Source organism: Inconstantimicrobium porci (assembly GCF_009696465.1).
GTDB classification, from domain to species: domain Bacteria; phylum Bacillota; class Clostridia; order Clostridiales; family Clostridiaceae; genus Inconstantimicrobium; species Inconstantimicrobium porci.
Window position 1 is genome coordinate 1 of the sequence record NZ_VULX01000021.1, and the last position, 45,177, is coordinate 45,177.

Consider the following 45,177-nt stretch of genomic DNA (forward strand, 5'->3'; position numbering starts at 1 on the left):
AAATCTTAGACTACCGAACTCCAGAGGAGCTTTTTGAAAAGTACCTCGATGAGATCTATGCAGCTTAAAAATTCAAGGGTTCAAATGGAAAAATAAAATTAGTTCAATTTGTTATTGCAATTTATCATCAGAACTTAATCTATCTACACTTCTAGTTAATATATCCAATGCTATCGCTTTAATATCACTCATACCATTAAATTAATCCCTTTCATATTTATGCTTTTCCTTTTAATACGTTCATAATTCTTTTTCCATCACTAATCATACCATTATAACTTCCACTCTTATATTTCATAGGAATAATAGTCATAAATAACTGTATCAGTGCACTCCATGTAATTCCATTGAATATGCGATTAATGAAACTTCCACTGGTATAATAATACATAAGCAAACCTATACCTGCAAATATAGCGCTAACCAGAGGTCCTCCCAAAGAAATCAATATTCTCTTTAGCTTTTTATTAGATTCTTTTTTAATTTCCCCACAACAGCATATTCCATAATACGTTATAAGATTGTGAAAACAAATATTTATTCTCTTCAGCTTTAAACTTCCTATTTTAGCTTCTGATTCTCCAATAACTATATCCACATTATCATCTGTAAAAAGTAATGCAAATATTGCATGACCTAACTCATGAAAAAGAGTATAGATAGGCATAACTAAAAACATTGTTGCAAAAATGGTAAAATACTTTAATCTATCAGCCACTTACATTCCCCTCCAGTCTGACAAAAAAATTATAATTTAATTACAAAAGTTAATTCAAAAACTACTTTTCCCCCCTAAACTTTGACAGCAAAACACTTTTCGTTATAACCATATTATGTCATACAGCCCAACAGGAGTCAATAGACATTTTATTGATTTATTACTTTTTTAACGAATTTTCACGTAAATAGTTAAGTTTTATCCATTTTTATTGACATATTATCAGTATATTTTTGTTTCAATTACTCATCTGTTTTTCTTTTCATAAACTCATTAACAAAGTCTCTCATCACTGAGAACTGCTTTCTGAGACTTCATAATGTACTCATTAATATCTCATATATACTTAGAGATTAAAATGGGCAAGCTAGATTATATCCAGCCTGCCCTAATAATTCAATATTACATTTTAATAGCAAGAATCTCTTCTTTAGTCAGTTTAGAGTATCTCATTATTTTATCTATTGGCTCGTTATCCATAAGCATTTCTCTGGCTATTGCAGTTCTTTCTGCAACTTTTCCTTCCTCTCTACCTTCTGCTCTTCCTTCCGCTCTTCCTTCTGCCTTTCCTTCAGCCATTGCCTCTTCTATTCTTGTTGCTTCATCATGAAGAGCCATTTCACGAGAAAGATATTCTGCTCTTGCTTTTTTATCATGACACATAGTTTCTAACACATGTACAGCTTTATCTATTTTAGGATTTACACTAGCCATCTCCTCTAAGACCTCCTTTGAATCTGCTTTTTTGAACTACCTCGCCCACAAGGAGCGAGGATTCTTTTAACGAAGTTTGATATTTAAGTTTCCACTTGATTAACAAGCAACCCTTATTCGTTGTGGGTGAGTCCAATTACCCTTATCCCTCATAGTATTTACTAAGTCGGGAATACATTTTTCAGCTTTTCTTAGTATATTTAAGCTACCATTAATATCTGCATTTACTATTCCATAGGTACTTTGAAAAAGTCCTCTTGCTATTCTTCTACTTTTATCATAATACTTCTTTGTTATCGGTTCTAAGTCTATAGCACTGCAACCACTTGTATAACTTTCTTCTTGCAATTTGATACTTATGCCATGTAGTTTAGCTTTATAAGTTATTAACTCAACTAATCGTTGTATCGGTATCTGAACAAAAGATTTATTAAAATTCATATTTTGCTTTACACCTTTTAGTTTACCTATAACTATTCTACTTACATTATTTTCAATAGCTTTATCAATTATATTCTTACTTACTTTATGAAGATAATCATTAATATAGTTATTTCTATATCTTCTAAGTTTATTGATTTCTTTAGTATTCTTAAATTTATCTGAACCGACTTTCTTCATTTCTATGCTTTGTAAATAAGATATTCTCTTATTTATATACGAATTTACTGATTTTAATTTTTTACCACAGTAAATATACTGATTAATTCCATCTTTAAAGGTTATAGTAGCTAAATTGTCCAAACCGATATCAATACTCATAACATTATTTGAAGTAGTTTCTACTTCATTTTTATTATAGATTATAATTAAATACCATACCTTTTGAATTTTATCATAATTAAATCTTGCTTGTTGTAATTCATACCAATTTATAATGTTTTGAAGTTTTTTAGAAACTTCAAAATTAAGACTTTCCACATTAAATAATGATTTTATAGCTTTGGATAATGATAATTTTAATATTCCATCACTATATCTTATAGCAAGATTTGTAAAAATAATTTCGTTTTTATTCTTATCAGTATTTTTAAATTTTGGTGGTCTTGGTAGACCTTTATATTTACTTGGATTTACTCCAAAATCTTTAATACTTGCAAAGTAAGATTTCCAATTTTGTTCTAACACCTTAAACATTTGTTGTCTTGTATGACTATGCAAAAAATCACAATGCCAGTTAGACTTATATTGTTTTTCAATATCATAATAATTTTTAAAACCATTTTCTCTTAAATCATAGTTAATAATATTATATAACTTAGTTGTATGATAACTTAATTCTTCTATTATTTCTAATTGTTTAGAATTAATTTGTGGTTTAAATTTAAAGCATAATTTCATTTTCTCACCTCCTTTACATAGTTATCTATGTATCTATTATATTCTTACATTGTTATGTTGTCAACTATGTGATATAATATATCTAAAATTTAAATCAGAGGTGAGAGTTATGGCTAGGAAAAATGTTAATACAACTATTGATGAAGATTTATATTTAGAAATTAGAATGTTAGCTTTAAAACTAAAAATTAATGCAAATGACTTAATAGAAGAAGGAATGAGATTAGTACTTGAAAGAGAAAAAGAGAAAAATTAGTCATTTTGTATATAATATTAATTATCATATTGTTTTTTGTCCTAAGTATAGGCACTCTATATTTGAAAATGAGTTAGAAAGTGAACTATCAAGAATTTTTAAGGATATAGCCTATAATTATGGATTTGAAGTATTGGAGCATGAAATAATGCCTGACCATATTCACTTATTTGTATCAGTCCCTCCAACTATTGCACCTACTGAAATTGTAAAAATACTAAAAAGCATTAGTGCTAATAGAATCTTTAAAACTTTTCCAAATTTAAAGAAAAGTAAGTTTTGGGGTAGTGGATTATGGAGTAAAGGATATTATGTTGGCACTGCTGGAGCAGTAAGTTCTGAAATTATTGTAAAATATATTCAAAACCAAAAAAGTTAAGGGAGTTAGGTATCGAACCTACTCCCTTAAAATGCTTACATCCACAGGCACAAGGCACAGTGGTTTTACGCATTAATCTATAAACACTTGCCACTTAAATCAATAAATTTTAACTTACCATAATCAAAATCATTCTCCTTAATAGCAGCAATTCTTCCATCTTCATCTGGTATAGGGAATGAAGGAATCCCCTGCCATGATAATTTAGCCATTTCATTAATCTTATTAAAGTAAAGACTAATTTAGATTTTCTATAATATAAATCTTTTTATATTCATCATTTGTTATAAGATATATATCAGAATTACCATCTTTATTCTGATGATAATATTTATAATTGCCATTTAAATCTGGATACTTATCATAATCTACATGTAAACTATCAAGTATTGTAATTACAGGTACTGCTATTTCTTTAACATCGTTGCCATCTGTCCATTTTACAGCCTTCTTTATCTCATCTGAATTCTCATATTCAAATATAGAAAACCTTAGACCATTACCCATAACAGACGAAGTATCTTCTTTATAATAAGTTTCCTTATAATGATTAGGTAAGTGCATATCCCAGTTAATATTAATAACATGATAAGGCTTGTTATCTTCATTAATCAGAAAATATAAAGAACCCCATAAAACAATAGACACTGCAGTCATTATCATAAAAATTCTGCTAATACAATTTTTCTTCTGAAGATAAGATTTGACTACATCTATAATTAATAAAATAATTGAAACTGCAGCTGTAATTATTGCTGCAAATGTACAAAAAGACCTCACATTAAAAAGCAGCATATCCTTCTTTGAAAGGATTTTTTCAACAATCAACTGTACAAGACCCACACAAATAACTGAAATAGGAATCAAACTTATAAATAATCTTTTTTTACTTAACTTCAAAATGAAATCTCCTATCTTATCTCTATTCTGCAATTTTTTCTGCAATAAACTTATTCATGATTTCTCTAAGCTTTGCAAACTGCTTTTGAGTATTACTATTTCTGCTTTCAAAACTTAATAATTTATCTAAACAGCCCTGTTCTTTAACAATTTCAAAGCTTTTCTTATAATTAAGTCCAAAAGTAAGGGCAGTATGTCCAACTAACGTATCCACTGCAGTCTTTCTCAGACTCTTTAAAACTGTTTCCTTCCTAAAATAACTTTCCATAACCTCTTTAGTAACTTGAGAAGTATAAAGATCATTAAGTGTCATAGGATAAATCTTATCAAGAGGAACAACTACATGAACTTTTAAAATATCAATTTTGTCTGCATCTCTTAAAATATTGCTGAAAGTTCTTGTCCTTTCTGTGATGTCCTGTGGTATAACAAACATATTATGATATGAAATCGCATCTCTTATTAACTCATCACACTCTTTATCATCAACAAACTGTTTTATCATTCCTTCATTAAATAATATGTTAACACCAAACTTAGCATGATCAACAGACTTTGAATCATCAAAAGTTCCATACTGCTTTTCCTGCTCAAATCTTCCTATATCATGAAGCATGCCCATAAGCCATGCAAGATCAATGTCTTCACTGCTGAAATTAAGACTCTTTGCAATTCTTTCAGAAATCTCTGCAACTCTATAAGTATGATATATCTTAAGTTTTATCTTTTCGTCATTGGCATTGTAATTAGAAACATATTCATCAAATACGCATCTTACTCTTTTTCTATCAATTTTCATTGCCTCCCTAACCTCCATCAGATTTTTCCATATCATTATTGTAACATGAGTTTATGGCAGTTTCCTGACAATTATATTAATTTTATAAGTAATAATTATAGTGTTTTAATTATAATATTTAAACTCATATCCATCTTCTGGTTCACCGATCTCGTATCCCAAAGCCTTTGTTAGTTTTTCTTTTAAAAGCTTGTACCAGTCTTGCCAGATATCATCCGGCATTGTTCCTGCAATCTGTATTCCACTTGGCTCACAGGATGCCCATAAATCTATATTTTCTCCAGTCCACTGAGGACCATTTTCGTATCCTTTCCAATAAGGCATTTCTTCATATACTTTACCGATTTTATCCCACACTTCATCAGGTGCTGACCAATGAATGTTTAAATTTATATCATGTTCCATTATTCTATGTTTTCCCCCATTACAAAACCTCTTACTTTATTTCATATTAAACATAATAATCCTAATATAATCAAAAAGTAAAGCATATTACTCCTATAATTTCTACAAAAAATAAGACAGGCATTAAAACCTGTCTTCATCAAAAGAATGTACGATGTTCTCAATGATGGAGGTTATTTATTATTATCAGTTTATGATGGTAATGGCAAAAACAATAAGAAGAGTTTTGGCAATATAGATGGTGAGGATTATTATAGGAACTTTATTGAACATTCAAAAATGGAACTTTTAAATGAAGCAAGAAATTTATTTGACTATACCTTAGAAATAAATCCAGATGCTAACAGCAAGTGGAAAAATTATATCTTTAAGAAATGCTAAAAGGTGTAAAAGACATATTCCAAAGCCGCGACCGTAAAAAATAAGACAGGCTTTAATGCCCACCTTATATCTTATATCTTTTTCCTTCTTAACTTTCTAATTTCATCTATACTTAATCCAGTTTTTAAAGCAATCGTTTCATCATCTAAAATATCTAAAAGATTCATAGCAATTTCTTTCTTCTCTTCGCGTTTTCCTTTCTCTATTCCCTTTTCCATTCCACGTTTTTCAGCAGAACTTATCATATTAGCTCTTTCATGAAGAGATCTTTCTCTTTCCCAATAGATTTTCATTGCATTTTCATCACTACTCAAATATTCTATCTTCTGCTCTGCCTTTTTTATAGCTGAATCCATACTAATCAACTCCCCTAGCGTTGTCTCTGGTATATCTTCAATGTGATTTATTGAGCCATAAATCCAGTTTTCAAAGATTTCGAATTCATCAAAACATATTTTTCTTGTACCATCATCACAGAAATCATAATTATATCCTTTTTAAATAAGTTCATCAATAAATTCAGATGACGCACCTAAATCTATATCTTTTGTGTTATCCTTTATCCCATATAGCACCAGTGCTGCTCCTGTCAGCACCCAGTACTCTTTGCCATCAAACAAAGGACAAGTAAGTTTTTGAGCTATATCTCCTTTATTGAACATCGCTAGTACCATCCTGCATCATACTAGTAAATACATCACTGTCAACTTCAGTAATATTCCAATCGATCTGTCCATGTCGTACAAAATATATCTTCATGAGTATAACGCAGCCTTTCCCTAAATATTTTAACTGTAAAATATAGTTTTGCAGTCTCTGTTAAGTGTTTTAGATTTTATTGTGATAAGCAACTCTTCAACTGTAGACGCTGAAGCTGTTACACATAGAATACATCCAGTAACTATAAATCCAAAAAACAAAAACAGAACTGGTGAGATAAAAAGCATTAGTCCTGTTAATTTATTTGTATAAGTATGTAGTGAAGAAAAAGCATGAAACTTCTTATATCCTATAATATAAGATACGCTTCTTAATACTACAATGAACATAATCCATATTATCATCCATAAAGGAATTGTTAGTATGGGAATAATCTTCACTGCAAGCGATGCTCCAAAAACGATGTCTGCAATGCTGTCCAGTCTTGCTCCTCTTTCACTTTGCATATGCATCTTTCTTGCTATAAAACCATCAAGAATATCGCTTAATCCACAAAGTGCATATAGTATAAAAAATTCAGCCGACAATGGTTTAGGAATCAACATCAAAACTGCACATATTATTCGAATAATAGTTATAAAATCAGCAAAATTCATATTAATTCTTCCTTCATATTATATTATGTCTATTTTAATTATCGCTGATTCTTACTGCCATTTCCAATGCAATTGAAGAAATCTTATGTTTTTCATCTAGATTATCATTGTTTGCAAGACTTCTTGTATCCCATTCTTCAGCATCAAGATTGTCTGCTGCATAAAAGAAATGCAGTACATCCTTTCCTCTAAACTTTCCAAGAGCTGCTACAGCTGAACATTCCATGTCAACACATATGCACCCCTGACTTTTACGCCTTTTAACCTTCTCTCTTGTCTCTCTGTATATACCATCTGTTGTCCATACCTTACCTACTGTATATGAAATATCACGCTCATCAAGGTATTGCTTAAAATCATCTATATACTTTTCATTAACTTTAACCTCATCAGATGCAGCCATGTAATGATAGCTTGTTCCTTCATCTCTTACTGCACTATCAGGAATAACTATGGAGCAGTCACCAATTTCACCATCAAGCACTCCGCATGTGCCAAAAAGTACAAGCTTTTCAAGTCCCATAGCAAATAAATCTTCAATCAAAGCTATGCATCCAGCTGCACCAACATATGAGTTAAACACAGCAATCTTTATGCCCTTATACTCAATTTCATAAATAGGTACCTCAAGATTCGCGAAAGATGTTCTTGCAATCTCCCTATAATTAAATGAACTTAACAGTCTTTCAAGCGTCACTGTAGCGAAGCATGAGATACCTACCTTGGGAAATCCTTCTATACGTTTCTGGCAATCAGACGCATTATATACAGCATTCTTTGTAGAATCAAACTCCTCTAAAATCATTTCGCAAGCCCCCTTTTTTGTGATATTATACCATAAACCGGCAAAGCAATCTATATATTCAAAATAAAGGAGATGCTATAGCAATCTTATCTTTTGCAAGACCACCTCTCACCCATTCAGGAATATCTCCAATTCCAAGCCCCTCCGTAAGACTGTCATGATTTGGATACAACCCTATAACAAGTTTTTCTTCAAGTCCTTCCTTAAGATTCTCAGTTATACTTTTATAACTGCTCTCAAGAATGTCTGCAACATTCTCAATACAGCTGCTGTCTGTTTCACAGTACAGTATTGTAAAGTGATCTGTTTCCTTTTTTAGCTTTACATTATCAGTTTCTTCTTGTTTCAACATTATATATTTAGTAAAGAACTGTATAATATGTATTAAAGTATTAATTTTTCAATAGTCATTACTTATTGCACATAAAATACTGTCCAATACGTTCTCCTTTCTCTTTAAAATTACCCATATCAAATTATATTTTACTTTTCCAATGATTGATTACTCCACCATATTGGTCTGCATTTTTTATGACAAATGGTTTAATTCCTATTTTGAATATAATAAAGTGCTTTATAGGCTGGAATATATATTTGCGTTTCCCTTTAATGTCTTCATAAAGTTTATCAGCTAATTTATGTATATTTTTACTTAATTGATAATTCTCTTTTGAACTTGATTCACTTTTCTTTCGAGATATAATTGTTCCACTAATTATTGCTCCTGAATGTGATAAAAGCCTATTTAATATTTTTGCAGAATCTCGACCACCATGATTTTCATAAGTAGCAACACTTATTGCATACTTTCCACGAAGCAGTTGTTCCATAATTGAATAATTTATTTACTATTCAATTTTACCATTGTATACTCTATTTAGTAAGTATGCACTTTTTTGTAAGACACTATCTAAAAGGAGAGTAAGCGAATGAACAACAAAACATGTTACCTTAAAGAATTTGGATATGAAAAATTTGAAAGAGTAGTTAATATTATTGGTCAAAAATGGAAACTGCGTATAATTTATATGTTAGCTTTTAATGAAATATTGCGATATGGAGAATTAAAACGCTTGCTTTCATCTATTACCCACAAAATATTGACTACACAATTAAAGGAGCTTGAAAAGGATGGACTTGTTAATCGTAAAGAAAACCAACAATTTACAACTCATTTTATACCATTATACACTAATAATGGGTAATGAAAAAGACGATTAAGCACTAATAAGTGTTTTATAGCTTCCAGAATAATGAGTAAGTATCCTCTACCTTTTGAAATCCTAATTTTTTATACATTTCCTTAGGTGTATCATCTTCATCAGCAATAAGATATCTAATATCTGCTTTCTGTTTCTTTGCTTCTTCCATAAGATATTTTAATATAGTAGTTCCTATGCCTCTGCGCTGAAACTCTTCTTGAACTGTAAAAGATTCTATTTTAGCAACGCTATTACTTATGTATAATTCACAACTTCCAACTGGTTGTCCATCTAAATAACATACATACATATTAAGACTACTGTCAGACAAATATTCTTCTCCCATACGCTGTGCACGTCTTCTGCAGAAATCTTCTCCGCATGCTTCTCCATACATGGCAACATCCATTTGTACAAGTTCATCAATCATACTCCTGTCTGTTACCTTCTTAATCTGACACTTCTCTAAATACTTCCACTTTAAAACGCTTTCTCCTCTGTAAACATAAGCACCAACATGCCCAATCTCAGGTTTATTACCATTTAAATCTACTGGCAGGCTCTTTGGTAAATAGTCTGTTTTTATTTTTATTCAATATATTAATTTTATAAATATAAGACTCATACGCTTTATCAGTGCCGCTTTTTCTAAAACTGCTTTCACTTACTCTATGCATACCGCACTTTTCAAGCACTCTGCATGATGGTATGTTTTCTTTTGCTACACCAGCTGAACATACATGTGCTCCCTTTCTTCGTGCAAAATTTATCATGGTCATAGCTATTTCTGTGCCATATCCACAGCATCTTTTATTCTCTGCCACACAATAGCCAAAGCCCCACTCGCTATCTTCCTGTTCTGGACCAATACTACATGTCCCAACAAAATCACCAGTTGATTTATCCTCTGCTATGTATTGATAGTCAGACCAATCCTTAATATCAGCCAAAAGCTTTCTTAATTCCTCAGCGCTTTTATAGTAGGGATCTGATAAATACTTTCCAGAATCTTTATTGCCCCATATTGAAAATGCATTTTCAGCATCATCTATAGTCATCGGTCTTAATACAAGCCTTTTAGTTTCAATAATCTCTCCTATCATATGTACCACATCCTATAACATAATTTTAATTCATATACTAAAAAATTTCAGTGTATCACTTTTTTTAAAGAGTTTTCTGCACAACAAAAAAGAGGAATGAAAGACATATTCCGAAGTCTCCGCCATAACACGCTCCAAATCGGCTTTGAGTAGATCTGATATACAAAATTAAACTTCTTAAAATTCTCAAAAGGAAATTACTACAAAAGTAATTGTTAGAAGTAAGTTTTTTGAAATGTATTTTAGATTTTGAATTTTCCAAGCAAAGTCGAGGAAAATTATCATTCTGATTTCCATATATAAAATTAATGAAATCTATACTTTAAATCAGGCGGTGGCGATTTTCTGCAGAGAATCTTAAGCAAACGCTAGAACTGCTTATATTATTCGTAGCAGACTACCGGCTGACTAAAGAATAATACTAGCAGTTCTTAGTGTAGACTTGTTTTCTCGAAAGAAAAGTACCGCCACCTGATTTATTCATAGATTTCATTAATATCGTATATTTTATGCATATACAATCTTCTTAATTGAATCGTATGAAAGATGATATTCTTCCATAAGTTCATTGATTGATGCACCATTTATTTTTTTATCTTTAATTTCACTATTTCTAATTTTAAGTTCTTTACGAGTATTTGTTCTACTGCCCCATTCCCTTCTGCTATTTCCAGGCTCAGGAATGTAGATTATACCTCCCTTAAAGTATTTTTGAACTTCCTTTAAAAGATATTCAGGTAGAACTTCTTTTCCATTTATATATGCCATGTGTAAAACTCCCTTCAAAATTAAATTATCCGGAGCACAACACAGAATACATATATTTAAACTAGTGTACACTAAATATTTTACTATATTTATTTCGATAAAGTTAATTATCACCAATATATAATTTATAATTATGGATTGAACTTCGCTGAAGCGCAGTTCCAAAAAGAGGACATATTCCTCTTTAAAACTCTTTTAGTTACTAATTTCAGAGGTTTGGAGGTATCCTCCATTAAAATTCAGAAATCCGTTTACGGATTTCATCCTGCATTATACATTATACAATATACATTCTACATTAGTTCGATAAATTCATAACAATATTCCTTCACTAGCATAGTTGCGATTTATCTCTAGACTACTATCGCTTTTTAGCATATGTCCTGTGTTGTCTAGAGCATATTTCTTCCTTGATTTGATTTTCTAACACTTAAAATAAACTTAAGCATTTGTTATCCCTCCTCATTTTGATTTTCACCTATATACTGATAATATATCATAATTTTTCTATTTTTCATATACATTTGCAGACATAAAAATAAGTCTTTCATCTGACTTAAAACCATTTTTCTCATAAAACTTAACAGCAGGATAACCCTTTTCAGTTAGTAATGATAAATATGAAACCTTATCTTTCTCTTTTTTCATCTCTTCACGTACAAACTCTATCATTCTGCTTCCTATACCTTTTCCCTGATACTCTGGATCAACACTGAAATCGTCAACCCATAATTCCTTAAATCCCATATAAGTCATAATACGTCCGCAAAGTGTTGAAATTACAGTATCTCCATCATAAGCAACATATCCTCTTGAAACTCTTGCTGACATGATTTCATCAAATCTTGTATAGGCCTGCTCATATGTCCACACTTCATTCCATGGCTCTTCTTTAAAAGTTTTTATCATTTGAAGTGCACAGCCCTTTAAATCTTTCTCTTCCATTACTTTAAACTTTATGTTCATCGTCTTTTTTCTCCTTTTTCCTCAACTGCTGTCTTATATCTATCTCCCTGTATTTATTTCAAATCCATATTCATGAAAAAAACTCGCAAGGATAAATATCATCCCAAATTTGAATATTATTCTCATTCATTTTCTCAATAATATTAGTATATACTTCTTTAATCTGTGGTAAATCCCCAATTTCAGCCATGGCAGCCATTGGCACAATCAAAACTCTCATAAAACCTCCAAACAAAAATACCTCTCCTTTCATAATCAAAAAGAGAGGTAAAATATTAATGCTTAAACTTCTTGTGGAAAAAATTCAATATGTCATCATAATCTTCAAACTCCATACCTGAAGCAGTGCAGCAGTCTTCAATTGCCTCAATTTTGTACTCCATTGGTATTTCCTCAAAAGTCTTATATGTGTGCTCATCATCGCAGTATGATTCACATATTGCGCTTTCAAGTACTTCATCTGGCACATTATCTTCTTTAAATATATATAAATAAATTTTCTTTGTAAGAGCATTTTTTTCTTTTTCATTAAAAATAATTTTCATAAAACCCTCCATAATTATCAATAAATTCATTTATTATATCATACATGTTATTTTATTTTTGTGCTTAAAATAATCTTATAACATTATTATTGCCATTATTCTTTTCCTTAAGTTTTTCTTCTCGTTTTTCTATTTCATTTATGGTAAATCCTTTAAGCCTCCATAAAGGTATATTCTTAAGGAATTTATTTATAACATTACTTACCATTCTCTGCTCATAATTCTCTAATTCTGCATCAATTCCATTTAAGACATTCTCTGTAATTTCTTCAGGAGAACGATACTGCACATCCAGTGCCATCATCTCTGTATATTCTTCTGCATCTTCTTTTGACATACAAAACAAAGTTAATAAATCGTCTTTAAAATTTTCCCCTAAAAGACTATGCTGCAGATAATCATCTTTTCCCATCATCATCAACTTTTCTTTACTATATTTCTGCATCGGAAGATTTTCATCTATTAAATCTAAAATGACTTTATAATCTTCTATATTTCCATTTACTAAAAAATCCTGACACTTGTTTGCATCAGTGACTATATAATCTAAAGGCAGTGCAACTCTTTTATTTGTTTCAAATATTCGAAGAACCTCAACAATATTTTCAAAACCATATCCCATTTCTCGTAATGTATTTTCAATCTCGCTACAGCCTACTACGCCATATGTATAAAGCATACCTGAAACAATCTGTACCATTTCAGTATTTTCTTTTATCTTCCTTCTAAAATTCATTGTATCATTCTTAGTAATAATGTCCTGAACTACTTTAGGAATAGTAAATAAACGCATACCATTATCCTTGGTTGGGAATATTAATCCCAAATTGTACATAGATATTTCAAATTCTAATCTATCTTCTTTAGATTTTATTATTCCTTTCTTCTTCATCCCTTCACTTAAAAGCTTATATCTATATTTATCTAAGTTGCTAATTACACTTTGTGCAGCCTTTTCGTATTCATCAAACAGTTTTTCAGCAAAATCCTTTTTCTTCAACTTCTGTGGTATTGTTAAATTAAGACCATCTGCCAATCTAATCAGTTGATTTTTTGTATATGAATCTATTATTTCCTTAATATCAAATGAATAAACTCCATTGAAAAGTTTCATTAAAATATTATTTATTTCATTATCCATATTCTCTTTATAATCACTTAATAACTGTTCATAATCTTCATTATCAAAATGGATAAACATATCATCATCACCATATATATTAGGCTTTTTCTTGCTGACCTTATATTTAACGTTATTTCCTGGAAGATACATATTTTCTGCTTCTTCATCGCATACATATCCACATTCACCTTCTCTAGGAGAATTAGGTCTTCCTTCTTCATTATTTCTTGCTATTATTTCAATCTGACTATGTTTTTTACTTACTTCTATCTCATCAATTACTTCAAGAGTTAAATATGTAGTTGAACCAAAATCATATTCATACTCAAATTTCAGTCCTGAATAAAGCACATCCTTAAGTCTTACATTCATCTGATAATTACCATCACTATTGTCTAGATAACGCATACCATCAATAATAAATTCACTTAAATGCCCACAACATTCCACCCATACATCTCTTATAAACTGGTCAAGATGACATAGCTGTAATGCTGCATCAATTGATATATAAATACAGTAATCTTTGCAATATTTATACTTTATCGATATTATATACTGCTTTCTCTTACTCTTATTTTCCTCAAATTCTTCACTTATTTTCTTCTTCATAGTATCACAATTTTTCATGTGTCTTTTGATTGTTCTTTCTGTTAATTCTTTATTGCAATAATAGCACTTTGCTTTCATCAATATGCCTCCAAAAGTCTTACTAATCTTATTATAGCCATATTGTAACATATTACACAAATAATTTCACTGCGCTCAACTAATAAAGTGTAGTATCTATCAATATATTAGACTAAACTGCTGAATTTATATCCGTATTTATGGAGAACTTTTATGTTTATTATAGCAATTAATAAAGATAGTCCAATATATAATACGCTCTTTTTTGCTCCGTTCTCCTTCCATTTTCGTGCAAAAGCAATTTCCTCCATATCATGTAAAATAAATAAAACAGGTAATAATCACACATACATCTTCATATTTTCCATATCAATTCCTTCCTTTCAACTGTATTTTAAAATAGCCATACTGACCTAACAATCATCAGATTTTTATAAATAATATAGATAAGCAACGAATTAGCACTAATTGTTGCTTATCTATATTATGTTATTTTGCATTTAATAAGGAAAGATTTCAGTAAAATAACTGTACAAAATTTATTAAATGAAGCACTTATCAATCGTTCAACTTTTTATAAACATTATAAGGACAAGTATGATGTAGCAGAACAGCTCTGTGAAAAAGTAAACAATATACTTGTTGAAAATGTCAAGAAACGATTCTATGTCTGTTCTCCATTCATACGGATACCATACATCTTTATGATGATATGTCTGATTTTCTAAAAACAAGCTTTAAGACAAGTATTAATTCAGATATTAGCAATAATGAAGCATCTATGACTGATTATCTATCCACTCTATATGCTTCACTTGTTATGACCTCAATAAAATGGTGTCTAGAGACTGATAATTATGATGAGCTTGAAAAAAAGCTGCCACACTTTTAGGTACTTTTATGCATTATAAAAACTTACTTGTTAAATGATACGTACTAATTATAATAAAAGAAAATGGGACCATTTACTCTTGAAGAGTTCAATAAAAAACGTGATTATATTATCTCCTTCTTACTGTGATAGTCACAATAAACCATAACCATTATACATATTTTAACACTTGATTAATAATCATTTAGTTTTGAATTTTCTTTACAGTAAAATAAGAAACACCTCAACCGTATTTAAAACACAGCTGAGGTGTAACATTGTAAATTACATCTTAATGCTTATAATAATATACATTTATTAGACAAAATGTAACAAAATTTTCATTTGAATTCTGTAACTTCTCCCATTGCCACATCTAGGATCATCATTATTAAAAAGCTTATAGTAAATCCTATTGTTGCTATGTTTGTTTAATGGGGCCTCTTTCAACATTATTTTACTCAATAACCAATTCTTTTACGTATAAATCTTTATTTTTCTTCAAATCTATAAATTCATCACCCTTTAATAGTAATGGATTTTTTATATCATTAATGTTCATTTGAAGAACCTTAGCTACATCACCATTATTTAGCTTAACTTCTTCACCTATATAGAAATTACACATATGCTCTAAAAATATTTTTGAATATTTATAGTCTAATAGCTTATAACTTTTTTCCTGAATCGCTTTTAATGGAGCAAATATACCTTGTTCCTCTATAAAGCCCTTATTTGAATTCATTACATCAAATTCATCTGCAATTGCTATTATTTTAGCAATTGAATGAATCTTTTCCTCAGTAATTCTAAGCGGATATCCTGATCCATCACATCTTTCATGATGCATTAATACTCCATATGTAACAGCTTTATCTATACTCTTGATGCTCTTCATAACATCATAAGCAATTAATACATGATCCTTTACCTTATAATTTCTTTCTATCATTATTAAGTCTGGTTCTACCTGAAGCTCTTTAGCAATCTTTGTAATTCCAAAGTCATGCAATAAGGCAGCCTGTATAACCAAGTTAATTGTTTTATCTGCAAGTCCTATCCATTTTGCAAGCAATGCACTAAGTACAGCAACGTTAACGCCATGCTTGTAAATATAATCGTCTACATCAGCCTTAAAAAGCACTGTATTTAAGGCCAGCTCACTATTATTTAGTTGTTTTTCTACTTTAGCCGCAAATTCCTGCAGATCCTCTATACCGTTTTCATCCAAAGAGTTTCTTTTGGCAAACATTCTTTTTAATTTATCAGCTACTTCTAAGAATGCTTTCTCAACTTTTTTCTTTTCTATAGCTTTTCTCTTTTCACCTAATACCCCCTCAGGTATATATACCTGCACATGATTTGTAAGATATACATCGTTAAGTCTATCAATGATATTTTCATCCAAAACACTTCCTTTTTTCAATAAAAGTGTATCATTACTAATCACATCTTCTGAAACGACCATACCAGGAATTAATTCTTTTACGCTCATATCAAAAATTTCTTCTGTCATTATACTTTATCCCCCCATTTATTAACCTATACTCCCACTAAAATACAACAATCCTTTTTTTATTATCAAATAATATATCGAACAACGTTTCCAATATATTTAATTTTTTACACAAAAATATTTTAGCAGCTTTTTATGCAAAAAATGCATGCTACTGCATGCATTTATCTATTAATTCGCTTAATCTATACCAATAATTTTGCTTCTTCTCTCCATGATAACTGTATCAGACCATTTGCCATTGCTAAGCTTAGCTATCTTTTCTCTTATTTACACTATCCCAAATTTTAATAAATTATCTTTATTTTACAACTTTAGCTTTCACAATAAAAGCCTGATTAAGAAATCCTCTTTGATTACATAAATAAAAAAAGTCTTTTAGATAAATACTATCTAATATTAGCATTACAAAATCAGAGATTTTGAGTGTCACTTAGGAGGAATAATTATGGATGAATTAAATTTTGTTATTGAAAATCAACTTGGTCTTGCAAAAGACAACGAGGAATTTAAAAGTAGCTTGAATGCCCAATTTACTGGAGAAACAGCAGAAGTAGGACTTTACCTTGCAATGGCAAGAGTTGCACAGCGTGCTGGTTATCCAGAAATTGCTGAAGTTTTAAAAGTGATAGCATGGGAAGAAGCTGAACATGCGGCTCAATATGCAGAACTATCAGGAAAGATATCTGACTGCACAAAAACTAACATCTCTACAATGATTAAAGGTGAACTAGGCTCAAATAAATTCAAAGCTGACCTTGCTCAGAAAGCAAAAGATGCCGGCCTTGAAGAACTATATACATTTATAGATCATGCTGCTCGTGATGAAGCTCGTCATGCAAGTATGCTGCAGGGCATGTTAAAAAGACTATAAACTCACTCTTTCCACTGACAAAACCAAAATGTGAGGTGATAATTTGGATGATTTAAACTTAGCTATTTTTGCTGGCGGATGTTTCTGGTGTATGGTTAAGCCCTTTGATAAATTAGAGGGTGTCCATAAAGTAACTGTGGGCTATACTGGAGGACATACTGAAAATCCTACATATGAAAATGTCTGTGCTGGCGATACTGGTCACTATGAAGCAGTGGAAATTCTTTATGATGAAAACGTAATAGACTATCTAGATTTACTAGAAGCATTTTTTATGAGTATCGATCCAACTGATGCAGGCGGCCAGTTTCATGACAGAGGTCAAAGCTATCAGACTGCAGTTTTCTACACTGATGAAAATCAAAAATGCATTGCTGAAGAATATAAAAGACAGCTTGATGAAAGCGGCAGATATCCAAAGCCTATTGCTGTAAAAATTCTTAAAGCAGAGGAATTTTACGAAGCTGAAGAATATCATCAGGATTACTATAAAAAAGATCCAATAAGATACAAGTCTTATTATGCTGCTTCTGGAAGAAAGGATTTTATCGAGCAAAATTCAAAATTGTCTGCTATTGAAAAAGAAAAGCTAAAAGATATCCTGACACCTACGCAGTATAAAGTAACTCAGGGAAATGGTACAGAACCTCCTTTTGAAAATGAGTACTATGATAATTTTGAAGAAGGTATTTATGTAGATATAGTCTCTGGAAAACCACTTTTTACTTCAAAAGATAAATTTGAATCTGGATGTGGATGGCCTGCTTTCTCAAAACCTATCAATAACGGCTTTGTAAAGGAAGTCGAAGATTTCAGCCACGGTATGTTCAGAACAGAGGTTAGAAGTAAAAATAGTGATTCACATCTTGGACACGTATTTAATGATGGTCCAAAAGAAAGCGGTGGACTTAGATACTGCATAAATTCAGCTGCACTAAAATTCATACCTAAAGATGATATGGAAAAAATGGGTTATGGACGATACCTTAAAAAACTAGAATAAAAAAAGGGGTGAAAGACATATTCCGAAGCCTCCGCCCTAACACGCTCCAAGTCGTTTCTTCATATGTCTTGCAACACTTGGATTACTAAAGGATGAAATTAAAAAAATAGCTGCATAGAAATCATTAAAATTTCTGTGCAGCTATTTTCAATAGTAAAAACTATACTAGTATAATAGTTTTAATCCTGCAAAACAGATAATTGCTGTTAATACGATAAATAATACATAATAACGTATTGATTTACCCATTAACTTACCTTCTTGTCCAGGCATATTAATAGCAGCTAGTGCTATTGCTATACTCTGTGGTGAAATCATCTTACCAATGTTAGATCCTGCAGAGTTTGCAGCACATATCCATGTTGGGTCAAAGTTTAAGCTCTTTGCAGTCTGTAATTGTAATCCACCAAATAAAACGTTTGATGAAGTACCACTACCAGTAACAAAACCTGCGATAGAACCAATTACTGGTGCAACTGCAGGATAGAAGCTGCCAGTAACAGCAACAAGTACAACCGCAATCTGATTGCTCATTCCACTATACTTCATAATCATAGCAGCAGCTACAATTGAAGCAATAGTTACAACTGTCTTTGACATTTGTTTTATACTGTCTACAAGAACTCCACCAATTTCCTTGAATGAAGCTCCTTGAATCTTTCCTCCAATAATACCAGCTAATAAAATTAATACTGCTGGTGATGTAAGCCATGTGAATACTGTTGGTGTACCACCTTGTCCCTGGTATATCTGTACTGAAGTTTTAATTGAACCTAAAGTAGTATTAATAGCAGGAACAATTTTTGATGTAGCAAGTAATAATATAAATATTAAGATAAATGGGCTGCAAGCACGAAGACCTTCTGCAGCTGAAGTCTTTTCGCCAGCCATTTCTTTTGGAAGTTCCATCTTGTATTCAGCTGGTACTTCACCCTTCTTAAGCTTGCTTATTACTATTAATACAACCATTGTAAGAATAGAAGCTAATATGTCAGTAAGTTCAGGTCCCATGAACTTAGCAGCTAATATCTGAGGAAGTGCAAATGTTAGTCCACTTAATAATGTAGTTAACCACATACCCTTCATAGCTTTAATTGATTTTCCAGTTAAGATAACCATTATAAATGGTGTTAAGATAACTAATGGAGCTATCTGTAAAGCAGTAGCAAAAGCAGCATTAGCAGGATCAAGACCTGTAAGCTTGGCCAAAGTTACTGTAGGTATACCAACTGAACCAAAACATGTAGGAGTTGAGTCAGCAATAAGACATATAACCGCAGCCATTATTGGTTCAAAACCTAATCCACAAAGAATACCTGCCGGTATAGCAATAGCAGTTCCGAATCCTGCCATTCCTTCCATGAAACCACCGAATCCCCATGCAATAAGCAGTACAAGTATACGCTTATCACAAGATACAGCAGTAAGCATTCTCTTAATTACATCCATTGCTCCTGTATGAAGGCATACATTATATGTAAAGATAGCAGCAATAATAACCACTGAAATAGGCCAAATAGCCATTACTATCCCTTCTAATGCAGCACTAAATAAATTTACAGGACTCATATGCCATACAAAGAAAGCAACAATTCCTGCAACAACAAGAGTAATTGGACATGCTATATGACCTGGTAATTTGAATCCAGTAAGCGCGATTATTAAACAAATAATCGGTAAAATAGCAAGCAAAAACATAATCACGTCATTCATTATATAAAACCCCTTTTTTATAAAATACTAGAAAATTTAACATTTTCGATTCTTTTCTACACAATTTTTATTATAACACCATTTTATTGTAATAAAAAGATTAACTTGAAATAAAACTAGTATAAACTAGTTAAGCCAACATAACCCCAGGGATTTCGTATACGTTTTCTTAGCTTTTATAATACTCTCTCTCATTACCTGTGTAACCATTTTCTTTGAGAGTATTAGTTAGATTATAAAAAAAGCTGTTCTGCAAATAAAATCCAAATAAGCTTCCTAATTTATATATAATTTTTTTATATTAACAAACAATGAACTAATAAAAAAACAGACTGATAACCTCAAATTATCAGCCTGTTAATCTATGCTCCAATATCAACTGTCTTTAAAAAATTTCTTTTTATCTTAAACACGTAAACAATATACGCACAGATTCCTTTCAGTACACTTGTTATGCAAATACTAATCCAGACACCATTTATGCCAAAAGGCTTTATAAGTACTAGTGCGCATGGAATTCTCAAAATTGTAAATACAATACTAATAGATGCTGGAATCTTTGGCTTGCCTATCCCTGTAAACAAGCCGTTTGAGATCATTTCAACTGCACTGAACATCTGTGAAAATGCCACAACTTTAAGATATGATGCTGCTATATCAATCGTTGCTTCATCTCTGATGAACACCCTGATCATCGATTTATTGAACATTAGGAATAAAGATGCCATTATCAATGCATAAGAAACACCAACAACAAGTGCACTTTTATAGCCTTCCTTGATTCTCTCGTACTTCTTCGCACCATAATTCTGTCCAGTAAAGCCTGCCACGGCTCCATTAAATCCACCGACAATCATAAAGGCAACTGATTCTATCTGCACACCTATTTTTTGAGCGGCAATTGCATCTGAACCAAAAACTGCAATTATCTTTGCCAACATGATGTTGATAAATGTAAATAATACTCTCTGAAAAGCCATAGGAAAACCAAGCTTTGCTATTTCTTTTACCTTAGCAAAATCAACACCTATTTCAGCTTTATATTTTAATATTCCATCAGTACTAATTATGAATATAATAAACATGATTATATTTGCTATTAACGTGCTCACAGCAGCACCAACAACACCTAGTTTTAAATTATAAATGCATAATGGATCAAGGAAGATATTAAGCACTACCCCCACTGCATTTATCTTAAATGCCAGCTTGTTATTGCCAAAGCTGTTCATTATCCTCGTAAACATCATATTGAAAAAGGCAAAGAATAAAATCGGTGCATTTACTGCTAAATAACTATATGCATCTTTCTCAACTTCAGAGTTATTGAGATTAAGGAATCCAATAAATCCTTTTCCTGCAAAAATTAAAACCAGTCCAAAAACTAAAGCAATAATCGCGTTGAGCATTATCCCTGCATTGATATATTCTTTAACTTTCTGGTCGTCTTTCTGACCTATTGAATGCGCAACTTTTATGCCGCAGCCAATAATAGCAAGTGAACTTATGGCGTTTCCTATATTCACATAAAGACTTGATGAACCAATGCTTGCCACTGCATTACTGCCAAGCCTGCCCACCCACATCATATCAATGATATTGTAAGTAAACTGCAGCAGTGAGCTGCCCATAATCGGCAGCGCCAGCATGGTAATAACTGATATTACTTTTCCTTTTGTTAAATCTACCTGTTTCATTTACTCACCATCTATATCTTAAATTTGATTATTCTTAATTCTCTCTGCCAGGTCCTTTACCTTTTCTTCGATAATCTTAGCTGTCCTTATAAATTCCTCGTCACTTTTTCCTGTAGGATCTTCGAGTCCCCAGTCTTCTACGTGTTCTGCTTCTAGGTATGGACACACTACATTGCATCCCATCTTGATAGCTATATCTATCTTTGGAATATCGGTAATCAGTTTTGATTTCTGAGTTTCATTCATATCCACTCCATATAAATCATTAATTATTCTCACAGCATCCTGGTTTATCTGAGGTTTTGTCTCAGTCCCTGCTGAATAGCTTTCAAAAACATCTGCTCCATATATTTTCCCTAACGCTTCTGCCATCTGTGATCTGCATGAATTATGAACACAGATAAATGCAACTTTCTTCATTTGTTCATCATCCTTTCAAAATAAAATTTATCTACAACATTTATTTTCATTATCTTCATTTACTTCTGTCAGTTTTTCAAGCAGTTCTTCTGCATACTTACTGCCTTCTTCGCTTATAGAATAGTGTGTCCACTTTCCTTCTTTTCTAGCATTGACCACCCCAGAATCGCAGAGTATCTTCATATGATGTGATAATGTGGACTGACCAATGTCCATGTTGTTTAGTAGATGACATGCACACTTTTCACCACTCTGCAGCATTTCAAGTATCATCAGACGTTTTTCATCGCAGAATGCCTTAAAAACTTTGGCATGTTCTTTATATTTATTTTTCATCACATCACCTCATATCTATTTTTTTCGATATGACTAGTATACACTATTTTTTTGAGATTTCAAGAAAATAAATACTAGAAATAATATGAAATATAAAATTACTGATGTGATAGTTAAGAGATGAATTAGGTGGACAAGCAATAAAACTTCACTTTAAATTATTCCAATTATTGCCTAGCACTTAAGTAGAGTTATAATGTATAATTAATAATAAAGGAGATAAAAGATATGCTTAATTTTTTATATAGGTTTTGTCCATTTGTAATACCAATGGTAATATGTATGTTTATTTATTCAAAGATAGATAAACATGATACGCTGACTAAAAAAATCAGTTCACACTTAAAAGTAAAAGAGCAGTGGAAAGCATTTTGTTTTGTCTGCTTCATGTTTTTAGTCATAATTATTAGTGGAATTATCGGAATGTTTACTCCTATTCCTGAGTATGCATACTCAATATTCTGCGGAATTATTGCTGGATTCTGTATACCTATAGCACTCAAACTTGATCCTAGCAAAAAGAAATCAATTAATTAATACGTAGAAGTTCCTAAGCTGAGCGGAGAAGCTCACCTTTAAGGGACTTAACTTATATTCTAAGAACGCGATAAATATGCTTAAATATTTATTAAAGTTTTGTATGTACATGATTCCAATGATAATAGGCATGATTCTTTATTATAGTCTAGATAGAGATATCAAACTTACTCCTAATAAAACTAAATAACATAAAAATAAGGAGTGGACATGCCATCCCTGTTTTAATCTAATTATAATAAAATTATCTCATAGTCTAGATAATCTCCTGAAAAATCGGAAGCTGTATTATTGCTTCTTCTTTGAGCAAGTTTAAAGCCACAGCTTTCATAGTTTTTAGGTGCAATTAAATTATCATTTGTACCTACGATTATCTTTTTAAGACCGTCGTATTGCTTAATTCTGTTAAGTGCCTCAGTAAGCTGTCTTTTCCCATATCCATTTCCTTTGTATTTAGATGCAATGCAGTTGTGACCAACTTCAACATACTCTGGGCAGTTCCTTGGGTCCCATGAAATATGTCCAATAGGCTCGCCATCCAGTACTGTTATAAATCCGTACTTGTCAGCAATATCTAGGTTATCAAAGAAAAAATTATCAAAGTCTATCCAGTCCTTCTCAAAACACTTTCTGTACCTGTCATCAAATGCTTTCTTCATAATAGGTGTAAGCACACTAATATCTTCTTCCACTAACGGTTTAAACTTAATATTCATTTCAATCACTCCTTTTTAAATTTATAATTTAGATTTTAAAATTTAAAATTGAAGGAGGAAACTCCCTAAAGGAGTTTCTGAAATGGAATAAGGTGGACAAGCCATCACCTATAAAAGTTAAATTGCGTTCAGCAATTTAACAGGAGGTTTGGAGGAGAATCCTCCATTTAATTAAATTCATGGCGAAGCTTCATGAATTTTAACCATAATTCTAAATTTTAAATCTTAAATTTTAAATTCTTATTTCATCACTCTGCTTTCAGCTTTCATCATTTTTTTCAGCTTTCTTAATTTTCAATAGCAATATACACATTCATATAGTCCTGTCCGTCTTTTTCATACTCATATTCAAAGCACGGCAAAACGTTATCATCTTCCCTATGATTGTACCCATTTACCTGCATGTAAGACTGAATTATCTTGTATGCATTAGGAATAGTATCAAAAGGTGATTCCTTGTAGTTCTTAATTGTAATTACTGCATATTTACACTCATCCTGACTTGCTATCTCCACTGATTTGCAGTCTATCTTAAAATCTTCTGGCAGAATGCAGGCTGCTGCATAACCATGCATATGAAATACATTGATCTGCTGCTGATTTACAAACGGAAAGTCCCAGCCGATTATTTTAAGTTCATATCCTGGTACATCAAGTAAACCACTATCCTTAGCCCACATCTTCATATGATTTATGGCATCGCCTTCAGGATCATGACTTATCACAGCATATCGAGCCATCTTGAATTTCTCAACATTCTCAATATGTACTGCAGAATATGCATCACCTGATACATTCATATCCTTTCTTAACAGTTCATCCATGGAACATGAAAAAAAGCTGCAAAGTTCAAAAACCTTCTCCATCTCTGGATAAGCATTGTCTGATTCCCATTTTGATATAGTCTGTCTTGAAACATGCATTATTTCTGCAAGATCTTCCTGAGTCATATTGTTATGCATTTTTCTCAGGAAAAGAAGATTACTTCCAAATGACATTATATCTACCCCCTTTTTCTATAGCTAAATTATACAGAAACTTACATCATCACTCCACCAAGTTCAGCTATCATTTTTAAAATATTTCGCACCTTCAGGTTGCACTATTTTTACTTGGATACAAAAAAGATTACTGGGAAGCTTAACTCCAGCAATCTTTTTATTTATTTTGCTGCATCTATAGTATTTAGAATTCTATCCACATTTTTAGCTGCTTTTGATAGTTCTTCATCTAAAATCATATGTCCACTATAATCAAAATTAATTACTTCAAGGTTTTTAACAGACTTTTTATACTTTGCTATATCTTCATCTGTAAGATTAGATTCAATTTTTGACTCTTTATCATTCCCCCTGAATAACCATACTGGACAATTCATTTTTTCTAAATCTTCATAAAACTCATGATAAACAGACTCATGCTCTATACCATCAAGAGTATGCTTTGTCACAAAATTTCCAAGTTTAACTCCATTGTATATCATATTGTACCAGAACTCTCCCGCTCCCTCAGGCAATTTTGTATGAATAGCTGGATAATCTAGAATAATAATTCCTGATGCTATATCAGGATGCTTAGATAAGAATCCGAGCATATATGAAACACCTTCATTATTACAATTTTATGTGTTATCTTTTCTGGCATTTTTATTTATTCCCCCTCCTATTTTTCTTAAGCCATTTTATTGATTCTTCCATATACTCATTTTGAGGTTCTAATGACCACACTGCATTTGGTGAGTACTGCTCTGATAGGTCTAGAACATTATTAATATCAATATTTCCATTAGTAAGGCCAAGATGTTCATCATTGTTATGGTTCTTTATATACTGACTGCCATGATTATTATGAAGATGGTAATAACCGATTCTATCCCCAAGTTCGATAATCCATTCTTCAACGCTAATCTTAGAATTTGCATGCGCATGTCCAATATCCAGGCAGACCTTTAGTCTTTTATCGTTAACTGCATCAATTTCAGCTTTAATGATATCAGCATCCAGTTCAAACTGATTTTCAAGACAGATAGTAATTGAATCACCCTTATTTTCAAAAAACTCACGCCAGAACTTTTCTGCCCTCTCTACCCACTTTGGCGGATATGATGAACCAGGAATATAGCCATTGTGAAAGACTATTTCGCTGCAGCCTAATTTTTTTGCAGTATCATATGCAAAATTTATCATGTTCATTGTCTCATTCCTGATGCCATGTATCTTGCTTCCTAAATTCAAATCCCAGTAAGGAGCATGCAAACTCTTTCCCTTATTCAGCAGCTTGAGTTTATCACGATGATGCTCTATAACTTTATCCATATTATCTAAATACGGATCAGTAAAAGTCTGAACTTCTATGCCAAGATTATATTTTTCAGACAGCTTAATTATCCTGTCGAATTCCCCATTATCACATAATCTTATATCTTTCATTATTTTCCTCCTTTTAATTATTTCTTGCTTATTGCCAAAAAATGAATTTATCTTTTATTATACCACATTTTGTAATCGAGACAGTAACACATCATTCTTTGCTTACTAAAGGACGAAATTGTATTATACCATTTTTTTGAATTATCCTATAAACCCTTTATTTTTAAGACTTTATGGTATTATAAAACGATATTTTTAAATGCAATTTCCTAGGCATTAAAAGGGGAGCTTGTCCTTTCCATATGTCTTTTTTCAAACTTTCTCATCTATTACCTTGTACCACTTACTCTGAGCTTCATACATTTCTTTATACTTGCCATCTTTATTTATTAGTTCATCATGTGTTCCAATCTGTACTATTTTTCCCTTATCAAGCACCACAATCTTATCTGCAATCTTAGCTGAACCGAGTCTATGAGTTACAATTACAGCAGTCTTTCCTTGAGACATCTGCTTAAACTTTTTATAAAGCTTTGTTTCCTCAATTGGATCTATTGCAGCTGTTGGCTCATCAAGAACCCTAAGTGAAGCAGGACTTACTATTGCTCTTGCCATGGCTGTTCTCTGCCACTGACCGCCTGAAATGTCTACCCCGTCTTCATTAATTTTGCCAAGGTTACTGTTTAGTCCATTTGGAAGATGCTCTGCTGCTTCCTTGAGGTCAATAATATCAAGCGCTTCATTAATCCTGTCATTGCTACAGCCATTAACATCTCCCAGTGCAACATTGTCTTTAAGTGAAATATAAAACTTAGCAAAATCCTGATAAACAACAGAAAACATAGATTTTAACTGTGATTGGCTGTAATTTTTTATTGAAAGGTTATTTATGAGAATTTCTCCAGTAAAATCTTCATATAATCCAGTGATAAGCTTTGTAATTGTAGTCTTGCCAGCGCCATTAATTCCTACAAAAGCATAATGTTTTCCCTCTTCTATTTTAAAATTCATACCTTTTAAAATAAATCTATCTGTGCCTGGGTATTTAAATGAAACATTTTTAAATTCAAGAGACTCAACACTCACAGGTGTTTTACAAGGCTTATCAAGATATTCAGCTTTTCCCTGAAGCTTAACAAGACTTGTTAAATCAACAAGATACTCTTTGTTTTTTGCAAGTCCATCAACATATTTAGGCATCTGCCATGAAAGACTTTGGATAAGTGATATCACATTGCCTGCAATTGCAATAAACAAGCCTATTGTAAGCTTTCCTGACCTTACTGGAAAAACAAGAATAACAATGATGACTGATGATAGAAATGCTGTAATAATTCCGCTCAGTTTAGCCTTAGCGAACCATTTAAGGTTCACTCTGAATCTTACTTTTCTGAATTTCTCATACTGACTGCGATATTTATCATTTACTCTGCCGCTGTACTGAAAAAGAGCTCTTTCTTCAACTGCTTCACGTCCATTCAATACTTCAGAAAGATATGAAACTCTCCTATAATATTTTTGAGCCATCCTGCTGGCTTCATAACTTGCTTTTCCAGCTTTTAACGCAATAAGGAAAAGCGGTACTGATATAAGCACTATAAATACTGCTGTCCACCAAACCTGCATAAGCAACACAAACAATATTCCAAGAACATTAATTATCAACGCTACCATATCAAAAAGCTGGCTGAAAGCATTTGTACACTGTTTTTCATGTTCTTTGCATACCCTGGAGATAAGATCCCAGCTGTCCTGATTTTCTATATAGTTATATTTTAAAGAAGCAACTTTTTCAACAAGTGAAACCCTGAAATTTTCCCTCAGCATATTTTCAAGTTTTGCTTCTGCAACTTCTACAATATGTGGCGAAAGCCTTAAATATGCTGTACATAAAACAACAAATGTTATAGAGTATCTCACTTATATAGAAGAACAGCCTTAATGGCATTCTGTAGTCAATAGTTGACTGAAATTCAAGAAGTACATAAAAAATAACTTCACCATCATTTATATTAGCACTATAAACTATATCAGATTCCTATACTTTTACTCCACATTCTTTAGTGCATCTACCATTGGAATCTTTCCAATCTTTCTATTTTCAATAAGTGCAACTACCAGGTATGCGATGATTCCCATTATGGCCATTTCTAAGTAAACCTTAGGTTCAATGTATAATGGCAGCCATCCTGAATATTCATACATTACATTCTTATAGATTGCTTTCATGACTGCTCCTGCTATTGGAAGTGTTACAAGAGTTGATGCTACAACCACTATGGTGTTGGACATCATATAAAGTCTGCTTATTTCTCTATTCTCATAGCCAAGTATCTTCAGCATGGAAATTGATGTCGAGTTTTTCTCGATGATAAGTTTGCAAAGAAGGTAGACGATCAGCATGTAAAGCACTACTGAAAATACATTTACCATATGGAACATGTCGCCCATTGATACCTTAAGTTGTCTTGTAACCTTAGTCAGGTCATCTTTTGTAATATCTGAATAAATAATTTTTTCATCTATATCAGTTATCTTTTTATCTGAGAAATAACCATTGAAGAAATTCTTATCATTATTGAATATTATATTGTACTGCTTCCTTGGCATAAATACTGAAAGTGCTGCTGGATAATCGTAAATACCTTTGACTTTAAAACTGTATCTCTTATCCTCATACTGCTCTTTCAATGTTATACTGTCACCAGTCTTAATATCATATTTCTCTGCAAATCCACCTGAAATATATACGCCGTCATCTGGCAGGTCAGCTTTTATATACTTGCTGTTATCACTTATACCATAAATGCTTATGTCTTCAGCTTTTCTATTCTCTACTGTTGTTTTAAGAGAAGTCATGCAGAACTTCTCAGCACAATCAGTCTTTGTCGCAACCGGCATCTTTAAAACATACTGATGATTAGAAATCATGTTATTAAGTATACTTTCCTGATAATTATTAATAAGCGGTGAAAGCATCATGCCAAAAAGAAGCAGAATGTTTGCAAATCCAATTCCAATAAGAAGCATGATATAACCTGGAATGTTCTGTCCTATTACACGAAGACGGAAACGGCTCATGAATTTAAAATTAGGAAGACGTATAGCTTTTGCTCTCTGATTTTTCTTAAGATCTCTTCTTATGAACTTAAGTGGTGAAAGAGAAAGCTTGTTTACAAGTATCACAAAATTAATCAGCATCATGATGATTAGTGGTACAACTGTTGTTAAAACAAACGCATTGCCGTTCCAGATTGTCTTGTAAGTTGGCAGGCTGTAACTTCCGTAATAAAGTCCTGCTGCGATATTCTTGAATACTGTATAACCAAGGATATTACCTACAATACATGATATGACGCATACTATAAGCGGCATTGTCATGTAGTGTCTTACCATCTCGCCCTTAGTATATCCTGAAGCCCTCAGTGTTCCAATTACTGATGACTCATTTACAATTGTGTTGCTTGTTGTTATTGCAAATACAAATGCCATTATTGCGATCAAGATATAAAGAAGTGTAAGCATCATTGACTTGTCTCCACCCATATCATTGCCTGTAAAATGTATTGCCTGATTTAAAAAGGCAGGTGTATAACCATTTAAAACCACATTTCTGTTAACTACTTTTGTAAAGTCATCTGACATCTTCTTTTCATCTATGTCATCAGCAGGTTTCTTGTCATATTTCCATGAATAATTGTAATGAACCCTGCTTTTATCATAAAACTCTTCAGCGCCTTCTTTTGTCATAACTGCTGTACCAAACTTAACAGCATCAAACATCATGTCTGAGTTATCTGAAAAAAGTGCACTGTAGTCAGATAATGCTACAAGCCCTGTAATCTTTAGCTTCTTATCACCACATGTAATGATGTCGCCTACTGATATCTTATTATTGTCAGCATACATTCTGTCAACTGCAATTTCATCTTTTGACTCTGGGAATTTTCCTTTCATCAGACATGCTTTATTAACATCATCCCTAATATTGAAAATTCTAAGAGTACTTTCATTTGACTTGATTTTAGTTTTTTCCTCAGTGTAATAATTATTATATAAAGTAACTTTGCCATCTTTCTCTATATTTTTTATAGTCTCATCATTTATCTTATCGCCTGTTTCAAAGTTTCCATCTTCAATATTGTACTTTGTAAAACTTTCATTATATGCTGCAAGCATACTGCCATCTGCAACAAGGAAACCTGAGATAAAACCTATTGTTGCAGCCAGGAATAAGAATATAACAATGTATTTTCCCATTTCAGATTTAAGTTCTTTTGGCAGTCTCTTTCTTAGTGGATTCTTCATCCCCATTCCCCCTTTACCATTCAAGATCCTGAGCACATACTTTTTCCTCATTTATATAATTCTTTCTTATTTCACCGTCTCTTATTTTGATTACCCTGTCAGCCATGTTCTTGATGGCATCATTGTGAGTTACCATGATTACAGTATTTCCATACTTTGTATTAACATCTTCGATAAGCTTTAAAATTTCTTTTGAAGTCTTGTAATCAAGAGCTCCAGTAGGTTCATCACATATTAATATGTCAGGATTCTTGATGATTGCCCTACCGATTGCTGTTCTCTGCTGCTGGCCACCTGATAACTGATTAGGAAGCTTGTGTCTGTGTTCATACAGACCAAGAGTTTTTAAAAGATCATTTATTTCAAGTGGTGAATCACTAAGATATGCACCAACCTCTATGTTTTCCTTCACATTCAGATTAGGTATAAGGTTGTACATCTGAAATATGTAGCCAAGATGCTTTCTTCTGTATCTTGTAAGCTTCTTTTCATTCATGTCTATTGTCTTTTCACCTTTAATGGCTATATATCCGCTGTCTGCCTGATCAATCCCGCCTATTATATTAAGCAGAGTTGATTTTCCTGAACCTGATGGTCCAAGCAGTACGCATATCTCGCCCTTTTCAACTCCAGCACTTATTCCTTTTAAAACTTCAACTCTGTTTCCATCATATCCATATCCCTTTTTAAGATTACTAATTTCAATAAACATAAAATCACTCCTCCTTCAAACAAACACATGAGCACTTGTTCATATATTCATAATATAACTGCAATTTACCTCTGTCAATATAATATGGTAATAATACAGGCTGGAAGACATATTCCGAAGCCGACCTCGTTCCCTGCGGCTCTCCAAGTCGTTTCTTCACATGTCTTTCACCCCTTGATGACTAAAGGACGAAATTGCATTCTACCATTCTTTTACACAAACGTGTAAACCCTTTATTTTCATACCGCTGATTTAGCAGATAAATTATTTCACTTGATAATGACTATCATTCCATATATAAGTTTATTCTTACAAAAAATGTTTGTCAAGAGCGCGTATGGAAAAAACTTTAAAAGATACTCTGTAAAATTTCTGTGTTATAATTGTATAGATATTATTAATTTTGCGAGGTAATATGCATGATAACTAAAGTACCATATTATTTTAAAGACTTTGAATGTATTGCATCTGACTGTCCTGACACATGCTGCGCAGGCTGGGAAATTGTCATTGATGGCGATACATATAATAAATATAAAACTATCACTGGAGAATTTGGTGAAAGACTTCACTCTGAAATCACACATTACGAAGATGGAGAACCAGGCTTTAAGTTAAAACCTAACAATGATTGTCCATTCTTAAACAAGAACAAGCTTTGCGACATATATTCTAATCTTGGCAAAGACCATTTATGCTACACATGCAAGCAGTTCCCAAGATTTACAAATGAATATGGAAGTCTACGAGAAGTAGGACTTTCTATATCATGTCCTGAAGCAGCAAGACTTATTTTAAAAGATAAAGATCCTGCAACTTTTGAAACTACTGAAGATGATGAAATGGTAGATACATGCAATGACATCAGCGTTGACATGTATATGGCTATGATTCCTTCAAGAAAAACTGCCATGAAAATTGCCCAGGACAGGTCTCTTAGCCTAAAACATAGAATATGCCTGCTGCTTTCTTTTGCAGAGGAGCTTCAGGAAAAAATCGATGATGAAGAATATGCTGAAACTAAGGAAATAAGACAGCGTTATTTAAATAAAGATTATCAAAAGCAGTTCATTGATTCACTTGATATTTATCAAACAAGTAATGAAGAAAAATATGAGCTGATGAAAGAATATATCAATGTGCTGCTTGAAAAAATGGAGCCTATCAATGAAGGCTGGCCACATGAACTTCATCATGTACTAGATGTGCTTCATGACAACTCAAGAGAAGATCATGTTGAATACTTTACAAGGAGTCTAAAAGACTTTGAAGAGTACTACAAAGAATACGAATATGAATTTGAACATCTTATAGTATATCTTATTTTCAGATACTTTATGGAATCTGTTTATGACTACGATGTGTTCTCAAAAATCAAGTTTGCAGCACTAAACTACATCATGGTAATGGAGCTTGATACAGTAAGATATCTTGATAACAAGAAAGTATTCACAACAAAAGACAATGAGTACATTATGCATTTATACTCAAAGGAAATAGAGCATTCATTAGACAACATGGACACCTTAGCTGAACTGTTTAACACAGAAGAAATCTTCAGCATAAGACCACTATTATCGTTAATTGTATAACTTTTCAATATAATTTTACATTATATGTATATTTTCCAAATTTGCGGTATAATTGTGTTAGTTTAGTTGCTTCAGGCAACTAAACATCACTGGAGCTGTCATATTACCAGTATGACAGTTCCTATTTTAGAAAGTGCGTTTTAATGCACTTTCGTCTTTACGTAATCTATAGATTTTAATACCTATGCAGAGCCGACTTGGAGCGTGCCAACGGAAGACTCGAAATAGGTGTTAAAATACATCGTTTTTAACCTCATAGTATATATTATACAGCATTTTTTATAAAAATAAACATTTTTTACATTTTTAAAATATACAGTCAGATTTTTATTCTTTATAAGTCACTTCATGCACTGTTTCCTTACCATTTTCAAAGGCATAAATACTTTCAAAACATCCTTTTACCATGTCTTCTACATCCTCCATTGTATAAAATGCAGTATGTGGACTTATAATAACATTAGGAAATGAGCTTAATATTGCCATATCATGATTTGAAATAACTTCACCAACTCGATTATGGAAATAAAGGCCATCCTCATTTTCAAGCACATCAAGAGCTGCTCCACCAAGTTTTCCAGATTCAAGACCTGCTATAAGTGCTTTTGAATCGATTAACTTACCTCTAGCAGTATTTACTATAATAGCTCCATCTTTCATCTTTTCAATTGCCTCTTTATCAATTACATGATAATTTTCCTCATTTGCATTCATATGAAGTGAAATAATATCACACTCAGCAAGCATCTTATCCATGCTTACATACTCTGCATATTTTTTTACTTCATCATTCTGATAAGCATCATATGCTAGGATTCTGCATCCAAAGCCTGATAAATGGCGTATCACAGTAGAACCAATCTTACCTGTACCCATTATACCAACTGTGCTTGTACTAATATCTTTGCCAATCTTATTTTTTAATGAGTAATCCTGAAGCTCTACCCTTTTTAAAATATGCCCAAAATTACGACTACATGCCATCATAAGCATTATTGCATAATTTGCAACACCATCAGGTGGATATGATACATTAGATACTTTCATACCTAATTTTTTAGCCGCCTTAAGATCAACATGATCATAACCTATTGAACGGCATTCTACGTATTTTACCCCTACATCTTGAAACTTTTTAAGTACAGCTTCAGACATATCACAAGGTATTATGCTGATAGCTTCGCAGCCTCTAGCAAGTTCAATATTATCTTTATTTGGATAGTCACAAGTATAAACAAATTCAATACCAAATTCCTTTCCAAACTTCTTACAAAATGCAAGTTCGTCGAATTCTCGTAATGAATAAAAACAGATTTTCATATTTTTTCCCCCCTTGTTATATATTATAACGCAATTTACATTTTTGATGGAAAGAAAATCAAGCCATTATATTAATACAAATATACTAAAAATAGCATAAATCTTTCGAAAATAAGGTTGAAAGACATATTCCGAAGCCTCTTCTACCCATTAATCAATTTTATAATCATCTCTGATCTTTCATCAATTGTTGTATTGTCTGTATTAATTTTTATGGTGTGCATTTTCTTATAAAGATCATATTGGCTCATACTTCTTTCCATACATCCGCTGTCTCGTATCCCCTTGGCAATGTCACCAGCTATTCTTTTTTCAAGTTCTTCCCTGCTGCACATCAGTGTAATTCTGTAGACATCAACACCATCAAGATCAAGTCTTTCAAGAATTGACTTCATAATCTCATCAGTCTGGATAACCCAGTTAAAGAGAATGTACTTTGATGAACTGTTTTTTATAAATGAATTAAGCATATAAGTTATGTTCTCGATAACCATTTTCTTGTTCTCATCGTTGACTGTAAAAGGATTCATCCTCCAGCAATCATCACCTTCAAGAAAGAAGCAGTTATCCAGCTTCTTGTAAAGATTTCTGCACACTGTACTCTTACCAACGCCCATTATTCCGTTTATTATAATAAGTTTCTTTGACATTTTATTCACCCAGACAAATTATGTCTTGTAAACCTTTCTTATTTTTTATTTACAAAAACATTGTAGTTCTTCATATTTTAGCGTACAACCTTAAAATAATTTAAAAACAAAAATGATATATATAAATATTATTATATATAAAAATATATCTATTAAATATACTTATAAACAAGCTGGTCAAAAAGCTGGCAACTACCTGCAGAAGCATTCTCAGCTTAAAATCTTTTCTAAGAAGCAATAGCTGTATAAAAATGAATACACAGTAAATGACAAAAGTAATTGTTCCCAGCTCAAGATTATTGATTTTTGAAAGTGCATAAGGTATCGAGATAATTGGGGATACCCCTAAAGCTGCCTTTGTATTAAGCATTATGCCAAGTGCAAGTATTACTATTCCAAGGCAGTATACTACAATCCTTCTGGCCATATAATTAATTCTCACTTTCGGAGAATTTTTTTCTCTTAAATTTATCATCGAATTACTCTTTTCCATTTATTAATTTGATTTTTTATTATAAATAAAGCTTCATATTTTACTATATTTTTCAGATTGATTTCAAATCTGTTGGTGGTATAATTCTAAGTGTTCAAAGATATATTGCGAAGCCTCCGTCACTTCGTTCCAAGTCGTTTCTTCATATATCTTTAAACACGTTGACTGCAAAAATAAAAAAGTGTATTTTTATTTTATATGAATAATTTAATCCATCTTTTCAAATTGCTTTCACAAAATCCACAAATAATATACTAACAAAAGGAGTGATTTTAATGGATAATGATTTACTAAATGCAATAAGTATGATGCTTGACGAAAAACTTCAGCCAATAATGAACAGTATAAGTGAACATACTGAAATACTTAGAGCACTTGAAGATTCATCACATACTCATAAAGCTGAGATAGAGAAAATCAATCATGATACTGCTCATATCAAAGGTGATATTGAATCCATTAAAAAGAGCATAAGCAAATCAGACTGTCATGACTTAAATTCATTTATACAGAAAATCAACATCTGATTTTTCTATGTTGCAATTATATCGGATTGGCTACTACTTACTTTATTAATTACCCTTTTCATAGCCCATATAAAGCAGCCTATCAGTACTGCTGTTGTAATAATCCATGATATTGGATAAGAATCATATACTATCTGCACTGTATGATACTTACCTATCCTAAATACTGTAGCAAGCCATACTATTCTAAATACACATGCACCCATAAGAGATATAATCATTGGCATTATTGAATAGCCGATTCCTCTAAGTGCACCTACCATAACATCCATAATGCCGCATAAAGCATAAGTCTTTGATACTATACCAAGTCTTACAATGCCAGCTGCAATAACTGCATCACTTGCTGTGTACATCTTAAGAAGAGTCCCACCAAAAATGTAAACAAAATTCCCAAAAACAACTCCTACAGTTGTAACACATGCTTGTCCAACAAGTAAAATCTTATATATTCTTTTGTAATTACCTGCACCGTAATTCTGACTTGTAAATGATATTGTAGACTGATAAAATGCATTCATAGCAAAGTAGACAAACTGCTCAACATTAGCTGCTGCAGAATTTCCTGCCATAACAGTTGCACCAAATGAGTTGACTGATGACTGGATTAAAACATTTGAAATTGAAAATATAACTCCCTGGAATCCTGCCGGTAAACCAATTCTAAGGATTTCAAGAAAAACACTTTTATCTATTGAAAGCTTACGAATGTTAAGATGTATGCCACCTTCTTCATGACTAAGACAAAGAATAATCAGACATGCTGATATTACCTGAGAAATAACAGTAGCAATTGCAACACCTGCAACATCAAGCTTTAAAACTACTACGAAAAATAAGTTAAGTACTATGTTAACAGCTCCAGCAAGAGTAAGGTAGTATAACGGTCTTTTAGTATCGCCCACACCCCTTAATATAGCACTTCCAAAGTTATATAACATTGTAGGAATCATTCCTAAAAAATAAATTCTAAGATATGTAGCTGCAAGATCAAGAACCTCCTTAGGAGTCTGCATCATCACAAGTATATTCCTTGCCCCGATAACACCTATAATAGTAAGAATTATACCGCTTACCATACTGATTAAAATTGATGTATGTACAGTATTACTAAGACTTTTTCTATCCTTTGCACCATAATATTTAGCTATAAGTACATTAGAACCAATAGAAAGACCTAAGAAAAGATTAGTTATAAGTCCAATAAGTGCAGTATTCGATCCCACTGCAGCAAGAGAATTATCACCTGCAAACCTTCCAACAACTATAATATCAGCCGCATTAAATAACAGCTGTAATACGCTTGAACACATTAATGGCAGTGCAAATGAAAGCATTTTACTTAAGATTGGTCCATTACACATATCAATTTTGTAATTTTTAACTCTCTTCTTACTCATATATCATCTTGCTCCTTTTCGTTTAGTTATTTTTAGACTACATTAACTAATTTACTCCTATTTTTATATTTTCACAAATATTTTTAATTCCTTCAAGACATTAACAACATCTCACCTTATGACTATGAAATAAAAAGGACTGAACTTAATTTTCAAAGTCCAGTCCTTTTTCCATACTTCTAAAACAGCATATCATAATATCTTTTTATATTATTCTCTAAGCCAGCAACCTCTTTTTCATCATTAAGTACACTCATATAATTTTCTTCCTAATGAGTATATCCTATTATTTTGCCATCTGTTGCATTAATCTCATAATCATATTTTGTATTTCCATAAAGGAATTCTAGCTCATATACTTCTACTCCATCTTCTAAATCCCTTTCTGCCTTAGTAAAGGTTACCTTTTCCCCTAATAAATTCGCATGCTTTATAGCTATATTCTTAGCTTCTTCTAATGTAATTTTAGCTGTATTATTAGAATTTTGATTATTCTTTATATCAAAATCTTTTATATCGTGATCATATTCCATTATCTTACCATTTGCAGCATTTATCTCGTAATTATATTCAGTATTTCCAGAGTAGAATTCTATATCATATTTTTCCACTCCATTATCTAGTTCTTTTTCTGCCTTAATAAAGGTAACATTATCTCTAGTTAATTTTGCATCATTCAAAGCTATGTCCTTAGCTTCTTCAATGGCAATCGCACCTGTTTCATTAGAACTTTGACTATTAGTTGTACCTGGATTAGTAGTTTGATTGTTATCGTTTGGTACTGCTGAATTATTGCATCCTGCAACACCCATACTAATAACCATTATAATTGATAGTAACGCCATTTTTTTCATCATATGCACCGCCTATATATTAAATTTAACTGTCTGATTATCAAGATTATTTTGTGCACTCTTAACGATATATATGCAAAATCATATCTGATGCCTAATTCTTTAGACAGCTTATCATTTAATCTCATAGGTGTATTTTCAGCAAATCATTATGCACCAAAACACAAAACCTCATAAAGTCTACAAGTGCATGTGAACCTATGGCTGATATTAAGTTGGATTTTCTCTGCATAAGAGCAAAAGGTACACCAAACAAAATAGTAAGCATAATTATACTGACTATATTAAAAGTCTGTAAGTAAAATGCATAAGGACATGTGGAATTACCATAATTGCATAGCAAATTATGCTTTGGAGAGTTGACAGACTCTGATCCTTGCTCATTTGAATACACAATGCGAAAAGAAACATTCTAAAAAAGACTTCTTCGAATATCCCTACACAAAAAGCTTCTTTCTTTCTTTTTACTTAGCAAATTTCTCAACATTGCTCTTCTCAACTGCAGTATAAGGATACCATATATATTTACCGCTCTTATCTGCATATTGTATCTTATTTATATCTTTACCCTCTACAAAAGCTTTAGCAGCTTTTAGGATACACTCAGCCTGTCCTTCTCCTGACTGTTTTATAGTAAATGTCATTGTTCCATCCTGTATAGCCTTACAGCCATTAGTTGTTGCATCAACGCCATATATAGGCACTGAAGATGGATTGATTCCTTCTTCTTTCATAGCATCAATTACGCCAAGTGCCATATCATCATTATTTGCTATAACACAATCATAACTACTCTTAAGTTTTAAAAATACTTTAAACATATCCTTTGCATTATCTCTGCTCCAGGAAGCTGTATCCTTAAAAACGTAATTTATATCATATCCATCCTCTTTCAATCTACCCTTTAATGAATCTGAACGAGTTACAGCACACTTGCTATTTCTATCTCCTTCAAGTAGTACTGCATTAAATGACTTTTTACCAGCTAACTTCTTTTCAATATCTTTTGCAATCATATCTACAACATTATTATCATTTGATCCAACAAAAATATACTTGTCTTTCTTAAGTCTTGAACTATCAGGTTCCTGAGAAAAGAACACAACTGGCAGATTACCTGCTGCATTGATTATATGCTGTGCTGTATCTGAATCAGCAAGTGCACAGGCTATCACATCATAACCTTCACTTTTTGCTTTCTTTACGTCATTTACCTGTTTCTCCACATCACTTTCTACATCTTTTATTGTAACGTCAATATTATTAGCTTTTCCATAGGAATTCATCCCATCAACTATTGTCTGATTAAAATCTCCTATACCTGAAAAACTTGCAAAAACTCTTATCTTTTTACCTGATGATGAACTACTTTCTGAACATCCTAAAGCACTAATCATCAAAACACATATTGCAAGAAAACTTACTATCTTCTTTATCCTCATAGTAAATACCTCCTATAACTTAAACTTACCAACTTGTTCTTCAAGAGTTGAAGCTGTTTCTGAAAGACTATCTGCATCTTTAGCAACAGCCTTACTTCCCTTAGTGACTTTTTCAGAATGTTCAAGAATCTCCTGCGCTGTTGCTGAAATTTCCTCAGCGCTTGCTGCCTGCTCCTCAGATATTGAAGCCATATTATCAGCAGCCTCGCCAACATTCGTAACCTTCTCTAACATTATATTAACAAGTTTGTTAGACTCATTAATATTTAAATATATCTTGTCAAAAGTTGAAACTGAATTAGTTATTAGTGATGTACTCTGATTAACGTTTTCCACACTTTTATGAACCTCATTTATAACATTTCCTACAAGCTTATTTATATTTTCTATAATTCGTGCAATATCATTAACAGAAGAGGCACTGCTATTTGCAAGATTTCCAATTTCAGTAGCTACGACAGCAAAGCCTTTTCCTGCTTCCCCTGCTCTTGCTGCTTCAATTGATGCATTAAGTGCAAGAAGATTTGTCTGCTCTGCAATATCACCAATGATTTCAACAATACTATTAATCTCTTTTGTAGATTTACCAACTTCATCTATTGTAAGCTGAAGCTGTTCAATTGATGACTGTATAGTGTCAATAGCATTTGATACATAGCTCATATCCTTTTTACCTGCCTCAGATATGTTAACAACTTCATTCATTTTAACTTTAACTTTATCACCATTATCACTGGTATCACTGACAATGCCAGCAAGATTAGTAGCAGTTCCTGCTATTTCTCCAGTAGATTCTGCAAGATCACTAACTACTATATTTAAATTCTTCATTGCTTCTGACTGGTGCTTTGAAGCATCAAATAATGTCTTTGAAGTATTATCGCTTGCTTGTGCCTGTTCCTTCTGCTGAACTGATATATCTTTGATATCATTTAGCATTGCTCTCATAGATGTTATAAACTTCTGAAGACTTTCAGCCATTATAGATATTTCATCATTACCCTTAACTTCAATATCAACAGTAAAGTCACCTTCAGCCATCTTTACAATTTTATTGCTTATGTCTTTAACTGGCTTTACTGCACTGCCTACAGATTTATAAATTACTAAAGAAACGATAGCAATAGCAATCAATGCAACTGAAACAATATATACTTTTAAAGAATTAACAGAAGACATAATGCTCTTCTCTGGAACATATGAAACAAGAGTCCAGTTAGTTTCCTTTATATCCATAAGCTTAACGATATTTTCATCAATATTTTCTGAATCATATTGGTTTTTATCAATCTTCTTTAATACATTATCATAAAACTTATTAGAAGATTCATTAAGTTTAGAATTAATCTTTAATGATTCAACGCTGCTTGCAATCACTGTCCCATTATCCTTATCAACAAGAAATGACTGTGCATCATCCATATCAATTAATGAATTTACTATAATACTAATCCTATCAAGCTTCACATCAGCACCAACAACACCAACAGGCTTGCCATTGTTTACAAGAAGTCCTGTAGCACTTATTATGCTATTATTGTTACTATCCTTATAAGGTTCACCATAACGCATATTTATATGAGTAAGCCCTTCTTTAAACCACTGACTTGATTTAACATTACTATCTTGTCTGTTAGATCCCTCTGCAGTTATTATCTTGCCATTTAAATCAGCAACATAAAGTCCTTCAGAAAAATTACTATTAAACTGATAATACTGATTCAATATTTTTTTAATTTCTTTTTCTGAATAATCAGTACTTCCTAATGCTTTCTGTACAGTACTAAAAATTTTCAAATTATCATCTAACCAGCTTTCTATTTGTGCAGTCTGACTCTTTGCAGATGCATCAAGTATATTATATGATTCTTCTTCAATTATACTGCTTGACATAAAATAGGATATGGTATTTAGAGCAGTAACAGCTATAAACACTATTGGAATAGTTGCTAATAATATTTTTACCTTTATAGATCTGAATTTTTTCTTATCCCTATTCATTTGTATCCCCCTAAATTAATACTTACATGTATATATTCGTCATAAAATTACAATTATATAGTAAATTCTCAAATTAAATAACAATTTGTATATTTTTTAAAATAATATTGTTGATAAAAACAATAATATTCTATACAATCTTCTTAAGAAACTTTCTGATAAGCAGCATGTACCAGATTACTGCTGATAATGTTGCTAAGGAAATGTTTATTATTGAAAAATTACAGGTAGTTCTTCCAATCCAGAATGGTGGGAAGAATGACAGTACAAACTGTACTTTAGATGTAACAAAATAAGGGATTGAAAGTGAAATTAAAAATACTATACAAGTTATCTTAACAAGAGCCATTCCTTCAACCTTATTCCTGCTTTTCTCTGTGATAAAGAATCCCATTAAGAAGCCGCTCATTGCAAAAAGTATGCAGTACACAATACACTTTATAGCTGTGAAAGATGATAATGGAAAGAGGAAGTTAACAGCAAATGAATAAACCATTGAAAGCACGCTTGTTATAAAAAATCTTGTCATTATATAGCCCTTTTTTCCAAGAGGTGTTACGCATAGATACTTTGCTGTGCCATTATCCATCTCTTCAAGCACTACCATGACATTTATAAAGACAAGCATTAAGATTGGCATACATATAAGTATCAGCTGCAATAATGGATAGTAAGGCTTGATAATAAATGAAGATTTAAAATAGGCACATAAAAGTTTTTCAATATATGGCACTCCAAAATATATAACTAGCCCAGTTAAAATTGGTGCAAGCAATGACACACAAAGAATTACTTCATTCCATAAGCCCACCATAAACTGTTTAAATGCATTTACCCATATCTTCATTATCTTGCACCTCCAATTTTTCTATATTTCTTATTCATATACTTATAAGTTATAAGTATTAGCAATGTATTCCATATTATCATGTAAAAAATACTTGCTGGCTTATTTCTCATGCCCTGCACAATAACTGCTGCTGGTGTAAAGAATAGATATTTTTCTGCAATATTAAATATATAAAGCACACCAGGCAGGCAGAAGATTATCTCAAAAATTGTTGAGAGCATAAGATACTCATTCATACTGCGGGAGTTAAGCGCTGCAATCATACCAAGTACTGAGAAAAATAACGAACCAAGAGCAATAGTAATAATGCTTACAACACCAATTCCTGATGGTGAAAAAAATAAAATAGCTATTGCTGATATAACACTTATAAATGCAAATGACATAACTTTACCAAATAGATAATCGGAAAATTTTATAGGTGAAACAATAAGGCTTGGTAATATTCTCTGGCTCTTTTCAAGAAGCACTATTGCTCCCATAAAGAATATTCCTATAGTTGCAGGATCAGTAAAGACAAGTAACTGTGCTGTAATATCCTTAAAATCCTTAGCCATAATCTGCACAATACATATATATAACACTGATAAAAAAGTATAAAGATAATAAAATCCGTACTTATACTGAAACTTCATATCAGAAATTGTTAAAGTTAATTTTCTCATATCAATGTCCTCCCTGTTACATCCATGAAAATATCATTTAATGTAGGCTCACTGGAATGAATTGAAGTTATTTTTCCTTCTGACATAAGTGACATAAGCTTCTTATGAGAGCCACACTCTTTAAGGTTGCATGTATCTGTTTTTTCATGTTCATTTTCAATCCATGTATATGTGACTTTTGCTGCACCCTTCTGCATTATAAGGTTATGGGGTGTATCCAGTGCCTTAATTGCACCATCAACTATAAAGGCCACTCTATCACAAATCTCTGTAGCATCACTCATATTATGAGTTGTAACTATAACTGTCTTGCCCTTTTTCTTTTCCTCTAAAATCAAATCCTTCATCATCCTTGAGTTTGTCGGATCAAGGCCGCTTGTTGGCTCATCAAGAAAAAGAATTTCAGGATCATGAAGCAGTGATTTAATAAAGTTAAGCCTTGATTTCATCCCTTTTGAAAAATCGCCAGCTTTTTTGTCAGCATCATTTAGAAGATTTACTGATTTTAAAAGTTCATCAATATCTCTTGTCCTGCACTTATAAAGTGAAGAAAAAAACTTTAAGTTTTCTCTAGCTGTAAGCTTCTCGTATAAAGTAGGAAATTCAAAATCAACTCCTATTTTTTCATAGAAATCAGCTTTCTTATTCTTCATATCAGTATTATTTACTTTAACAATGCCACTGTAATCACTTATCACACCAGTAAGAATCTTCTGTAGGGTACTTTTTCCTGCGCCAGAAGGCCCAAGAAATCCAAAGATTTCACCAGATTTAATTTCAAAATTCATGTCCTCAATAAATTTATAATCACTATAACTAAAACTTAAATTCTTAACCTGAATCATTATTATCCCTCCACAATCTTTATATATATGACTAATTTAGTAAATATAGTCAAACGCAGCTTAAAAAAATTTATCATCACAGTAACCTACACCCCTAGAAAAGGAGAAGTTTCATTTAATTCACTACATTCTAGTTCATAATCTGAATTACAATTCCCCTTATCAGCAGCCTTATGCATTCATCAAAATGTTCTTCTCCGACTTCTCTTTTGTGAAGCATTGATAAAAATATAGAACGCAGTGCACATTCATATACTGAAAGATCCTTATTTCTTATTGCTGGTATAAGCTCCACTAATTTATCAAGTGATATTTTGTCTTTTTCAAAATGCTTTGTAACTTCTTTAACTGGTATCTTTCTTAAGATAAGCTCAAGATCTCCATGTTCAAGAATGCTTATTATGTTACTTTCATCTGTAATTTTAAAATAATAGTAGATAATATCTGTTAAATCATCTACACCGAATTCATCAGTAACTGTCTTTTCAAGTTCTGCCATAAGCTGTGACTGAATATCATCATGCAACACATTAATTGCATCATATAAAAGCATTTCTTTTGATTGATAAAATAAATAAAACGTTCCCTTTGGAATATTAGCACGTTTTACAAGTTCATCTACTGTAGTCTTTCTTACGCCATACTGTTTAAGGCAGTCTAGAGCAGCTTTTCTTAGATCATTTACTATAATTTCACGTTCTTTATCATTATATGCTCTTGGCATAAAATCGCCTCCCTATGCGTTTGACTGTTTTTGTCTATATAGTCATAATATACCCATTTGAATTATTTGTAAATAGTTATTATTACTATATTATTTAAAAAGCAAATGGTAAATTTATTTTTACATTTTTATTGATTTACTACTTTATTTATATTATGATTTAATTAATGAATAACAAACTTAAATTGGATCCCTTCAAATTAATTGCTTTTGTCAATAAGAAAGTGTACCACCTTGCTAATTAAAAAGTGTACCACTTAGAATAAAAAATAATACCTGCTTTCAGTTGCGGGTGATATTATAATTGCTACTGTTGTACAGACTTATTATTAAGGCCTAATAGATGTTCTTTTTGCTGTCGGTATCTATAACTTTCTCCATTAAAAGTTAA

Annotated in this window: 54 protein-coding genes and 2 pseudogenes; 10 read left to right on the plus strand and 46 right to left on the minus strand. The window is 31.9% G+C overall.

What is annotated here, in order from left to right:
* Positions 1–217 precede the first annotated feature (217 nt).
* The 3 genes from FYJ33_RS11840 to FYJ33_RS11850 all read right to left on the minus strand — a co-directional run bounded on the left by FYJ33_RS11840 (position 218) and on the right by FYJ33_RS11850 (position 2,773).
* Complete coding sequence (locus FYJ33_RS11840; protein WP_154531933.1) at positions 218–718, minus strand: zinc metalloprotease; 501 nt, start codon at positions 716–718, stop codon at positions 218–220.
* Positions 719–1,120: 402 nt separating this feature from the next.
* A complete protein-coding gene (locus FYJ33_RS11845; RefSeq protein WP_154531934.1) occupies positions 1,121–1,432 on the minus strand; it encodes a hypothetical protein in 312 nt (103 codons plus the stop codon).
* A 99-nt stretch (positions 1,433–1,531) separates the two neighbouring features.
* Complete coding sequence (locus FYJ33_RS11850; protein WP_154531935.1) at positions 1,532–2,773, minus strand: RNA-guided endonuclease InsQ/TnpB family protein; 1,242 nt, start codon at positions 2,771–2,773, stop codon at positions 1,532–1,534.
* 109 nt (positions 2,774–2,882) lie between these two features.
* Here FYJ33_RS11850 and FYJ33_RS16070 point away from each other — a divergent pair, with 109 nt between their 5' ends.
* Together FYJ33_RS16070 and tnpA are read left to right on the plus strand one after the other, a co-directional pair.
* Positions 2,883–3,029, plus strand: coding sequence for a hypothetical protein (locus FYJ33_RS16070; RefSeq protein ID WP_169103483.1), 147 nt, complete (start codon positions 2,883–2,885; stop codon positions 3,027–3,029).
* Complete coding sequence (gene tnpA / locus FYJ33_RS11855) at positions 3,004–3,408, plus strand: IS200/IS605 family transposase (protein ID WP_154531936.1); 405 nt, start codon at positions 3,004–3,006, stop codon at positions 3,406–3,408. Before FYJ33_RS16070 ends, tnpA begins: the two co-directional genes overlap by 26 nt.
* Positions 3,409–3,485: 77 nt before the next feature.
* Here tnpA and FYJ33_RS16705 read toward each other — a convergent pair whose 3' ends face one another.
* From FYJ33_RS16705 to FYJ33_RS11870, 4 genes are all read right to left on the minus strand, one after another.
* Entirely contained in the window at positions 3,486–3,620 is a 135-nt protein-coding gene (locus tag FYJ33_RS16705) for a hypothetical protein (protein WP_268891465.1), read from the minus strand.
* A 25-nt stretch (positions 3,621–3,645) separates the two neighbouring features.
* The gene (locus tag FYJ33_RS11860; protein WP_154531937.1) at positions 3,646–4,308 is read right to left on the minus strand and encodes a hypothetical protein; all 663 of its coding nucleotides are present in this window, start codon (positions 4,306–4,308) and stop codon (positions 3,646–3,648) included.
* A 22-nt stretch (positions 4,309–4,330) separates the two neighbouring features.
* Complete coding sequence (locus tag FYJ33_RS11865; RefSeq protein ID WP_154531938.1) at positions 4,331–5,107, minus strand: HD domain-containing protein; 777 nt, start codon at positions 5,105–5,107, stop codon at positions 4,331–4,333.
* A gap of 105 nt (positions 5,108–5,212) precedes the next feature.
* Entirely contained in the window at positions 5,213–5,512 is a 300-nt protein-coding gene (locus FYJ33_RS11870; protein ID WP_154531939.1) for a hypothetical protein, read from the minus strand.
* Positions 5,513–5,659: 147 nt separating this feature from the next.
* On the opposite strand from FYJ33_RS11870, the gene FYJ33_RS11875 reads away from it, so the two are divergent.
* Positions 5,660–5,893 (plus strand): hypothetical protein, encoded by a 234-nt coding sequence (locus FYJ33_RS11875; RefSeq protein ID WP_154531940.1) that lies wholly within the window; start codon positions 5,660–5,662, stop codon positions 5,891–5,893.
* A 71-nt stretch (positions 5,894–5,964) separates the two neighbouring features.
* Here FYJ33_RS11875 and FYJ33_RS11880 read toward each other — a convergent pair whose 3' ends face one another.
* From FYJ33_RS11880 to FYJ33_RS11905, 7 genes are all read right to left on the minus strand, one after another.
* Complete coding sequence (locus FYJ33_RS11880; RefSeq protein WP_154531941.1) at positions 5,965–6,249, minus strand: hypothetical protein; 285 nt, start codon at positions 6,247–6,249, stop codon at positions 5,965–5,967.
* 141 nt (positions 6,250–6,390) lie between these two features.
* Positions 6,391–6,555, minus strand: a complete 165-nt coding sequence (locus FYJ33_RS11885; RefSeq protein ID WP_154531942.1) for a hypothetical protein — start codon at positions 6,553–6,555, stop codon at positions 6,391–6,393.
* Entirely contained in the window at positions 6,545–6,652 is a 108-nt protein-coding gene (locus FYJ33_RS16435; protein WP_235900840.1) for a histidine phosphatase family protein, read from the minus strand. Before FYJ33_RS16435 ends, FYJ33_RS11885 begins: the two co-directional genes overlap by 11 nt.
* A 29-nt stretch (positions 6,653–6,681) precedes the next feature.
* A complete protein-coding gene (locus tag FYJ33_RS11890) occupies positions 6,682–7,209 on the minus strand; it encodes a CDP-alcohol phosphatidyltransferase family protein (protein WP_154531943.1) in 528 nt (175 codons plus the stop codon).
* 34 nt (positions 7,210–7,243) lie between these two features.
* Positions 7,244–8,014, minus strand: a complete 771-nt coding sequence (locus FYJ33_RS11895; RefSeq protein WP_154531944.1) for a nucleoside phosphorylase — start codon at positions 8,012–8,014, stop codon at positions 7,244–7,246.
* A gap of 58 nt (positions 8,015–8,072) precedes the next feature.
* Entirely contained in the window at positions 8,073–8,366 is a 294-nt protein-coding gene (locus FYJ33_RS11900; RefSeq protein WP_154531945.1) for a hypothetical protein, read from the minus strand.
* A gap of 124 nt (positions 8,367–8,490) precedes the next feature.
* Complete coding sequence (locus FYJ33_RS11905; RefSeq protein ID WP_154531946.1) at positions 8,491–8,844, minus strand: hypothetical protein; 354 nt, start codon at positions 8,842–8,844, stop codon at positions 8,491–8,493.
* A 99-nt stretch (positions 8,845–8,943) separates the two neighbouring features.
* On the opposite strand from FYJ33_RS11905, the gene FYJ33_RS11910 reads away from it, so the two are divergent.
* The gene (locus FYJ33_RS11910) at positions 8,944–9,219 is read left to right on the plus strand and encodes a winged helix-turn-helix transcriptional regulator (RefSeq protein ID WP_154531947.1); all 276 of its coding nucleotides are present in this window, start codon (positions 8,944–8,946) and stop codon (positions 9,217–9,219) included.
* A gap of 31 nt (positions 9,220–9,250) precedes the next feature.
* Here FYJ33_RS11910 and FYJ33_RS11915 read toward each other — a convergent pair whose 3' ends face one another.
* The 7 genes from FYJ33_RS11915 to FYJ33_RS16075 all read right to left on the minus strand — a co-directional run bounded on the left by FYJ33_RS11915 (position 9,251) and on the right by FYJ33_RS16075 (position 14,411).
* The gene (locus FYJ33_RS11915) at positions 9,251–9,646 is read right to left on the minus strand and encodes a GNAT family N-acetyltransferase (protein ID WP_154531948.1); all 396 of its coding nucleotides are present in this window, start codon (positions 9,644–9,646) and stop codon (positions 9,251–9,253) included.
* Positions 9,647–9,752: 106 nt separating this feature from the next.
* The gene (locus FYJ33_RS11920; protein ID WP_154531949.1) at positions 9,753–10,319 is read right to left on the minus strand and encodes a GNAT family N-acetyltransferase; all 567 of its coding nucleotides are present in this window, start codon (positions 10,317–10,319) and stop codon (positions 9,753–9,755) included.
* A 507-nt stretch (positions 10,320–10,826) separates the two neighbouring features.
* Positions 10,827–11,087, minus strand: coding sequence for a CD3324 family protein (locus tag FYJ33_RS11925; protein ID WP_154531950.1), 261 nt, complete (start codon positions 11,085–11,087; stop codon positions 10,827–10,829).
* A gap of 507 nt (positions 11,088–11,594) precedes the next feature.
* On the minus strand, positions 11,595–12,053 hold the full coding sequence (locus tag FYJ33_RS11930) for a GNAT family N-acetyltransferase (protein ID WP_154531951.1): 459 nt from the start codon (positions 12,051–12,053) through the stop codon (positions 11,595–11,597).
* A 70-nt stretch (positions 12,054–12,123) separates the two neighbouring features.
* On the minus strand, positions 12,124–12,273 hold the full coding sequence (locus FYJ33_RS11935; RefSeq protein ID WP_154531952.1) for a hypothetical protein: 150 nt from the start codon (positions 12,271–12,273) through the stop codon (positions 12,124–12,126).
* Between the two features lie 55 nt (positions 12,274–12,328).
* On the minus strand, positions 12,329–12,598 hold the full coding sequence (locus FYJ33_RS11940) for a hypothetical protein (RefSeq protein WP_154531953.1): 270 nt from the start codon (positions 12,596–12,598) through the stop codon (positions 12,329–12,331).
* Between the two features lie 64 nt (positions 12,599–12,662).
* Positions 12,663–14,411, minus strand: coding sequence for a SecC motif-containing protein (locus tag FYJ33_RS16075; RefSeq protein WP_206046686.1), 1,749 nt, complete (start codon positions 14,409–14,411; stop codon positions 12,663–12,665).
* 652 nt (positions 14,412–15,063) lie between these two features.
* Between FYJ33_RS16075 and FYJ33_RS11950 the strand changes: the two genes are divergently transcribed.
* On the plus strand, positions 15,064–15,243 hold the full coding sequence (locus FYJ33_RS11950) for a hypothetical protein (RefSeq protein ID WP_154531954.1): 180 nt from the start codon (positions 15,064–15,066) through the stop codon (positions 15,241–15,243).
* 436 nt (positions 15,244–15,679) lie between these two features.
* Here FYJ33_RS11950 and FYJ33_RS11955 read toward each other — a convergent pair whose 3' ends face one another.
* Positions 15,680–16,738, minus strand: coding sequence for an HD-GYP domain-containing protein (locus FYJ33_RS11955; protein ID WP_154531955.1), 1,059 nt, complete (start codon positions 16,736–16,738; stop codon positions 15,680–15,682).
* Between the two features lie 448 nt (positions 16,739–17,186).
* Here FYJ33_RS11955 and FYJ33_RS11960 point away from each other — a divergent pair, with 448 nt between their 5' ends.
* Together FYJ33_RS11960 and msrB are read left to right on the plus strand one after the other, a co-directional pair.
* Positions 17,187–17,612, plus strand: a complete 426-nt coding sequence (locus FYJ33_RS11960; RefSeq protein WP_154531956.1) for a ferritin-like domain-containing protein — start codon at positions 17,187–17,189, stop codon at positions 17,610–17,612.
* Positions 17,613–17,655: 43 nt separating this feature from the next.
* Positions 17,656–18,615 carry a peptide-methionine (R)-S-oxide reductase MsrB gene (gene msrB / locus FYJ33_RS11965; protein WP_206046687.1) on the plus strand — a complete coding sequence of 320 codons (960 nt, stop codon included), beginning with the start codon at positions 17,656–17,658 and terminating at the stop codon, positions 18,613–18,615.
* Between the two features lie 165 nt (positions 18,616–18,780).
* On the opposite strand, the gene FYJ33_RS11970 is transcribed toward msrB, so the two are convergent.
* The 4 genes from FYJ33_RS11970 to FYJ33_RS11985 form a co-directional block, all read right to left on the minus strand.
* Positions 18,781–20,328: an L-lactate permease gene (locus tag FYJ33_RS11970; protein WP_154531957.1), complete on the minus strand. Its 1,548-nt coding sequence runs from the start codon at positions 20,326–20,328 to the stop codon at positions 18,781–18,783.
* 362 nt (positions 20,329–20,690) lie between these two features.
* Positions 20,691–22,025, minus strand: a complete 1,335-nt coding sequence (locus FYJ33_RS11975; RefSeq protein ID WP_154531958.1) for an MATE family efflux transporter — start codon at positions 22,023–22,025, stop codon at positions 20,691–20,693.
* A gap of 18 nt (positions 22,026–22,043) precedes the next feature.
* Positions 22,044–22,445 carry an arsenate reductase ArsC gene (locus tag FYJ33_RS11980; RefSeq protein ID WP_154531959.1) on the minus strand — a complete coding sequence of 134 codons (402 nt, stop codon included), beginning with the start codon at positions 22,443–22,445 and terminating at the stop codon, positions 22,044–22,046.
* 27 nt (positions 22,446–22,472) lie between these two features.
* The gene (locus FYJ33_RS11985; RefSeq protein WP_154531960.1) at positions 22,473–22,781 is read right to left on the minus strand and encodes an ArsR/SmtB family transcription factor; all 309 of its coding nucleotides are present in this window, start codon (positions 22,779–22,781) and stop codon (positions 22,473–22,475) included.
* Positions 22,782–23,009: 228 nt separating this feature from the next.
* Between FYJ33_RS11985 and FYJ33_RS11990 the strand changes: the two genes are divergently transcribed.
* On the plus strand, positions 23,010–23,318 hold the full coding sequence (locus FYJ33_RS11990) for a hypothetical protein (protein WP_154531961.1): 309 nt from the start codon (positions 23,010–23,012) through the stop codon (positions 23,316–23,318).
* 233 nt (positions 23,319–23,551) lie between these two features.
* Here the strand turns inward: FYJ33_RS11990 and FYJ33_RS11995 are convergent, their stop codons facing one another.
* The 8 genes and pseudogenes from FYJ33_RS11995 to FYJ33_RS12030 form a co-directional block, all read right to left on the minus strand.
* On the minus strand, positions 23,552–24,034 hold the full coding sequence (locus FYJ33_RS11995; protein ID WP_154531962.1) for a GNAT family N-acetyltransferase: 483 nt from the start codon (positions 24,032–24,034) through the stop codon (positions 23,552–23,554).
* A gap of 287 nt (positions 24,035–24,321) precedes the next feature.
* Positions 24,322–25,032, minus strand: coding sequence for a helix-turn-helix domain-containing protein (locus FYJ33_RS12000; RefSeq protein WP_154531963.1), 711 nt, complete (start codon positions 25,030–25,032; stop codon positions 24,322–24,324).
* A 164-nt stretch (positions 25,033–25,196) separates the two neighbouring features.
* Positions 25,197–25,628 carry a hypothetical protein gene (locus FYJ33_RS12005; RefSeq protein WP_154531964.1) on the minus strand — a complete coding sequence of 144 codons (432 nt, stop codon included), beginning with the start codon at positions 25,626–25,628 and terminating at the stop codon, positions 25,197–25,199.
* Between the two features lie 52 nt (positions 25,629–25,680).
* Complete coding sequence (locus tag FYJ33_RS12010) at positions 25,681–26,463, minus strand: sugar phosphate isomerase/epimerase family protein (protein WP_154531965.1); 783 nt, start codon at positions 26,461–26,463, stop codon at positions 25,681–25,683.
* 252 nt (positions 26,464–26,715) lie between these two features.
* The gene (locus FYJ33_RS12015) at positions 26,716–28,323 is read right to left on the minus strand and encodes an ABC transporter ATP-binding protein (RefSeq protein WP_328598695.1); all 1,608 of its coding nucleotides are present in this window, start codon (positions 28,321–28,323) and stop codon (positions 26,716–26,718) included.
* Positions 28,316–28,441: pseudogene (locus tag FYJ33_RS12020) on the minus strand (Rpn family recombination-promoting nuclease/putative transposase); the annotation flags it as partial. The pseudogene FYJ33_RS12020 and the gene FYJ33_RS12015, both read right to left, overlap by 8 nt.
* An 8-nt stretch (positions 28,442–28,449) precedes the next feature.
* Positions 28,450–30,711 carry an ABC transporter permease gene (locus FYJ33_RS12025; protein ID WP_154531966.1) on the minus strand — a complete coding sequence of 754 codons (2,262 nt, stop codon included), beginning with the start codon at positions 30,709–30,711 and terminating at the stop codon, positions 28,450–28,452.
* A gap of 13 nt (positions 30,712–30,724) precedes the next feature.
* Entirely contained in the window at positions 30,725–31,423 is a 699-nt protein-coding gene (locus FYJ33_RS12030) for an ABC transporter ATP-binding protein (protein ID WP_154531967.1), read from the minus strand.
* Positions 31,424–31,842: 419 nt separating this feature from the next.
* Between FYJ33_RS12030 and fliB the strand changes: the two genes are divergently transcribed.
* Complete coding sequence (fliB, locus tag FYJ33_RS12035; RefSeq protein ID WP_154531968.1) at positions 31,843–33,015, plus strand: flagellin lysine-N-methylase; 1,173 nt, start codon at positions 31,843–31,845, stop codon at positions 33,013–33,015.
* A 327-nt stretch (positions 33,016–33,342) separates the two neighbouring features.
* Here fliB and FYJ33_RS12040 read toward each other — a convergent pair whose 3' ends face one another.
* The 3 genes from FYJ33_RS12040 to FYJ33_RS12050 all read right to left on the minus strand — a co-directional run bounded on the left by FYJ33_RS12040 (position 33,343) and on the right by FYJ33_RS12050 (position 35,478).
* Positions 33,343–34,335: a D-isomer specific 2-hydroxyacid dehydrogenase family protein gene (locus tag FYJ33_RS12040; RefSeq protein WP_154531969.1), complete on the minus strand. Its 993-nt coding sequence runs from the start codon at positions 34,333–34,335 to the stop codon at positions 33,343–33,345.
* Between the two features lie 143 nt (positions 34,336–34,478).
* Positions 34,479–34,985 (minus strand): AAA family ATPase, encoded by a 507-nt coding sequence (locus tag FYJ33_RS12045; RefSeq protein ID WP_154531970.1) that lies wholly within the window; start codon positions 34,983–34,985, stop codon positions 34,479–34,481.
* A gap of 100 nt (positions 34,986–35,085) precedes the next feature.
* Positions 35,086–35,478 carry a DUF6198 family protein gene (locus FYJ33_RS12050; RefSeq protein WP_206046688.1) on the minus strand — a complete coding sequence of 131 codons (393 nt, stop codon included), beginning with the start codon at positions 35,476–35,478 and terminating at the stop codon, positions 35,086–35,088.
* Between the two features lie 275 nt (positions 35,479–35,753).
* On the opposite strand from FYJ33_RS12050, the gene FYJ33_RS12055 reads away from it, so the two are divergent.
* Complete coding sequence (locus FYJ33_RS12055; RefSeq protein WP_154531972.1) at positions 35,754–36,005, plus strand: hypothetical protein; 252 nt, start codon at positions 35,754–35,756, stop codon at positions 36,003–36,005.
* A 5-nt stretch (positions 36,006–36,010) separates the two neighbouring features.
* Here FYJ33_RS12055 and FYJ33_RS12060 read toward each other — a convergent pair whose 3' ends face one another.
* The 9 genes and pseudogenes from FYJ33_RS12060 to FYJ33_RS12100 all read right to left on the minus strand — a co-directional run bounded on the left by FYJ33_RS12060 (position 36,011) and on the right by FYJ33_RS12100 (position 44,786).
* Positions 36,011–37,405: an MATE family efflux transporter gene (locus FYJ33_RS12060; protein WP_154531973.1), complete on the minus strand. Its 1,395-nt coding sequence runs from the start codon at positions 37,403–37,405 to the stop codon at positions 36,011–36,013.
* Between the two features lie 269 nt (positions 37,406–37,674).
* Positions 37,675–38,262, minus strand: a complete 588-nt coding sequence (locus FYJ33_RS12065; protein WP_154531974.1) for a PepSY domain-containing protein — start codon at positions 38,260–38,262, stop codon at positions 37,675–37,677.
* Positions 38,263–38,538: 276 nt separating this feature from the next.
* A pseudogene (locus FYJ33_RS17025) lies at positions 38,539–38,697 on the minus strand (hypothetical protein); the annotation flags it as partial.
* Between the two features lie 26 nt (positions 38,698–38,723).
* Complete coding sequence (locus tag FYJ33_RS12075; protein ID WP_154531976.1) at positions 38,724–39,701, minus strand: substrate-binding domain-containing protein; 978 nt, start codon at positions 39,699–39,701, stop codon at positions 38,724–38,726.
* A 12-nt stretch (positions 39,702–39,713) separates the two neighbouring features.
* Positions 39,714–41,702, minus strand: coding sequence for a methyl-accepting chemotaxis protein (locus FYJ33_RS12080; protein WP_154531977.1), 1,989 nt, complete (start codon positions 41,700–41,702; stop codon positions 39,714–39,716).
* 130 nt (positions 41,703–41,832) lie between these two features.
* Positions 41,833–42,549 (minus strand): ABC transporter permease, encoded by a 717-nt coding sequence (locus FYJ33_RS12085; RefSeq protein WP_154531978.1) that lies wholly within the window; start codon positions 42,547–42,549, stop codon positions 41,833–41,835.
* Entirely contained in the window at positions 42,549–43,217 is a 669-nt protein-coding gene (locus FYJ33_RS12090) for a fluoroquinolone export ABC transporter permease subunit (RefSeq protein WP_154531979.1), read from the minus strand. Before FYJ33_RS12090 ends, FYJ33_RS12085 begins: the two co-directional genes overlap by 1 nt.
* A complete protein-coding gene (locus FYJ33_RS12095) occupies positions 43,214–44,062 on the minus strand; it encodes an ABC transporter ATP-binding protein (RefSeq protein ID WP_154531980.1) in 849 nt (282 codons plus the stop codon). The genes FYJ33_RS12090 and FYJ33_RS12095 overlap by 4 nt, the downstream gene beginning before the upstream one ends.
* A gap of 130 nt (positions 44,063–44,192) precedes the next feature.
* Positions 44,193–44,786: a TetR/AcrR family transcriptional regulator gene (locus tag FYJ33_RS12100; RefSeq protein ID WP_154531981.1), complete on the minus strand. Its 594-nt coding sequence runs from the start codon at positions 44,784–44,786 to the stop codon at positions 44,193–44,195.
* Positions 44,787–45,177 lie beyond the last annotated feature (391 nt).

What these genes read in the sequence shown, in the direction of transcription:
- FYJ33_RS11930 (WP_154531951.1), bottom strand. Translation starts at nt 12,053, where the DNA reads ATGAACATAAAGTTTAAAGTAATGGAAGAGAAAGATTTAAAGGGCTGT.
- FYJ33_RS12055 (WP_154531972.1), top strand. Translation starts at nt 35,754, where the DNA reads ATGGATAATGATTTACTAAATGCAATAAGTATGATGCTTGACGAAAAA.
- FYJ33_RS11890 (WP_154531943.1), bottom strand. Translation starts at nt 7,209, where the DNA reads ATGAATTTTGCTGATTTTATAACTATTATTCGAATAATATGTGCAGTT.
- FYJ33_RS12005 (WP_154531964.1), bottom strand. Translation starts at nt 25,628, where the DNA reads ATGCTCGGATTCTTATCTAAGCATCCTGATATAGCATCAGGAATTATT.
- FYJ33_RS11980 (WP_154531959.1), bottom strand. Translation starts at nt 22,445, where the DNA reads ATGAAGAAAGTTGCATTTATCTGTGTTCATAATTCATGCAGATCACAG.
- FYJ33_RS11975 (WP_154531958.1), bottom strand. Translation starts at nt 22,025, where the DNA reads ATGAAACAGGTAGATTTAACAAAAGGAAAAGTAATATCAGTTATTACC.
- FYJ33_RS11960 (WP_154531956.1), top strand. Translation starts at nt 17,187, where the DNA reads ATGGATGAATTAAATTTTGTTATTGAAAATCAACTTGGTCTTGCAAAA.
- FYJ33_RS11985 (WP_154531960.1), bottom strand. Translation starts at nt 22,781, where the DNA reads ATGAAAAATAAATATAAAGAACATGCCAAAGTTTTTAAGGCATTCTGC.
- FYJ33_RS16705 (WP_268891465.1), bottom strand. Translation starts at nt 3,620, where the DNA reads ATGGCTAAATTATCATGGCAGGGGATTCCTTCATTCCCTATACCAGAT.
- FYJ33_RS12085 (WP_154531978.1), bottom strand. Translation starts at nt 42,549, where the DNA reads ATGAAGATATGGGTAAATGCATTTAAACAGTTTATGGTGGGCTTATGG.
- FYJ33_RS11925 (WP_154531950.1), bottom strand. Translation starts at nt 11,087, where the DNA reads ATGGCATATATAAATGGAAAAGAAGTTCTACCTGAATATCTTTTAAAG.
- FYJ33_RS11995 (WP_154531962.1), bottom strand. Translation starts at nt 24,034, where the DNA reads ATGAATATTAAGTTTAAACCGTTAGTGGAAGAAGATATTAGTGTGCTT.
- FYJ33_RS16070 (WP_169103483.1), top strand. Translation starts at nt 2,883, where the DNA reads ATGGCTAGGAAAAATGTTAATACAACTATTGATGAAGATTTATATTTA.
- FYJ33_RS11865 (WP_154531938.1), bottom strand. Translation starts at nt 5,107, where the DNA reads ATGAAAATTGATAGAAAAAGAGTAAGATGCGTATTTGATGAATATGTT.
- FYJ33_RS12080 (WP_154531977.1), bottom strand. Translation starts at nt 41,702, where the DNA reads ATGAATAGGGATAAGAAAAAATTCAGATCTATAAAGGTAAAAATATTA.
- FYJ33_RS12045 (WP_154531970.1), bottom strand. Translation starts at nt 34,985, where the DNA reads ATGTCAAAGAAACTTATTATAATAAACGGAATAATGGGCGTTGGTAAG.
- FYJ33_RS11970 (WP_154531957.1), bottom strand. Translation starts at nt 20,328, where the DNA reads ATGAATGACGTGATTATGTTTTTGCTTGCTATTTTACCGATTATTTGT.
- FYJ33_RS11850 (WP_154531935.1), bottom strand. Translation starts at nt 2,773, where the DNA reads ATGAAATTATGCTTTAAATTTAAACCACAAATTAATTCTAAACAATTA.
- FYJ33_RS11845 (WP_154531934.1), bottom strand. Translation starts at nt 1,432, where the DNA reads ATGGCTAGTGTAAATCCTAAAATAGATAAAGCTGTACATGTGTTAGAA.
- FYJ33_RS12065 (WP_154531974.1), bottom strand. Translation starts at nt 38,262, where the DNA reads ATGATGAAAAAAATGGCGTTACTATCAATTATAATGGTTATTAGTATG.
- FYJ33_RS11915 (WP_154531948.1), bottom strand. Translation starts at nt 9,646, where the DNA reads ATGATTGATGAACTTGTACAAATGGATGTTGCCATGTATGGAGAAGCA.
- FYJ33_RS11950 (WP_154531954.1), top strand. Translation starts at nt 15,064, where the DNA reads ATGTCTGATTTTCTAAAAACAAGCTTTAAGACAAGTATTAATTCAGAT.
- FYJ33_RS12040 (WP_154531969.1), bottom strand. Translation starts at nt 34,335, where the DNA reads ATGAAAATCTGTTTTTATTCATTACGAGAATTCGACGAACTTGCATTT.
- FYJ33_RS11875 (WP_154531940.1), top strand. Translation starts at nt 5,660, where the DNA reads ATGTACGATGTTCTCAATGATGGAGGTTATTTATTATTATCAGTTTAT.
- FYJ33_RS12030 (WP_154531967.1), bottom strand. Translation starts at nt 31,423, where the DNA reads ATGTTTATTGAAATTAGTAATCTTAAAAAGGGATATGGATATGATGGA.
- FYJ33_RS12025 (WP_154531966.1), bottom strand. Translation starts at nt 30,711, where the DNA reads ATGAAGAATCCACTAAGAAAGAGACTGCCAAAAGAACTTAAATCTGAA.
- FYJ33_RS12075 (WP_154531976.1), bottom strand. Translation starts at nt 39,701, where the DNA reads ATGAGGATAAAGAAGATAGTAAGTTTTCTTGCAATATGTGTTTTGATG.
- FYJ33_RS11920 (WP_154531949.1), bottom strand. Translation starts at nt 10,319, where the DNA reads ATGATAGGAGAGATTATTGAAACTAAAAGGCTTGTATTAAGACCGATG.
- FYJ33_RS11870 (WP_154531939.1), bottom strand. Translation starts at nt 5,512, where the DNA reads ATGGAACATGATATAAATTTAAACATTCATTGGTCAGCACCTGATGAA.
- FYJ33_RS16435 (WP_235900840.1), bottom strand. Translation starts at nt 6,652, where the DNA reads ATGAAGATATATTTTGTACGACATGGACAGATCGATTGGAATATTACT.
- FYJ33_RS12050 (WP_206046688.1), bottom strand. Translation starts at nt 35,478, where the DNA reads ATGGAAAAGAGTAATTCGATGATAAATTTAAGAGAAAAAAATTCTCCG.
- FYJ33_RS12090 (WP_154531979.1), bottom strand. Translation starts at nt 43,217, where the DNA reads ATGAGAAAATTAACTTTAACAATTTCTGATATGAAGTTTCAGTATAAG.
- FYJ33_RS11940 (WP_154531953.1), bottom strand. Translation starts at nt 12,598, where the DNA reads ATGAAAATTATTTTTAATGAAAAAGAAAAAAATGCTCTTACAAAGAAA.
- FYJ33_RS12100 (WP_154531981.1), bottom strand. Translation starts at nt 44,786, where the DNA reads ATGCCAAGAGCATATAATGATAAAGAACGTGAAATTATAGTAAATGAT.
- FYJ33_RS12000 (WP_154531963.1), bottom strand. Translation starts at nt 25,032, where the DNA reads ATGTCATTTGGAAGTAATCTTCTTTTCCTGAGAAAAATGCATAACAAT.
- FYJ33_RS12010 (WP_154531965.1), bottom strand. Translation starts at nt 26,463, where the DNA reads ATGAAAGATATAAGATTATGTGATAATGGGGAATTCGACAGGATAATT.
- FYJ33_RS11905 (WP_154531946.1), bottom strand. Translation starts at nt 8,844, where the DNA reads ATGGAACAACTGCTTCGTGGAAAGTATGCAATAAGTGTTGCTACTTAT.
- FYJ33_RS11910 (WP_154531947.1), top strand. Translation starts at nt 8,944, where the DNA reads ATGAACAACAAAACATGTTACCTTAAAGAATTTGGATATGAAAAATTT.
- FYJ33_RS11900 (WP_154531945.1), bottom strand. Translation starts at nt 8,366, where the DNA reads ATGTTGAAACAAGAAGAAACTGATAATGTAAAGCTAAAAAAGGAAACA.
- FYJ33_RS11885 (WP_154531942.1), bottom strand. Translation starts at nt 6,555, where the DNA reads ATGTTCAATAAAGGAGATATAGCTCAAAAACTTACTTGTCCTTTGTTT.
- FYJ33_RS11990 (WP_154531961.1), top strand. Translation starts at nt 23,010, where the DNA reads ATGCTTAATTTTTTATATAGGTTTTGTCCATTTGTAATACCAATGGTA.
- FYJ33_RS11955 (WP_154531955.1), bottom strand. Translation starts at nt 16,738, where the DNA reads ATGACAGAAGAAATTTTTGATATGAGCGTAAAAGAATTAATTCCTGGT.
- fliB (WP_154531968.1), top strand. Translation starts at nt 31,843, where the DNA reads ATGATAACTAAAGTACCATATTATTTTAAAGACTTTGAATGTATTGCA.
- FYJ33_RS16075 (WP_206046686.1), bottom strand. Translation starts at nt 14,411, where the DNA reads ATGAAAGCAAAGTGCTATTATTGCAATAAAGAATTAACAGAAAGAACA.
- FYJ33_RS12060 (WP_154531973.1), bottom strand. Translation starts at nt 37,405, where the DNA reads ATGAGTAAGAAGAGAGTTAAAAATTACAAAATTGATATGTGTAATGGA.
- FYJ33_RS11935 (WP_154531952.1), bottom strand. Translation starts at nt 12,273, where the DNA reads ATGAGAGTTTTGATTGTGCCAATGGCTGCCATGGCTGAAATTGGGGAT.
- FYJ33_RS11880 (WP_154531941.1), bottom strand. Translation starts at nt 6,249, where the DNA reads ATGGATTCAGCTATAAAAAAGGCAGAGCAGAAGATAGAATATTTGAGT.
- FYJ33_RS12095 (WP_154531980.1), bottom strand. Translation starts at nt 44,062, where the DNA reads ATGATTCAGGTTAAGAATTTAAGTTTTAGTTATAGTGATTATAAATTT.
- FYJ33_RS11895 (WP_154531944.1), bottom strand. Translation starts at nt 8,014, where the DNA reads ATGATTTTAGAGGAGTTTGATTCTACAAAGAATGCTGTATATAATGCG.